Below are 55121 nucleotides of genomic sequence, written 5' to 3'. Positions count from 1 at the left end.
GGCGAACGGCCAGACATCGCCGTGCGCGATCTGCGACTACCCGGCGTGGCTCGACTTCGACTCCGTCGCCGCCGGCCGTGCGCTGGACGCGTCCTTCGTGATCGACCAGTTGACGCACGGCAACACCGCGTGGCGCCTGGCACACCTCATCGACAAGCACGAGATCGGCATGGCCGGACACTCCATCGGCGGAGCGGCCGCCGCCGCCACGATGATCGCCGACCCGCGAGTACGGGCCGGAGTGAACATGGACGGCACCTTCCACCCGGACCCGACGCCCGGCCAGATCAACCGGCCGTTCCTCATGCTGGGCAAGACCGCCAACACCGATTGGGAGCACCCCTGGGCCGCCCTCGGCGGCTACAAGAAGTGGCTGACGGTCACCGGCGCCGACCACTTCAGCTTCGCCGACCTGGACCTTCTCCAGGGGCAGGCCGGGTTCCCGACGCCGCCCCTCTCCCCGGACCGCGGGATAGCGATCACCCGCGAGTACGTGACGGCGTTCTTCGACCAGACGCTGAAGGGGACCCACAGTCCGCTGCTGGACGGCCCCTCGCCGGACAATCCGGAAGTACTCTTCCAGCACTAGTCGACGCGCTCGGCGGCATACTGGCGGGATGAGCTTCGGGGCGGGGTCCGGCGAGAACGACCGGGGCGGGGTGACACTCGGGGAGAGGTTGCTGCGTGCGGCGGACGGCCTCGGAGTTGTCCTGCCCCAGCCGGACGGGCAGTGGAGCGGCACAGCCGCGTACGCCGACGCGGGGCTCGACCGGCGGGTGACGGTGCATCCGGCCGACGAGCAGCGTCGGACTTTCCGGGTGTACCTCCAGCACAATGGCCGGCGCCTGGCCGGCGGGTCGACCGCCGATCCGGCCGAGGTGGTCAGGGCGGTGGTGGCCTGGACCGGCGGAGCGGGGCTCGAGGAAACCAAGGAGCAGGCCCCGTGCATCGAGTTCCGCCCCTGGGCTCTCGCGCACGAGCGGGAGCCGCTCGGTGCCGTCGAACTGGAGTGGTGCTGCAGGCTCGACGGCATCCACATGCCGCCGATGAACCGTTTCCCGCGCGTGCACGCGCTGTTGGCGGCGGCGTACGCCGAGCCGGTGCTCCGCCAACTGATGCCGGTGACCTCCCACTTCAACCTCTGGTTCTCCACCAGCACCACGGCGGATCGGCGTACGACAGGGGTCGGTCCCATGATCTGGCCGCACTACGAGAGGTCCTACGCGGTACGCGACGGGCACGAAGTGCTCGCACGCTTCGAGACGCCGGAGGAGGCCGTCGCCTTCATGGTGGCCGCCCTGCCGGAGGGGATCGGGCCGGCGCGCTGAGCGTCGTCCGAGCGGTACCGGCAGCGATCGCGTCCGTCGTCAGTCCGGCGGCACCCGGCGCCGGACACCACCCAAGGGCGGCCGGCCGCCGGTCGGACAGCTGCCGGTTCTCCTTGCCACCTTGACGGTCAACGGGCGGCGAGAATCTCCCCGCGCTCGACGGCCCCGCGCAGGACGGCCGCGAAGTCGGGGGGAAGGAGGTTGACCGCGTCGAGGGCGTCGGTGGTCAGGGGGATCTCTTCGAGGAGGTACTCGCCCCGGCCTTCCTGGCTGAACTCGGGGCCGGTGCGGTCCGCGAAGCTCCACTTGTCGACGGTGGCGAGGTAGAAGTCCTGGCGCTCGTCGTCGGTCTCGATGGTGTGGAGGAGGCTGACGATCTCAGCCTCGCCCGCGATCTCCTCGCGGACCTCGCGCAGCAGGGCCTCCTCGGGGCTGGCATCGGTCGGCTCGATCTTGCCGCCGACGATCACCCAGTACGGGTCGATGCCGGGGCGGATGCGCTTGATCAGCAGCATGGTGTCGTTCGGGGTGAGGAGGACGGCGCGGACGCGGTGCTGCATGGTGATCTCTTCCTTCTCCGGTGGTTTGGTCCTCGGGTCGGGCTCGGTGGCGGGAGGGCGGGCCGTTCTCCGCCTCCACCTGGATGGCCCCGGGTAGGACAGTGTTCACGCAGATCCCTGCTGGTCCAAGTTCCCTGGCCAGCGACCTGGTGAGGCTCAGCAGTCCGGCTTCGGCGGCGCTGTAGGCGGTGAGTCCGGGACGGCTGGCGCGGGCGTTGACGCTGCCGATGTTGACGATCCGGCCCCACCGGCGCTCCGCCATGCCGGGGCTGACGGCCCCGCAAGTGCGGTAGTGGATGGTCAGGTTGGACTCGATGGTACGCGCCCACTCGTCCTCGCCGAGCTCGTCCCGCGGGATACGCGGGTAGGCGCCCGCGTTGTTGACGAGGACATCGACCGGCCCGAGTTCGGACTCGACCTGACTGACCAGCGCGGCCACGGCGTTCGGGTCGGTGAGGTCGGCGCTGACCTCGATGCCGCTGCGGCCCTCGCGCCGTACGTCGGTGAGCACGGTGCGGGCCTGGCGGATCTGCGCGAGGTGGTTGACGGCGACGGCAGCTCCGGCGGCGGCCAGGGCGCGGCCGATCGCGGCGCCGATCCCGGTGGCTCCGCCGGTGACCAGCGCGGCCCGGCCCTTGAGTGGCATAGCGGCGATGGGCAGTTCAGTTCGCCCACCCGGTCACCCACGAGGAGATCGCCCGCACGGCATGGCGCGGCTGGAGCAGTTGCTGGATGAGTGAGGCCCCGTCGTCCCGGGAAAAGGGACGGCGGGGCCTTCTCTGCCGCTTCGCGCGGTTCAGGCGGCGCCGAGCCGTCCGTTGGCGACGGCCGACACGAAGGTCGCCCAGGCTTCGGGAGTGAACTTCAGGACGGCTCCGTTCGGGTCCTTGGAGTCCCGGACGTGGCCGAAGTTGGCGTCGTCGACCTCGACGCACGAACCGGCGTTGCCACCGGAGTGGCTGCTCTTCCGCCAGCGTCGTGGCGAGGCGGGCTCATTGGGGATCGTATGCATGTTCGTGTTCCTCCACGGCCGACTTGATTCGGGCGAGGGACGCCTCCGGTGACAGCGCGGCGGCCCGTACCAAATCGTAGGACTGGCGGCATTTCGCGACCAACGTCGGCTCGTCGATGAGATGGCCGATGTGCGGGCCTTCCACGTACGCCAAAGGGGGCGCATTGTCGAAGGTCATCAGGCTGATCATGCCTTCGAGCATCGCGTGCGCACCGGCGTCGAACTGTACGACCTGGACGATGATCTGCCGTTCGGTGATCAGCCGAATGATGTGCCGGAGTTGCTCGGTCATGACTCGTCTGCTATTGACCACCCTCTGGAGTACGGCCTCGTCGAGAACCATCCACAACACGGGGCCGGTTGGATCCTCGACGATTCTCTGACGTTCCAGCCGGGCGGCCACGCGATCGGCCAACTCGGACTCGTTCAGGAGTGGTTGGGCTCCCAGGAAGATCGCTTCCGCGTAGTCGCGAGTCTGGACAAGTCCGGGAATCACGAGCGCAGCGTACTCGGAGATGGTGCGAGCCCGGGCCTCCTGCTCCACCACCTCGACGAAGTAGTCGGCCATCCGCGGGTGCCGGAGCAGTGGATGAAGGCGCTCAAGGTGGCCGTCGGTGCCGAGCTCCTTGTCGATCGAGCGCGACAGGTCCAGCTGTGGCCGTCGCGTTGCGTTCTCAAGCTGGCCGATGTAGGCCCCGGAGACGAACACGCGTTCCCCGAGGGCCTGTTGGGAGATACCGACGCTCTCCCGCAGCCGGCGCAGCTCGCTCCCGTAGAACGCCGCGGGCGAGCTGGAGGGGTCAAGTTTCTTGGGGCTGACCATCGGTCACCTCTGAGCAGTTTGGATGTTGTGTCGCCGCTGTTTCCCCGGGCGGCACCAAGCAGCCACGATTGAAGCACGGAAAGTAACCATCGCGAAGCGACGAGACAGGCGGTGCCGCCGTGACCGATTCTCTGCTGACCCGCCTTCACCGGGCTCGACGCGACGAGGCTCGCGATGCGTGCGAGAGACTGCGGGCCGTGCTCGCGACCGAAGGCATCATCCTTCCGTCACTCCGAGTTGACGGATCGTCGGACCCCGCCGCGGAGATTTTGGTGCGGCTCGGCACGGCGCCTCCGGCGGTCGTCAGCGGGATTGCGTTCGCACTCGACGTGGGGTTCTCGGTCATCCGGGCCGGCCGCGGAGCTGGCAGCGTGGTGCAGGTGCTGCGCACACCCGACGTCGGCGCTCTGGTGGTGGATGCGCGGGCCGATCGGGTCGGTGAGTACCGCGCGACGGACGAGTTGGGCCGCTTCGTGCTTGCCCCGCCCGCCGGTGGTGACCTGTGGACTGCGGATCCCGGCGACGTCCACGCGGCGACCCGGAACGATGTGGCCCGCGCGGAGGCGGCCAGGCAGACGGCCCGCAGCAACCGGAGGTGGGCTGGATGACCGGGCAGCGGCGGCCAGTTGAGACTCCCGCCCTGAACGTGACTCCCGTGTGCAGGGCGGGCGCACCATCCGGCCGGTCGTTCGATCGGCTGGTGAACACCATTCCCCCGAGGAGGGGCCATGCCGGAGATCGACCTGTACGTGCTGCCGATCGAGGGCGCGACCTTCGTGCGCCAGTGCGACGGCAACCTGACCAGCGAGGACGAGAGCTGCGTGGGTCTCGCGGCCATCCCCGGCGTCGCAGACGGTTTCGTCCTGCGCGACACCAAGGCGGAAGGCGCGGGCCGGGAACTGCGGTTCACCCGCCACGAGTTGGACGCCTTCGCCGTTAAGTGGGTGGAGGGCCGGGCCCTGGCGGTCTGACGTCCTTGGGCTGACGTACCGAGCTGAATTCACGCGGGGGACGTCCGGTCTGAGTCGCAGTCAGGCCGGGCGGCCCTCGCTCCATGGAGGATACCTGTGACGAGTTCCCGGCACTGGCACGGTTACGGCCCCTGGATCGGCAGGCCGGAGCAGTACTTCGGCGAGTACCTGCGGCGGCCCTCGCCGTTCGACTCGGCCTGGCACGCGATGGTTGCCGGCATGAAGGGCCCCGACCAGGAGGCCCATCTGCCCTTCGAGCAGCGGACGATTCCGCCCATGCAGACGGGGCACTACCTGCTGCGCCGTCCGTCCTATTTGGGGAAGCAGACCTGGCCGGAGCCCAAGGAGGCCGCCGAGTGGCTGGCGAACATCTACGAGCTGCACCCGCCGGCCCTCCGCCCGGACGGCGGTGCGGTGGACTGCGGGCTCGGCGCAAAGGTGGCGCACGCAACGATGTCTTTGGGCGGCGGTGTTGACGTCGTGTGGGTCCACTACCTGCCCGGCGAACGCATGCTCTGCATGGCGGTGGTCGCCTGCCCCAACCGGTTCCACCCCGGTGTTCCCTGCCCGCACCCCCTCCTGTGATCGGAGGCGACTGAAATGGCACTCGCAACACTGGTCGGCCAAGAGGCCGCCGCCGCCCTCCTTCGGGCATGCCCGACCGAACCCGCGGTATACCGCCGTGAGGGCTCCGAGTTGGACGAACGGATCCCGCTGTCGCTGATCGAGGCATACATCGACCACGGGTTGACGGACCCGGCGTTCACCGCAGCGGTGAAGGACGGCAGGGCCGTTCACCCGGGGCGATTCTCGCGGGGCGGCAGGATGCGTTCCGGTCGGCTGAGGACACTGTTCGAGAGCGGGCACACTGTCAACCTGCGGCACTTGCAGGAGCGCGTGCCGTACCTGGCCGAGCTGTGCCGCGCGATCCATGCCGAGACCGGGTACACCCTGTCCGTCTCGGGAATCGTCACTCCACCGGGGCAGCAGGGGCTGACCCACCACTGGGACCAGTTCCAGGCCGCGGTCACGCAGGTCAACGGCCGGAAGCGGTGGCCGATTTGGCGGCCCGAGGTGGTGTCCCCGGTGGACGACTACCTGGACTCGCCGGGCATGTGGACGGCCGAGATGCAGGAGCGCTGGGACAGCACCGAGCCGTACGCGGAGTACGTGCTGGCGCCCGGCGACACGCTGGTCCTGCCACGGGGGTGGGTGCACAGCCCGCACTGCCTGTCGGGCGATTCGGACCCGTCGTTCCACCTCACGTTCGCCCTGTGGGAGCGGATCCCGCTCGACCTGGCGGAAGCGCTGGTGCGCACCGCGCTGCACAGCGACGAGTTCCGGGCCGGGATCCCGCCGGAGAAGCTGACGGCGGAGAATCTGCCGGGCACGCTGGACGACGTGCGTTCGGCGCTGGTGAGGTTCCTCGCCATGGCGGACACCAGCGCCACTGCCGGGGCCGTCCGAGCAGGGCTGGTGCCGTTGCTGTCCGAGGCGTAAGACGATCCGTCTCGCCCGCGGCGTGGCAGGGCAGGATCGGGGACTGCCCTGTTGTCGGTTCGGTTGGAGTTCCTGTGGCTGTCGTCGAGATTCCCGGTTCGAAGTCGGTCACCGCGCGTGCGCTGTTCCTGGCGGCGGCTGCGGAGGGGACTACCACGTTGGTGCGGCCGTTGGTGTCGGACGACACGGAGGGGTTCGCGGAGGGGCTGCTCGCGCTGGGGTATGCGGTGGGGCGCGGAGAAGACGAGTGGCGGATCGGGGGGCGGCCGGGCGGGCCCGGGGTGGAGGGGGCGCGGGTGTTCTGTCGGGACGGGGCGACGACGGCGCGGTTTCTGCCGGCGTTGGTGGCGGCGGGGCGGGGGACGTTCCACTTTGACGCGTCGGCGCAGATGCGGCGGCGGCCGCTCGGGCCGTTGACAACTGCGTTGCGGGAGTTGGGCGTTGAGGTGGAGTGCCACGGGGAGGACGGCCACCATCCGTTGAGTGTGCGGACGGACGGGGTGCGGGGCGGCGAGGTGACGCTGGACGCGGGGCTGTCCTCGCAGTACCTGACCGCTCTGCTGCTGCTCGGCCCGCTCACCGAGGACGGGCTGCGGATCCGGGTCACGGATCTGGTGTCCGCGCCGTACGTGGAGATCACCCTCGCGATGATGCGCAGTTTCGGCGTCGAGGTCGAGCGGGAGGGCGAGATCTTCAGCGTGCCGCCCGGCGGCTACACGGCGACCCGGTACGCGATCGAGCCGGATGCGTCCACGGCGTCGTACTTCTTCGCGGCGGCAGCGGTGACGGGACGCGAGGTGACGGTCCCGGGGCTGGGGCGGAACGCGTTGCAGGGCGATTTGAGGTTCGTCGAGGTGCTGGAGCAGCTGGGCGCCGAGGTGGAGGTGGGAGCGGACGCCACCACCGTCAAGGGCGGCGCGCTGACCGGCGGGACGGTCAACATGCGGGACATCTCCGACATCATGCCGACGCTCGCCGCGATCGCGCCGTTCGCGTCGGGGCCGGTGCGGATCGAGGACGTGTACAACACCCGGGTCAAGGAGTGCGACCGGCTGGACGCGTGCGCGGAGAACCTGCGGCGGCTGGGCATCGACGTGCGGACGGGGCGGGACTGGATCGAGATCCGGCCCGGTGCGCCGCGGGCGGCGGAGATCGCCAGCCACGGCGACCACCGGATCGTGATGTCGTTCGCCGTCACGGGGCTGCGCACCCCGGGCATCACGTTCGACGATCCGGGGTGCGTGCGCAAGACCTTCCCGGGCTTCCACGAGGCGTTCAAGGGCTGGGCCCGATAAGGGAGTTCAGTCCTTCACGGCGCCGCCGAGTCCGGACACCATGTGCCGCTGGACCAGGACGAAGAAGATCAGCACCGGGACGGTCATCAGGGTGGAGGCGGCCATGATGCCGCCCCAGTCGTTCTCGTCCGGCTTGAAGAACACCATTAGGGCTGCCGGCAGCGTCTGGTGGTCGGTGTCCAGGATTAGCGTCTTGGCGAACACGAAGTCGTTCCAGGCGGTGATGAAGGAGAACACGCTGGTCGCTGCCAGCCCGGGCGCGACCAGCGGGAACAGAATCCGCCACAGGATGGTGAAGCGGCTGGCACCGTCGATCCGGGCGGCCTCCTCGAGCGATTCGGGGACGGCGGCGACGAAGCCGCGCAGCATCCAGACCGCGAACGGCAGCGAGAACGCCAGGTTGACCAGCATCAGCGCGCCGAGCGAGGAGAGGCCGAAGCCGGGGGCGACCGTGCCGATGTCGCGGACCAGGAAGAACAGCGGGATGGTGAGCGCCTCGACGGGCACCATCTGGGCGACCAGGAACATGATCAGAATGGTGGTCCGGAACCGGAACTTGAACCGGGACAGCGCGACGGCCGCCAGGAAGGCGATCGCGGCGGAGACGACCACCACGACCACGGCGACGGCCAGGCTGTTCAGGAAGTACCGCCCGAAGCCCGAAACCCCCAGCGCGTTGCGGAAGTTGTCCAACGTGGGCGCGAAGGTCCATGGCCGCGGGTGCGCGCCGGTGATCTCGCCCTTCGGCTTGAGCGCCGACAGCACCATCCAGTACAGCGGGAAGACGGTCAGCAGGGCGAGCACGATCGCCACCACGTTCGCGCCCTGCCTCAGGACGCGATTGTCGCGCTTCAAAGTTCCTCCCCGGAGCGGCGCAGGCCGCGGATGTACACGGCGGTGACGGCCAGCAGGATCAGCGTCATCAGGACGCCGATGGCCGCGCCGAGGCTGTAGTTCTCCGCGACGAAGGCCTTCTGGTAGGCGTACACGTTGAGGACGAGGTTCTGGCCGGCGATGCCGCCGCCACCGGTCATCACGTAGATCTGGGTGAAGACCTTGAAGTCCCAGATGATCGACTGGATGACCACGATCACCAGCAGCGGCCGCAGCATCGGCAGCATGATCCGGTGGAAGATGGTGGCGGTTCCGGCGCCGTCGAGGCGGGCGGCCTCCAGGACGGAGTCGGGGATGGCCTGGATGCCCGCGTACAGGGTGATCATCACGAACGGGAAGCTGTGCCAGACCACGACCACGGCGACCATCGCGAACGCCGACCACTTGTCGTACATCCAGTTGTGGCCCTGGGTGCCGAGGATCTCGTTGACCAGGCCGGAGTTGGTGTCCAGCAGGAACATCCACACCGTGGAGCCGGTCATCGCGGGCGCGGCCCAGGCGCCGAGCGCGCCGAACATCAGCAGCAGCCGCGGCCACTTGCCGACCCGGGTCAGCAGCACCGCGCAGACCGCGCCGGCCACCAGGGTGGCGACGACGCAGAACGCGGCGAACGCCAGGGTCTGGCCGAGCACCTCCCAGAACTGCGAATCGCCGAGGATGTCGGTGTAGTTGGACAGTCCGACGAACTCGGTCGGCACCCCGCCGGAGGCCTGTGGCTGGCCGAACTTGAGTACCGACAGCAGGCCCAGCTGGTACAGCGGATAGCCGAACAGCGGGATCAGCACCAGCGCGGCCGGCAGCAGCAGCCACAGCGGGACGGGGATCCGGGCGAGCGGCCCGGATCGGCGGCGGCCCTTCGCGGGGGCGCCGCCCGCCGGGCGGACCGGGGATTCCCCGTGGTCCGCCCGGGCGGTGACGGTCGTGGCAGGCATCGACAACTTCCGCTTCTCGTCTACAGGTTGAAGGCTCCGACGGCTACTTGCCGCTGAACGAGGTGTTCATCGCGGCCGCCGCCTCCTTGGTCGCGGCAGCCACGTCGGACTTGCCGGTGATGACCTTCTGCAGCATCGTCGGCACCACGGCCTGGGCGTCGATCTTCGCCCAGGCGGCGTCCTTCGGGACGAACTTGGTGCCCGCCTCGATGGTGTCCGTGAACGGCTTCAGCCACGGCTGCTTCTGCACCACCTCGGCGCGCGCCGAGGACAGCGTCGGCAGGTTGCCCATCGCGTCGAACAGCGCCAACTGGTTCTTCTTGGAAGCCAGTTCCTTGATGAAGTCGGCGGCCAGGCTGCGGTGCTGGGTGGACTTCATGACACCCAGGTCGTTGCCGCCGGAGAACGCCGGCGCGATCTGGCCGGCCGCCGCGCCCGGCAGCGGGACGATCGCGTACTTGCCCTTCGCCGCGCCCGCCTCCACCGCGCTGCGCGAGGAGTTCGGCAGGATCGCCATGCCGGCCTTGCCGGCCGCGAACGACTCCACCGTCTTGCCGCCGGTCAGGTCGGCGCACTGCTGCGCCGGACAGATGGCGTCGGTGAACAGGTCGGTGTACGCCTTCACACCCGCCTGCGACTTCTCCGAGTCGATCGCCGAGGCGTACGCCGAACCGCTCTGCGCCGCCAGGTCGCCGCCGTTCGCCCAGACGAACGGCAGCGCGCCGAAGGTGTACTTGCCGCCCACCGCGATGCCCAGCATGTCGCCGTGCGCCGAACGGACCTTCTCCGCCGCCGACTTCAGCTCCGCGTACGTGGTCGGCGCGGCCAGGCCCAGCTCGGTGAACACGTCGGTGCGGTAGTACAGCGCGCGGACACCCAGCCACCACGGCAGGCCGTACGTCTTGCCGTCCACCACCGCGGTGTCCTTCAGGTCCTGCGGCAGGTCCTTGCCCTCCTCCCAGCTCGCCAGGTCGGAGGTGAGGTCGGCGAGGCCGCCCGAGGCGGTGTAGCCGAACAGGTCGGTGTTGCCGAACTCCACCACGTCCGGCGCGGAGGACGGGTCGTTGAACGCGCCCTTCATCTTCTCCGCGCGCGGCCCGGCGTCCGTCGGAATGTACGACACCTGCACGTCGACGCCCGCGTGCTTGGCCTTGAAGTCGGCGACGGCCTGCGCCACCACCTGCTCCTTCGGCGCCCGGTTCGCCTCGTCGTACAACCACACCTTCACGGTGCCGGTCTGCTTGTCCGCGGACGAAGCGGTCTTGGCGGTACCCGGCGCGCAGGCCGTCGCCACGGTGCCCGCCAGCACGGCAAGGGCGGCACCACGGGCCAGCTTCTTCATGCTCAACGTCATCTCCTCGCCGAAAAGCGGGACGCACCTGCAAGATCCGGAGGAAACCGGGACATGCAGTGGGGGATCGGTGTGAGCGGGACATTAGAAAGCCGCCGGGCACGCCGACAAGAGCAGAGCGCGAAAGTTGTGCACTGCAAAATGATGTGCTGCGGAACTGGAACTGCGGCCCACCGCGTCGTAGCGTCACACCCCATGACCAGCACCGCCGCCGAAAGCCGGCCCGCCGACCGGCCGGAACGCAACCAGTCCGCGTCGCTGCGCCGCGCCCTGGCCGTGCTCGAACACGTCCGCGACCACGCCGCGACCGGACCCGACCTCAGCCTGACCGCGCTCGCCGAGGGCCTCGGCATGTCGAAATCCACCGTGCTGCGGCTCGCCGCACCCCTGGTCGACGCCCAGCTGCTCGCCCGCGACCGCGACACCGGCCACTTCCGGCTCGGCCCCGGCGCACTCCAGCTCGGCCAGGCCTACCTCGCGACCCTCGACCTGCGCACCGCCGCCTCCGAAGAGGCCCACCAGCTGATGCGCGAGGTCGGCGGCACCGTTCACCTGTGCGTCCCCGACGCGCCGTACGTGGTCTACGTCGACAAGGTCGAGAACGAGACCGCCGTCCGGATGGCCTCCCGGATCGGCAGCCGGGCCCCCATGTACTGCACCGCCGTCGGCAAGGCCATGCTCGCCTGGATGCCCGAGGACGCCTTCACCACCGTGGTCACCCACGGCCTCCCCGCGATCACCCCCCGCACCCTGACCTCGGCCGCCGCCCTGCGCACCGAACTCACCCGCATCCGCAGCCGCGGCTACGCCGTCGACGACCGCGAGAACGAACCCGAGGTCCGCTGCATCGCCGCCCCCGTCTTCGACCACAACAACACCGTCATCGGCGCCATCTCCACCTCCGCCCTCACCTCCCGCATCACCGCCGCCCGAGCCCGCGACCTCGGCCCGGTCGTCGCCGCGACGGCCGCAAGGGTGTCGCGGACGATGGGCTCCACCCGCTGACGGCTATACGGCGACCAGCCGGACCTGGCCGCCGCAGAGCTTGGTGAGATCGTCGACGTCAGAGGTCAGCACCACCACGGGCCGCTGCTGGCGCAGGGCGAGTTCGGCCACGACAGCGTCGATTGCGTACTTGTGGCCATGCAGGCCGGCCGCGAGCAGGAGGGCTGACGCCGCCTTGGCCTCCTCGTCGCCGACTGGGGCGATGCGCATGCCGGACAGCAGCCAGCTCAGTCGGACCCGATCGGTCCGGTCGTGCACCGCTTCGATGATCGTCAGGGCGCTGATCACCACTTCCATGCCGCGGGCACGCGCTTCCGCGACCAGGGCGACCACCGGTGCGTGGTCCGAGAGCAGCTTGGAGAGCCCCTCGGAGTCGAGGACCAGCGTTCCTTCGTGGTTCAGCTTGCGGCGGGCCATTCGCCCTCTCCGGCGAACACTTCGTCGAACACCTGGCGGGCACGGTCCTGTTCAGCGGCGGGGATCGGCCCGTTGCGGCGCTCGTAGTCGGCCAGATATTCGTCCAGTATCCGGCCACGGAGCTCGCGTTCGACGGCTGTGGTGATGAACGCGGAGAACTCGCGCTTGCCGACCCGCTCCCGGATCGCGGCCGCGGTGCCCTCGGGCAGGGACAGGCTGACCCTGGTCGCCGGTCCGTCGCCGATGCTGTAGGTGCGCTCGGTCATGAGGCCAGATTATCAAAGGAGTGGGAATCGGCCCCGGGGCGACCGGCCGTCAGGCCTCCGCCGGCGCCGCAGGCTGGCGGCGGAGCTTGGTGCCGAGGCGGTCGAGGGCGACGACCAGGGCGGCGAGGACGATGAACTCCAGGACGAGCTGGACCATTTGGAGGCCGACCCAGCCGTAGCCCTTCTCGGTGGGGTCGAGGAAGAAGTAGGGGTAGCGGAGGGGGAAGTTCGGGAAGGCGATGGCGCGGGCCTCGGTGAGGAAGGCGTAGCCGAGGGGGTAGGAGAGCCAGAGCGGCAGGTCGCGCCAGCGGGACGCGTTGCGGGGGGAGAGCAGCAGCCAGTCGGCGAGCACCATCAGCGGGGTGGTGTAGTGCAGGAAGAAGCTGGACCAGTGCTGGAGGCGGTCGGGGCCGGAGACCAGGCCGGGCAGCGGGTTCTCGCCGTGGTTGAGCAGCACGTGCGCGACGATGCCGGTGATGGTGATGTACAGGACGGCGGCGCCGCGCAGCCGCGGCGCGGGGGCGTCGACCGTCCCCCGCTTGACCATCCAGTAGGTCGCGCCGAGGAAGTAGCCCAGCACCAGCACGTTGCTCTGGAGCGTGAAGTACACCAGTGAGCTGTTGCTGAGGTAGATCCCCAGGAACGCGGACAGGGCGATGGCGCAGCGCCACCACAGGGCGGGGCGGGTCCAGACGGTCATGCGGTCACCGGTGATTCGTCTCGCTGGTGCCCCCCGTGGGCACGACTGATCGCCGCACTCTACCTGCCGGTTCGATGGTCCGAAAAGATCACCGGCCGGTGGACGGGCCCGCCCCGTAAGGGAGTTCGGCGCCGCTCAGACGCTCAGACGCTCAGCTGCGCGAGGCGGTCAGAGCGGGAGGTGCGCCGGGCTGTGGGTGTGGCTCTCGATTCCGGTCTCCGCCTGGCCGGCCAGTTGGTGGGCCAGGTCGTGGAAAGCGCGGGCGGCGGCCAGCTCCTCGCCGATGACGGTGTCGGGGTCGTCGGTGGGATTGCGTCGAGCCATGCCCTTGCCCTGAGCGCCGGGCGCGCTGAAGCCGCTGAGCGATGCTGTGCAGGTGGTGCGGGACTCGTCCTCTTCGAAGGTCAGGTCGACGATCCAGTGGTTCTGCATGACGTGTCACCTTCCCGTGCGCACCGGCGACGGGCGGCCGGTGCGCCTTCCTCCCAGCGTCCGCCCGCCCCCGGCAAGCGGCAAGAGGCGGCGGCCGGGGTGCGGTCGGAGAAGGTCCAGCGGTCGGAGAAGGTCTAGCGGTCGGAGAAGGTCCAGCGGTCGGAGAAGGTCTAGCGGTCGGAGAAGGTTCAGCGGTCGGAGAAGGTCCAGCGGTCGGAGAAGGTTCAGGAGAAGCGCAGCTCGCGGTCGGTGACCTGCCCGGTGCCGAGCATCCGGCTGTCGTCGCGGTAGCTGGTGGAGGTCTGCCACGGCGCCCGGTCGCCCTGCCGGGGAAGCCCGTCGACGGCGCGCAGGATGTACCCGGCCGTGAAGTCCAGGAACGGCCGGGTGGGCATCGCGGGGTCGGCGACCTCGGGGCGGCAGATCCGGTGCCCGCGCCGCTCCATGTGGGCCAGCAGGCGGCAGAAGTGCTCGCACAGCAGGCCGATCTTCAGCGTCCAGGAGGAGTTGGTGTAGCCGATCGCGTAGGCGAAGTTGGGGACGCCGGAGAGCATCATGCCCTTGTACGCGACGGTCTCGGCGAGCCGCACGGGCTCGCCGTCCACGCTCATCGGGATCCCGCCGAACGCCTGCACGTTCAGCCCGGTCGCGGTGACCACGATGTCCGCCTCCAGTTCCCGGCCGGACTCCAGCAGCACCCCGCGCTCGGTGAACGTGCGGATCCGGTCGGTCACCACGGCCGCCCGGCCGCCGCGGATCGCCTTGAACAGGTCGCCGTTGGGGACGGCGCACAGTCGCTGGTCCCACGGGTCGTAGGGCGGGCTGAAGTGCTCGTCCACCGGGTAACCCTTCGGCAGCTGGCGGGCGTTCACCCAGCGGATGATCCGCCGGGCCGCCTTCGGGTGTCGCTGGCAGAACGACCAGATCGCGTACTGCTGGGCGATGTTCTTGCGCCGGGCCAGCGCGTAGCCGCGCTCGTCGCCGAGCAGCCGCCGCAGCAGGTTGGCGATGTGGTCGCGGCGCGGCACCGGCATGATGTACGTCGGCGTGCGCTGGAGCATCGTCACCTGCCGGGCCCGCTTCGCCATCGCGGGCACCAGGGTGACGGCGGTCGCGCCGCTGCCGATCACCAGCACGCGCTTGCCGGTGTGGTCGAGGTCCTCGGGCCAGTGCTGCGGGTGGACGACGGTGCCGGTGAAACGTTCCAGCCCCTCGAACTCGGGCGTGAAGCCCTGGTCGTAGCGGTAGTAGCCCATCGCGCAGAACAGCCAGTCGCAGGTCAGGGTGAACTGCTCGCCGGTGTCGGCGCGTTCCACCCGGACGCTCCAGCGGGCGTCCGCCGTCGACCAGGACGCGTCCAGCACCCGGTGGTGGTAGCGGATCCGGTCCCGCAAACCGTTCTCCCGGACGGTTTCGCGCAGGTAGGACAGGATCTGCGGGGCGTCCGCTATCGACTCCTTCTCCCGCCACGGCTTGAACGCGTAGCCGAAGGTGTGCAGGTCCGAGTCGGACCGGATGCCCGGGTAGCGAAACAGGTCCCAGGTGCCGCCGAGATCGGCCCGGGCCTCCAGGATCGCGAACTCCTTGCCGGGCAGTTCGGCGGTCAGGTAACGGCCCGCGCCGATACCCGAGATCCCGGCGCCGACGATCAGCACGTCCAGGTGCTCGACGGGCGCGGCCGTCCGGTCGTCGGGCGCAGTGACGGTATCGGTGGACACGGGCGACTCCTGTGGCGGTGGCGGACGAGACCACGTCATCGTCCACAAATCCTGCGGCAGTTGCCCAGGTTCAACCTGCACCGGGCTGCCTCTTTCCCGGTGCACTCTGCACCAGTACGGTGACGGGCATGCCGCTGCCCCCGCCCCGGATCCTCAAATTGATCCGCCAGGGCGCCGAACTTGCCCTCAACCCGCAGCCCGACTGGCTCGCCGAACTCGACGCCGCCACCCTCGCCGGCGAGACCCGGCGACCCATCGCCGACGACCCCGTCCTCTCCGCCGGCCTGCGCCGCGTCAACCGCGCCAACCTGCTGCGCTGGGCCGCCGCCAACGTCACCGCCCCCGGCGCGCCCGTCCCCGCCCCCGAAGGCGAGGAACAGCGACTGATCGCCCGCGACATCGTCCGCCGCGGCCTCGACGAACCCGCCCTCGACTCCTACCGGGCCGGCGAGAGCGTCGCCCTCCGCCTGTGGACCCGGATCGCCTGCACCCTCACCACCGACCCCGACGACCTGCGCGACCTCCTCGACGTCTCGCTCCGCTCCATCTCCGCGTTCGTGGACGCCTGCGTCGGCGAGATGACCGCCCTGCTGCGCGCCGAACGCGCCGCACTCACCGGCTCCAACCACGCCGAACGGCTGCACGCCGTTGCCCTCCTCCTCGACGGCGCGCCCATCGCCCGCGCCCGCGCCGAAGCCCGGCTCGGATACCCCCTTGCCGGGACCCACACTGCCGCCGTCCTGTGGGTCGACGACCTCGACCAGGACTTCGCCCAACTCGACCGCGCCGCCGACCTGTTGGCGTCCTCCGCAGGCCGCCCCCCGGTCCTCGACGTCACCGCGAGCGCCGCCACCCGCTGGGTCTGGACCGCCGCAAGCCCCGACCTCTCCCGGCTACGCGCCGGCCTGGACCGGCTCCCCGCCGTCCGCATCGCCCTCGGCCCCGCCGCCACCGGCGTCAACGGCTTCCGCCGCAGCCACCTCGACGCCCTCACCACCCAGCGCATGCTCGCCCGCCTCGCCTCCGTCCAACGCCTCGCCTCCCACGACGAGATCGAACTCGTCGCCCTCCTCACCCAGGACCTCGAAGGCGCCGACCGCTTCGTCCGCCACGTCCTCGGCGCACTCGACGGCCCCCCGGCCGAAGCCGTCCGCGCCTACCTTGCCGAACAGTGCAACGCCACCCGCGCCGCCGCCCGCCTCTTCACCCACCGCAACACCCTCCTCCGCCGCCTCGCCCGCGCCGACACCCTCCTCCCACGCCCCCTCGCCGACCACCCCCTCGAAGTGGCCGCCGCCCTGGAAATCCGCCACTGGCGCGGCCAGACACCCGCCTGACAGCTCGGCGCTACAGCTGGAGCGAGAGGTCGCGCCGGAACCAGGTGCCCGGCTTGCCGTCGAGCTCGGCCGGGCCGTCCGGGACGAACCCGGCCTTGAGCAGCACCTTCTGCGACGCCGGATTGGCCTGGGCGGCGGCCGCCCGCAGCGTCCGCAACCCGTGCCGCGTCACCGCCAGCCCGCACAACTCCCGGACGGTCGCCGTCGCCACGCCGCGCCCGGCGACATGCTGCGCGACGCGGTAGCCGAGATCGGCACTGCCGTCCGCGAAGTCGTACAGGTTGAACCGGCCCAGCACCGAGCCGTCCCCGGCGAGCAGCACGTAGAACGTGCAGACGCCGGCCTCCTGCTCGGCGAGCAGGGCGCGGTGCCGGTCGGCGAAACGCTCAAAGTACTCGTCGCCCCGGTCGGGAATCGACGCCGCGAAGTACGCACGGTTCGCGAGTTCGAAGGCCAGCACCGCCGGGGCATGGTCGGCGTCCAACTGCTGCAACTCGGGCACGGCGGAACCCTATTCGGAACGGCGCGCCGAGTTCACCCGAATTTCCGTCAACACCGCCCATCCCCACGGGGCGTGCGGTAGCCGCGGATGGTGATCTTGGTGCGGATGGTGAAACCCAGGTGTTCGTAGAGGGCGAAGGCCGGGGTGTCGGCGGCGGAGTGGAGGAAGGGGCGGTCGCCGCGGGTGGTGATCTGGTGGATGAGGGTGGTGATGAGGGTGGTGGCGTGGCCGCGGCCGCGGGCTTCGGGGGCGGTGCAGACAGCGCTGATCTCGGTCCAGCCGGGCGGCTTGAGCCTTTCTCCGGCCATGGCGACGAGGGCGCCGTTCTCGCGGATGCCGAGGTAGGTGCCGAGTTCGTGAGTGCGGGGGTGGAAGGGGCCGGGGCGGGTGCGTTCGGCGAGGGCGAGCATCTCGGGGACGTCTGCGGGGCCGAGTTCGACGATGCGGGCGGTGGTGCGGGGGAGCGGGGCGTGGCCGGGGTGGGTCATCTGGTAGCCCTCGAAGGTGAATTCGGGTACCAGGTGGTCGGGCGGCAGGACGGGGCAGTTGACGAGGAGGGCGAAGGCGTCGGTGCCGAGGAGTTCGGTCAGGTCGTCCCATGCGTCGGGTTCGGCCGTGATGGCGGAGAAGCTCGCGACCTCGGGGAGGAAGCTGGAGGCCCGGCCGTGGTGGCGGGCGAGATGGGCGTGTCGGCCGGTGAGTGAGGCGGCGACGGGGTTGTCGAGGACGGTGGTGTCGCGGTCGGGCATGGCGGGTTCCCTCCGGTGGGTCGGACGCGATTTCCATCATCGCGGCGCCCGTGCCGCAGACCGTGCGGTTGACTCTTGTTACCGGCGAGTCGCATCCCTATCATCGCCACTGTGACAGCTTTACTGTCAAACCTGGGAGGCGGTCGCCGATGACCCCCGCAACACCCCCCGCCAAGGCCGCCGGGCCGCTCGCGGGCGTCCGGGTCCTTGAGCTGGCGGGCATCGGGCCCGGCCCGTTCGCCGCGATGCTGCTCGCCGACCTGGGGGCGGACGTGGTGCGGGTGGACCGCCCGGGCGGGCAGGTTCTCGGGCCGGCCCCGGAGCAGGACCTGACCAACCGCAACAAGCGCTCCGTCGTGGTGGACCTGAAGGCGGAGGACGGCCGCAGCATCGTGCTCGACCTCGCCGCCCGCGCCGACCTGCTGATCGAGGGCTACCGCCCGGGCGTCGCCGAACGCCTCGGCGTGGGCCCGGAGCAGTGCCTGGCCCGCAACCCGGCGCTGGTGTACGGCCGGATGACCGGCTGGGGCCAGGACGGCCCGCTCGCCGACCGCGCGGGGCACGACATCACGTATCTCGCCACCTCCGGCGTCCTCGGCCTGATCGGTGAGGCGGACAGCCCCCCGGCGATCCCGGCCAACCTGCTGGGCGACTACGCGGGCGGTTCGCTGTACCTGGTGGTCGGCCTGCTGGCCGCCCTGCACCACGCCCGGGCCACCGGTACCGGCCAGGTCGTGGACGCCGCGATCGTCGATGGCGCCGCGCACCTGTCCACCATGCTGTGGGGCCTGCTCGGCGCCGGCCTGTGGCAGGACCGGCGGGGCGTCAACCTGCTGGACGGCGGCGCCCCTTGGTACGGCACCTTCGCCACCTCCGACGGGCAGTGGATGGCCGTCGGCCCGCTGGAGCCGCAGTTCTACGCCGAGTTCACCCGCCTCCTCGACCTGAAAGAGGACGCCCCGGCGCAGTACGACCTGCCCCGCTGGCCCGAACTGCGCGAACGGATCGCCCGGCGTTTCGCCACCCGCACCCAGGCCGAGTGGACGGAGCTCTTCGAGGGCCACGACGCCTGCGTGGCACCGGTGCTGACGCTCAGTCAGGCCAAGGAGCACCCGCACCTGGCCGCCCGCGGCAGCTACACCGAGCAGCACGGCACCGTACAGCCCGGCGTCGCCCCGCGCTTCTCCGCGACCCCGGCCGCGCTGCGCACCCCGCCCGCGCGTCCGGGCGAGCACACCGCCGAGGTGGCCCGCGACTGGGCTGTTCCAACACTCGACCCGCAAGCCTCCTGAAGGAGACACCCGTTGCAGCGCGAGCTCTACACCGAGGAACACGAGGACTTCCGCGAGAGCGTCCGGGCCTTCCTCGCCAAGGAGGTCATCCCGCACCACGCCCGCTGGGAGCGGCAGGGCATCGTCGACCGTGACGCCTGGCTGGCCGCAGGTAAGGCGGGGCTGCTGGGTCTCGCGGTGGACGAGCAGTTCGGCGGCGGTGGCAGCCAGGACTTCCGGTTCGCGGCGGTGCTGGCCGAGGAGTTCACCCGGGTCGGCGCCAGTGGCCTGGCGATCGGCCTGCACAACGACATCATCGGGCCGTATCTGACGGGTCTGGCGAACGAGGAGCAGAAGCAGCGCTGGCTGCCCGGGTTCTGTTCGGGCGAGCTGATCAGCGCGATCGCGATGACCGAGCCGGACACCGGCTCCGACCTGCAGGCGATCCGCACCACGGCCGTGGACGCGGGCGACCACTACGTGCTGAACGGCGCGAAGACGTTCATCTCCAGCGGGATCCTGGCGGACCTGGTCGTGGTGGTGGCGAAGACCACCGCCGAGGGCGGCGCGCACGGGCTGAGCCTGCTGGTGGTGGAGCGCGGCATGCCGGGCTTCGAGCGCGGCCGCAACCTCGACAAGATCGGCCAGAAGGCGCAGGACACCGCCGAGTTGTTCTTCCAGGACGTGCGGGTGCCGAAGGCGAACCTGCTGGGCGAGGAGAACCAGGGCTTCCTGTACCTGATGCGCAACCTCGCGCAGGAGCGGCTGGCGATCGCGGTCGCGGCGATCGCCGGCGCGGAGTTCGTGCTGGACGAGACGATGGCGTACGTGAAGCAGCGCACCGCGTTCGGCCGTCCGCTGGCCAAGCTCCAGCACGTGCGTTTCGAGATCGCCGAGATGGCCACCGAGTGCGCCGTCACCCGGACCTTCGTGGACCGCTGCGTGCTGGAGCACAACAAGTACAACCTGACGCCGGCGGACGCTTCGATGGCCAAGTGGTGGTCCACCGAACTGCAGAAGCGCGTCGCCGACCGCTGCCTGCAACTGCACGGCGGCTCCGGCTACATGAGCGACAGCGCGGTCGCCCGGGCGTTCACCGACGGGCGCGTCCAGACCATCTACGGCGGCACCACCGAGATCATGAAAGAGATCGTCGGCCGCTCCCTGCTCGGCTGAACCCCGCTCGGCTGACCCCGGCCGACCCACCCGTCTGAAAGGCAACCGACACCGTGACCACCGAAGCGTACGTCTACGACGCGATCCGCACGCCGCGCGGGCGCGGCAAGCAGACCGGCTCCCTGCACGGCACCAAGCCGATCGACCTGGTGGTCGGCCTGATCCACGAACTCCGCCGTCGTTTCCCGACGCTGGACCCGGCCGCGATCGACGACATCGTGCTCGGCGTGGTCAGCCCGATCGGTGACCAGGGCTCGGACATCGCCCGGGTCGCGGCGATCGCCGCCGGCCTGCCCGACACCGTCGCCGGCGTGCAGGAGAACCGCTTCTGCGCGTCCGGCCTGGAGGCCGTCAACCTGGCTGCGGCGAAGGTCCGTTCGGGCTGGGAGGACCTGATCCTGGCCGGCGGCGTGGAGTCGATGTCCCGGGTGAAGATGGGCTCCGACGGCGGCGCCTGGTTCGCCGACCCGATGACGGCCTACGAGACCGGCTTCGTCCCGCAGGGCATCGGCGCCGACCTGATCGCCACCATCGAGGGCCTGTCCCGCACCGACGTGGACGCGTTCGCCGCCGAGTCGCAGGCCCGCGCCGCCAAGGCGCAGGCGGACGGCCTGTTCGATCGCTCGGTCGTCCCGGTGCGGGACCGCAACGGCCTGGTGGTGCTCGGCCGCGACGAGTTCATCCGCCCCGGGACCACCGTGGAGACGCTGGCCGGCCTCAAGCCGTCCTTCGCCGACATCGGTGACCTCGGCGGGTTCGACGCGGTCGCGCTGCAGAAGTACCACTGGGTGGAGTCCATCGACCACGTGCACCACGCGGGCAACTCCTCCGGCATCGTGGACGGCGCGGCGCTGGTCGCGATCGGCTCGAAGGAGATCGGCGAGCGGTACGGCCTGACGCCGCGGGCCCGGATCGTCTCCGCCGCGGTCTCCGGCTCCGAGCCCACCATCATGCTCACCGGCCCCGCCCCCGCCACCCGCAAGGCCCTCGCCAAGGCCGGGCTGACCGCCGCCGACATCGACCTGGTGGAGATCAACGAGGCGTTCGCCGCCGTCGCCCTCCGCTTCATGCGCGAACTCGGCTTCCGCCACGACCAGGTGAACGTCAACGGCGGCGCGATCGCGCTCGGCCACCCGCTCGGCGCCACCGGCGCGATGCTGATCGGCACCCTGATCGACGAACTGGAGCGCCGCGACCTGCGCTACGGCCTGGCCACCCTGTGCGTGGGTGGCGGCATGGGCATCGCCACCGTCATCGAGCGCATCTGACCATCCGTCAACTCACGTACTCACCCAAGGACTTCAACGAAATGACCGACGTGAGCAGCCCCATCCGCTGGGAGCAGGACCAGGACGGCGTGGTCACCCTCGTCCTCGACGACCCCGCCCAGTCCGCCAACACCATGAACGCCGCCTTCACCGACGCGCTCGAAGCCACCGTCGAACGGCTGGCCGGCACCGAGGAGTTGACCGGCGTCATCGTCACCTCCGCGAAGAAGACCTTCTTCGCCGGCGGCGACCTCAAGCTCCTCTCCGCCGTCGGGCCGGACGACGCCGAGCAGGTGTTCGCCAACTCGATGCGGATCAAGCGCGCGCTACGCAAGCTGGAGACCCTCGGCAAGCCGGTGGTCGCCGCGATCAACGGCGCCGCGCTCGGCGGCGGCCTGGAGATCGCCCTGGCCTGCCACCACCGGATCGCCCTGGACGCGCCCGGCAGCAGGATCGGCCTGCCCGAGGTCACCCTCGGCCTGCTGCCCGGCGGCGGCGGTGTGGTCCGCACCGTGCGGATGCTCGGCATCACCGACGCCCTGCTGAACGTCCTGCTGCAGGGCCGGCAGTACCGTCCCGCACAGGCCGTCCAGCACGGCCTGGTGCACGAACTCGCTGCCACCACCGAGGAGATGATCGCCTCGGCGCGCGCCTTCATCGCCGCCAACCCGGTGAGCGCGCAGCCCTGGGACGCCAAGGGCTACAAGATCCCCGGCGGCACCCCCAGCACCCCCGCGCTGGCCGCCAACCTGCCCGCCTTCCCCGCCAACCTGCGCAAGCAGCTGAACGGCGCGCCCTACCCGGCGCCGCGCAACATCATGGCGGCCGCGGTGGAGAGCTCGCAGGTGGACGTGGACACCGCGTTCGTCATCGAGGCCCGGTACTTCGCCGAGCTGGCCTGCGGGGCCACCTCCAAGAACATGATCCAGGCCTTCTTCTTCGACATGCAGGCCGTCAACTCCGGCGCCTCCCGCCCGAGTTCGGTACCCGCCTGGAAGGCCTCGAAGGTCGCGGTGCTGGGCGCCGGCATGATGGGCGCGGGCATCGCGTACTCGTGCGCGCAGGCGGGGCTGACGGTGCTGCTCAAGGACGTCACCCTGGAGGCCGCCGAACGCGGAAAGGCCTACTCCGCCGGCCTGCTGGACAAGCAGGTGCAGCGGGGCCGGCTGTCCGCCGAGGAGCGCGACGAGTTCCTCTCCCGGATCACCCCCACCGCGGACCCGGCCGACCTGGCCGGCTGCGACACCGTCATCGAGGCGGTCTTCGAGAACCCCGAGCTCAAGCACAAGGTGTTCCAGGAGATCCAGCACGTGGTCGCCCCCGACGCGCTGCTCTGCTCCAACACGTCCACCCTCCCGATCGGCCTGCTCGCCGAGGGCGTCGAGCGCACCGCCGACTTCATCGGCCTGCACTTCTTCTCGCCGGTCGACAAGATGCCGCTGGTGGAGATCATCCGCGGCCCGGAGACCGGCGACGAGGCGCTCGGCCGCGCCTTCGACCTGGTCCGGCAGATCCGCAAGACCCCGATCGTGGTCAACGACTCCCGCGGCTTCTTCACCTCCCGGGTGATCGGCCAGTTCATCAACGAGGGCGTCGCGATGATCGGCGAGGGCCTCGACCCGTCCTCCGTCGAGCAGGCCGCCGCCCAGGCCGGGTACCCCGCGAAGGTGCTGTCGCTGCTGGACGAGCTCACCCTCACCCTGCCGCGCAAGATCCGCAACGAGTCCCGCCGTGCCGTCGAGGAGGCCGGCGGCACCTGGACCGAGCACCCCGGCGAGATCGTCATGGACCGGATGATCGACGAGTTCGGCCGCCCCGGCCGCAGCGGCGGAGCCGGCTTCTACGAGTACGCCGACGGCCGCCGCACCCGGCTGTGGCCCGGCCTGCGTGAGCACTTCTCGCGGCCCGGCGCGGAGATCCCGTTCGAGGACATGAAGGAGCGGATGCTCTTCTCCGAGGCCCTCGACTCGGTCCGCTGCCTGGACGAGAACGTGCTGACCTCGGTCGCCGACGCCAACATCGGCTCCATCCTCGGCATCGGCTTCCCCGCCTGGACCGGCGGCGTCCTGCAGTACATCAACGGCTACCCGGGCGGCCCCGCGGGCTTCACCGCCCGCGCCCGCGAACTCGCCGCCGCGTACGGCGAGCGCTTCACCCCGCCGGCCTCGCTGGTCGCCCTCGCCGAGAGCGGCGGCCGCTACCGCGACTGATCGCTGTCCTCTTGCTGGCCCGCCCGCTCGGTCTCGGCCGGGCGGGCCAGCTCCTCCGCCAGCGAACGCTGGAACGCCGTCACCAGCGCCTGCACCACCATCGGCTGGATCCGGTCGGCCAACTCCCGCATCCGCTCCAGCTCTTCGGGCTCCGGATCGCTCTCCCGGTACGGCCGCCACACGGTGTCCCGGAACAGCCGGTGCAGATCGTGCGCCGTCGCCTGGCTGTGCAGCCGCACCACCGCCCGGGCCGCCACCAGCGTCTCCAGTGGGATCGGCACGTCCAGCACCCGCACGCCCAGCGGCAGCAGCCCCGGCTCCACCTTGAACACGTCCGGGTCCTCGGTGCGGTGCAGCGCGCCCATCGCGGCGAGACTGTCGAGATCCGCGTCCGACAGCGCCCGCCCCGTCCGCCGCTCCAACTGCGCCCGGCCGGCCTCCTCCAAGGACTCCGGCGTCCAGGACGCCACCAGCGCCCGGTGGATCGCCAGGTCCAACTCGCCGATGTCCGACGGCAGTTGCGCGAGATACCGGTCGATCGCGGCCAGCGTCAGTCCCTGCCGCTGCAACTCCTCGATCAACTCAAGCCGCCCCAGGTGCTCGGCCCCGTACAGCCCCACCCGCCGCGGCCCCAGCTCCGGCGGCGGCAGCAGCCCCTTCGCGCCGTAGAACCGCAGCGTCCGGACCGTCACCCCCGCCCGGGCGGCCAGCTCGTCCACCGTGAACCGCGGCTCCCCGCCACCCATCGCACCCCAGCCCTCGCACCAGTACCACTGTGACACCAGCAGTGTGACACCGGTCTCGCCCGGCGGTCCATGGCCCCGCCGGGCCATGCCTTCGCCTGGTTCGTGTCAATTGCGCTGCTTCGCATACGAGTTGAGGCAGTTGATCGTTGTATGATCCCTCGCGATGCGATGTGAGCGGATTGTCGATTGCCGCGCTTTTGCCGGAACTTGAGATTCCGGAGCGTGGTATGCGGGGCTATCGCCCGACATCTGGCGTGACCTGCCTCACATGTATGCGCGAGATGTGATTAGTCCGGTGACGCACTGGTTACAGTCCTGACGGTTGATCACGGAGGGGAGTGACCTCTTCACTCTGTGATCAACTTTCCTGTCATTTCTTTATCCCTGGAGGGGACATGCGTTCTTCCGTGCGTAAGGGAATAGCGGTTCTGGGACTCACCGCCGCTGTGGTCGGGGGTGCGGCGACTTCCGCCATGGCCCGGAGCGGCAACGGCTCCATCTGGGTGGGCATGAGCACCCAGAACCTGGACGGCAACGTCTACTGGTGGGCGTCGGGCAGCAACCACGGCGGCATGGAGGTCTCGGGCAACCTGAACGACACCTCGGCCGACGACAACAGCGTGAAGGCGGAGGCGAAGGTCTCCGGCTACGGCTACACGCAGATCGGTACCAACTCCGGCGGCAGCGGCACCTCCGTCTGGGTGGACCGGGTGGTCTACGACCCGCAGGCGACCTACGTCACCTACGGCTACGTGCAGACCTGCCGCTTCAACGGCTGGGGCACCGACAACTGCACCTTTGAGTACATGTCCCGGTAATCACCGGCCCTCACCGGCAGCCGCCGGTGGTCAGTAGAACGCGCCTGCCCGGGCTTGGAACAGAAGCCCGGGCAGGCGCCATGCCACCCTACCGCTCAACCTGATCGGAACCACATGCTCGTCGGCAAAGACGTAGGCCACTCGTTCCAGACCGCGCGGGTGCTCGACGGTGTGACCCTCTCGGTCGACGCCGGTGAGGCAGTCGCCCTGGTCGGGCCGAGTGGCTCGGGTAAGACCACGCTGCTGTACTGCCTTGCCGGGTTGATCCGGCCGGACCGCGGCGAGATCACCTTCCGGGGGCGGCCGCTGAGTGGTCTGACGGATGACGAGCGGTCGGAGCTGCGGCGGACGGACTTCGGGTTCATCTTCCAATCGTCCGACCTGGTCGCCGAGTTGACGATTGCCGAGAACGTCGCGCTGCCGCTGGAACTGCTGGGAGTGCCGAAGCCGGAACGCCGGGAGCGGGTGGCCGCGCTGCTGGACCGCCTCGGCCTGACCGAGCATGCCGACCGGCGGCCGGCCAAGGTCTCCGGCGGGCAGGCGCAGCGCGCGGCGGTGGCCCGGGCGGTGGTCCATCGTCCCGCGGTGGTGTTCGCCGACGAGCCGACCGGGGCGCTCGACAGTGCCAACGGCGCGGTGGTGATCGACCTGCTGTGGGAGCTGGCCAGGGAACAGGGGAGCGCGGTCGTCCTGGTCACGCACGATCCTGCGGTGGCCCGGAAGGCGGACCGGACGATCACCCTCCTCGACGGGGCGGTACGGAGTTCGGGGACGGTCGAGTCCGGGAGCGTCGAGAAGTGACCGATCTTCGACTGGCGCTGCGCATCATCAGGGGCGGCGGGCCGGCCGGCGCGGCCCGAATGGCGCTGATGGTGCTCGGACTTGCCCTCGGCGCGGTGGTGGTCCTGCTGATCGCCACGGTGCCGGCCGTGCTCACGGAGCGCGGGGCGGTCACGTCGAACCGGCAGCCGCTCAGCGCACTCGACAACCAGCGGGGAACCTTCGAGTTCCAGGTCGCCTCCGGAAGCTGGCACGGGGCCCGGCTGACTCGCATCCTGGTGGCCGCCGACTCCGCCTCGCCGTCCCTGCCGCCCGGAGTGTCCCGCCTTCCCGGCCCGGGAGAGGTCGTGCTCTCCCCTGCGGCGGCCCGACTCGCCGAGCGGGACGCCGACTTCAAGAGCCTCCTGGCGGGCGCGCCGATCGGGACGATCGGGCCGTCCGGTCTTATGGGGCCGTCCGAGCTGTATGCCTACGTCGGTGTTCCGAAGGACCGCATCGGCCGTCCGGTCGAGGGGCGCGGCTGGGGCGGTGCGGGTGCGGATGCCGACGTGCAGGCCCGGTTCGACGGAGTTCCGCTCGAACTGGCCCTGATCGTCGCGGCGCCCATGGCGATCTATCTGGTGGTCTGCTCCCGGCTCTCGGCCGCCAGCCGTATCCGCAGGTACGCCGCGTTCCGCCTGCTCGGCTTCACCCGCCGGCGGGTGCTGCGGCTGGCCGCGCTGGAGTCGGCCGCCGCGGGCGCCCTCGGCGGTCTGCTCGGCGTCGTGGGCTACGTCGTGGCCAACCGCTTCCTCGGGCCGTCCGATCTGCTGGGCTTCACCTGGTACCCATCGACCTCGCAACTGACGGTGGCCGGTGCCGTGGGCGCGGTCCTGGTGAGCGGGCTCGGCGCGGGCCTGATCGGGGCACGCGGCACCGGACGGGCGCTGTCGAAACCGCTGGAGGCGCGGTTCGATCCGGCAGAGAAGGACCCCAAGTGGTGGTACGGCGTGCCGTTCCTCCTCGGGCTGGGGCTGATCGGCTTTCCGCTTCTCACCTCGCAGAACAGCGCCGGCCACCGGACCGTGATGAGCGGCGGATCGGGTGCGCTGCTGATCGCCGGCGTGCTGCTCGCCGCCGTGGGGATGCTCCTGCTGCTGCGGCCGGTCCTGAGTACCGCCGCCGACCGGATCGCCGAGATGTCCCTGCCGCTGCCGGTGCGCCTGGCGGCCCGCCGGGTCCGGTACGAGTCGGCCGGTGTGTCCTGGCACCTGGCCGGCCTGTCGGTCCTGGTGCTCACCGCGACCATCGGCGCGGGCGTGCTGAGGCAGTCGGAACTGGCCGCGATGCCGGCGCCCAACCAGCTGATCGTGCACCTCTCCGGGAACGATATTCCGGCGGACGCCCGTGAGCGGGCGCTCTCGCTGCCGGCGGCGTTCCACTGGCTGCAGCAGAAGAGCGTCACCGCGCCCCCCACTGGCGGCGGAGGTCCGCCGTCGGACGCGGACCGCGTGCGGCTGATGGGAGTTCAGCGGATCCAGACGGACTGCCGGACGCTCAGCAGCATGGTCGCCGCCCCGCTTCCGGACTGCCAGGACGGCTCGCTGTATCGGCTCCGGACCACCTTGGGCGGGCAGGTGTCGCCGCTGGTGCCCGCCGGAACTCCGCTGCCGTTCCAGGTGTCCCGCGAGGGCGCCGTGACGTTGGAGGCACCGGAACGCACCCTGGACGTGCCCAACCCGGGCCTGCTCCCGCTGGGGATGACACTGCTCGACACCCGGCCCGTCACGGCCGACTCGCTGACGTCGAACACCATCTACTTCTACCGGCTGCCGGCCAGCGTCAAGGGCCTCGACCGGTTCGCCACGGACCTGGTCCGGGTGGCTCCCGCGGCGACCATGAGTGTCGTGGACCTCGACCTCGACGGGCTCGAAGCCTTCCACGTCAACCAGGGAGTGGTGTACTCCGGAATCTGGGTCGGGTTCCTGCTCGGTGTGGTGGCCTTCCTCATCAGTGCCGTCGGACGGGCCATCGACCGTCGTCGGCAGGTCGCCTCCCTGGTGGTGGTGGGAGTGCCGAAGCGGATGCTCCGAGTCGTGCAGGTGTGTCAACTCCTGGCACCGCTCTGCCTCGCACTGGTACTGGCGCTCGGCACGGGACATCTCGCGGCCAACGCGGTACTCCTGCTGTCGGGCCAACAGATCGGCTGGTACTGGGGCGCCGCCGGCTTCGCACTCCCGCTGGTGGCTGCCGCCCTGGCCCTGGCGGCCGTAGTCAGCACGTACGTCTCGGGGCTGAATCCCCGTCCGGAAGACCTTCGCCGCGAGTAGCAGCAGAACGTGAGGACACGCATGGACAGCATCGCCGAGAGCAGCCCGCCGGTGTCGGGCACCGAGGCCGCACCGCAGGACACCGGTGCCGCGCCGGCCGGGCCGAACAGGCCGACGGTGCGGCCCGGAGAGCGACGGCGACGGATCGTATTTGCCGTCGTGGGAACGGTTCTGATTCTGGCCGGAGCACTTTCGCTGCTCTCCCGCTACGAGTTGCACACCGTGGGCACCGTGGCGATGACGCCCACCGCCAAGGCATGGGACGACACCGTCATCGACTTGGACGCCGCCGGCGGAAAGGGCATCCGGCGCGGTGACATGGTGCTGGTTCGCAGCGGGGACTGGGCCGGAGATCTTGCGGGTCTGTCCTACACGGTTCGGATCGCGGCGACGGGTGGCGACACCGTGGGCGTCGACGAGCAGGGGCGGATCACCGTGAACGACCGAGTTGTCGAGGAGCCGTACGCGCACGGCGACAATGCCGCCTTCGGCCGTTTCACGGTGAAGGTTCCGGACGGCCGGGTCTTCGTGCTGGGGGACGCCCGCAGCATCTCGGTCGATTCGCGGTCGCACCTCAACGAGGCCGACCGGGGGACCCTCCCGCTGGGGAGCATTCAGGGGCAGGTGGTTGCCGTGGGGTGGCCGCTCCAGGACTGGAGCCTGTTGTCCGGTCCGGCCGGGATGACCCGGTTCCCGCTCTACCTGGTGGAGTCTGCGGCGATCGTCGCCGGAGTGGTCCTCGAACTGATCGCCTCCTGGCGGACCCTGGGCCGCTGGGCCGAGGCGGTTCGTTCCCGTCTCCCCCGGAGGCGGCACGCGAAGGCCTGGTGAACGACCGGCCGGCGCCACCAGGGATCGGGCGACACGGAGGGGCTCCACTTCCCACGGGGAAGCGGAGCCCCTCGGCGCACCCGGAAGACCGGCTATCGCGCGCTGGCCAGGGCGGGGTGGTGGCGGCGGGTGACCTCCGGGTGGGCGCGGCTGAATCCCTTCAATTCGTTCACACCGAAGTCCGCGTGCAGAGGATTCGACGGGTCCTGGGTGATGCCCGGCGCGTGGTGGGAATGCGGGAAGTCGAGCGGGGCGATGTGGGCGTCGAGCCGGGGGTTGTAGAAGAACGGGACGGAGAAGCGCTCGCGGGCGCCCGCCGGGGAGACCACGCGGTGGCTGGTGGCCTTCAGGTAGCCGTCGGTGGCGACCTCGAGGAGCTCGCCGAGGTTGACGACGAAAGCGCCGTCCAGCGGGGGCACGTCCAGGAAGGTGCCGTCCGGGCGTTCGACCTGGAGGCCGCCGACGGTGTCCTGCAGGAGGAGGGTGATGAAGCCGTAGTCCTTGTGCGTGCCGACGCCCTGCGCGGCGCCGTCGGGCGCGGTGCCCGGGTAGCGGACCAGCTTCAGGTGCAGGTGGGGGTGCGGGGCGAAGGCGTCGTCGTAGAAGTCCGGGCGGGCGCCGATCGAGGCGAGCAGTTCGTGCAGCAGCCGGCGGGCGACACCGTCGAGCCGGTCGATCCAGTGCAGGGCCGCGGTGCGCAGCTCCGGGAGCGCGGCGGGCCACTGGTTCGGCCCCTCCAGCCACCAGTAGGCGGGCTCGCCGGGCGCGGGCACGTGCGCCGGCAGTTCGGGGCCGATGTCGAGCTGGTCGCGCCAGTCGCGGCTGCCGCCGGTGCGCTCGTCCCCGGTGCGCGTGTAGCCGCGGAAATGCGGGGAGTTGAGGTTGCTGACCGACAGCCGGTCGGTCTCGGGAAGGGCGAAGAAGGCGCGCATCGCGGAGGTGAGGTCGGCGGTCTCGGCGGCGGTCACGCCGTGGCCGACGAGCTGGAAGAAACCGACTCCGGTGGCGGCCTCCCGCAACTCCCGGCGGAGCCGGGCCCGGTCGGTGGCGTCGCCGTCGGCGAGCGAGAGGTCGATGACGGGGAGGGCGATGGGGTGCTGCAGCGTCATGGGTGCGCGTCCACGGTGAAAGGCCCGGCCGCGGCGGCGGGTCGCGCCGGGGCATGCCGGGGTGGCGGCGCCCGGCGCGGCCGGTGGACCGCTACGGGCAGGGGATGTGGATGGGGCAGATCAGCCGGAGCGTCGACAGGACATGCTCGTGACGCGGAGCAGGTCCACGTGGCGACGGCTGACGAGAAGAAGCACCCCTTCAGGCTACAACCCCCGTCCGGACGGATTCCGGGAAACGGCGGAGTTCGGTCAACCGATCGTTCGGTAGTGAGTCCCCGATCAGTAGCCGGTCGAGCCGTCGATGCGCTCGCGCAGCAGGTCGGCGTGCCCGTTGTGGCGGGCGTACTCGGCGAGCATCTGCAGCAGGATGCGGCGCAGCGAGACCGGCTGCCCGGTGGTCTTCTGGGTGCCGGTGGCGTCCAGCGACGGGGCCTCGGCGGTGATCCGGCGGGAGATCTCGACCTGGGCGCGCCAGAGCGCCAGCGCCTCGGCGACGTCGCCGTCCAGGTGCTCGAAGTCCTGGTCCGGGTCCTCGTCGGAGTAGTAGAACATCGGCCTGGACTCGTCGCCGGCGAACTGGATCTCCAGCCACCACTGCTCGACCCCGGTCAGGTGCCGCACCAGCCCGTGCAGGCTCAGCCCCGACGGCGGCACCGCGAGCTCGGACAGCCGCTCCGCCGGGACGTCCGCGCACTTCAGGGCGAAGGTTTCCCGCTGGAAGTCCAGGAACGCGGTGAGGAGTTCACGCTCGTCGCCGACCAGTGGCGGAGTCGCCCGGCTCTCGGCGCCGGCCCAGGCGGGGGAGAGGTGCTGCGGTGGCGGTGTGGGTGCGGTCGTCATGGCCGCCAGCGTGCCACCCGGGCCTGACAGTGACGTACCGTCAGTGGTGGGGTGCTTCGCCCCGGTAGGTGCCGAACGACCAGCGGTTTCCCTCCGGGTCCAGCACCGTGAAATCCCGTGAACCGTAGTCGGTGTCGTGCAGTTCGGCGGTCACCCGGGCGCCCGCGCCGACCGCCCGCCGGAACAGGCCGTCCGGATCGTCGGTGACCACGTACGCGCCGAACGTTCCGGGCCGCAACGGCCACGGATCGTCCTCGCCCTCGGCGGGCTCCTTCGCCGAGCCCAGCATGATGCCGCCGCCGAGCGGCCATGCCAGTTCCGCATGCTCCACCCGGTCGCCGTCCGCGTACACCGTGGTCGCCCGGAAACCGAACGCCTCCACCAGGAACGCGATCAGCCCCCGGGCATCACGCGCCCGCAACGTCGGCCACACCTGCGGCGGCGGGGGAACGGCGGCTTCGGGCATCTCCGGCCTCCTCGGCTCTGCGACCTGCGACGACGGGCCCACCCTAGGCCCGCCCCGCAGACCGAAGGGCGTTGGCACGCCGGGGAAACGGCGGCCCGTCCGGGCAGGAACGGCCGGATCGGCGGTACCGGCGTCAGTGGGAGACGGCGAGTTGGGTGGCGTGGTGCTCGGGGGTGTCGATCTCGTCCAGCAGGGCCACCGCCAGGTCCGGGTGGGAGATCCGGCCGGTGCCGGTGACGGTGTTGACCGCGGTGACGTACTGGCCGGTGGTGGGGGCGTCGGCGTCGAGGTCCATGGGCGGGACGACCATCAGCCAGTCGAGGGGGCCGGCCTCGGCGGTGAGGAGGTCGAACTCGGCGACGTGACCCTGCGAGAACGTCCGGTACTGCTCGGGGAATTCGGGGTCGTCCATGATGCGCACCCCGGGCGAGGTCTCCAGCGTGGTGGCGATGCCGAGCACCAGCAGCCGGCCGACCCCGGCACGGTTCAGACCCGCCGTCAGGGAGCGCGCGGCGGCGGTGAAGTAGCTCTCGGACGGGACGTCCAGCCGCACCGAGGCGTTGATCGCCGCGTCGTGGCCGGCCGCCACCCGGGCCACCGCATCCGCGTCCGTCGCGTCGCCGCGCACCAGCGTCACACCTGAACTCCCCTCCAGCCCAGGGTACTTGGCCGGGTCGCGGACCACCGCCGTCACGCTGTGACCGCGTCGGACGGCCTCCGCGACCGCCGCCCGGCCGACCCGCCCACCCGCGCCGAAGATCACGATCCTGCTCATGGCTGCTCCTCGTTGTCCTGGTTGCCGTGCCGCGTTCCGTGTCGTCGCCGACGGTAGGACGGGCACCCCCGGTTACTGCAACGGAACCGGCCCCGAGGTGCGGCTATCGTCGAGGCATGACCATCTCCGAGGAAGCCGGTGTGTTCGACCCCCGGAAGTGCGCGCACCGCTCACCGATCCAGGTCGGCGACAAGTGGTCCGGCGCGGTGCTGCGTTGCCTCCAGGACGGGCCGCACCGCTTCACCGAACTCAAGGCCCGGCTGCGCGGCGTCAACCCGAAGGTGCTCACCGAAACGCTGCGCGCGATGGAACGCGACCACTGGCTGACCCGCACCGACCACGGCGGCAACCCGCCGCACGTCGAGTACGCGCTGACCGAGGTGGGCGGCTCGCTGATCGGCGTGCTGGACACCGCCTGCACCTGGGCCCGCGAGCACCAAGAGGACTGATCAGATCCCGCGCCGGTACACCTGCCGCGAGCCGCCTTCCGGCCCGTTCCCGGCGGCCTCGGCGGGGGAGAACCCCAGCCGCTCGTAGAACACCCGCGCGCCGCCGGCCACCGCTCCTGGGTGGTCCGCGCCGAAGGTCACCACCTCGACGCTCGCCACCCCGTCCGGGCAGCGGGCCAGCGCCGCCGCCACCAGCGCCCGGCCGACACCCGCACCCCGGGCGCTCTCGTCCACCACCAGCCAGTGCAGGTGGCACACCGACGCCTCGTACCCGACCAGCAGGCCACCCACCACGCGGTTCCCGTCGGTCGCCACCAGCGCCGTCCCCCGGTCGAGTTGACGCTCCACCGCCTCGTGGAACCCCGGATCGTCCACCATCGCCCCGAACCAGTGCTCGACCTGCCCGGCCAGCCGCACCAGCCCCGCCGCGTCGCCGCCCCGGCCGGTGCGGATCCGTACGTCCATCGGTTCTCCTCGTCAGGTGGCGTCGGGGCAGGCGAGGGCCCGGTCGATCAGGGCGCGGAGTTCTTCGTCCCGGAGGATGGCGGTGCAGCCCTGTTCGTGGGAGAGACGGTGATCCGTCCGGTGGATGGTCAGCAGGGCGGTGCGGATGGCGGAGGTGATCGTGTTCATCCGGATCAGGGTGCGCAGGGCCTGGGCGAGCAGGCCGTACTGGTCGTCGCCGTCGGCGGTCGCGAGGATGTGGCCGGCCAGCAGGTCGAGGCAGGGTTCGGGTCGGGCGGTGATCGACCAGAGGGCGGCTGCGGCGGCGGCGCGGGTCCGGGGTTCGGCGGTGGCCATGAGGTGGTGCAGGTGGTCGGTGTACGCGGCGGCGGCGGGGCCGAACTCGGCGAGTCGGTCGATCGGGCCGTACAGCGGGGGGACGGCGGTCAGTACGGCCTCGCCGATCAGGCGTAGCGCGGTCGGCCGGTCGTCGGCGATCAGGTCCGGGTGCCAGTGCAGTTGGAGGTCGGTCAGGGCGCGGGTGCGGGCGAGCGGTGCGGCGGCCGGGCCGATCGCCGCGAGCAGGGACTGCGCCCAGTACGCCGTGTACGGGTGGTCGAGCAGCGGTGGCAGCTCCGGCAGGACGGGGGCGGCGTCGGGGCCCCAGGCAGTCAGGGCCGTGAGGAAGCCTCGGGCGGCGAAGGCCGACTCGGCCGTCCGGCGCAGCACCTCGCGCACCTCGGGCAGCAGGGTGTCCGCGTGGGCCCGCAGCGGTGCCAGCACGTCGGCGACGTCGGGGCGGTGCGGCGCGGCAGTGACGTAGCAGCGACCCCCCTCCTCTTCCTGCGCGAGCAACTGTGCGGCCAGGCCGGGCAGTCCGCGCGGATCGCCAGTGCGGAGCAGCGCCCAGCGCGCGAGATCACCGACCGTCCCGTCCAGGCGCGGGTCGGTGTTGTCGTCGTCCAGCAGCGCGGTCAGCCGGTCCGCCCAGGGGGTGGCGGCGGGGCCGAGGCCGGCCAGCAGATTGGCGGCGCGCAGGCGGACGGCGGGGGAGGGGTGGTCGAGCAACGGGCCGACGGCCGTGGGCAGTTCGGGAGCTGTACAGCGGCGCCGGGTGAGCAGTGACCAGGCCAGGTCCAACGCCTCCTGGCAGAGGCCGAGGTCGCCGTTCTGCTCGGCGGCGGCCAACAGGCGCACCGGGTAGGCGCTTTCCAGGTCGGGGCGGTGCGCGAACAGCCGGAACACCCACCAGAGCAGGTGTTCGCGTTCGCATGGCTCCTCGACGTCCGGGAGGTACCAGAGGTCCGCGAAGCGCGGGCGCAGCGCCGGATCGGACAGGACGGCGATCAGGCGCTCGAAGTGCCGGACCGGCAGGTCGGGGTCGGCGACGGCACCGGCCAGCACGGCGGCGACGTACAGCGCCGGGTCCTCGCCGGCCAGGGCCTCCGCCAGGACGGCGGGCGCATCCTCGGCGTCCGGGCGCTCTGCGAGGGCGCGCAGCAGGGCGACCCGCACCATGCGCTCCGGTTCTGCCCGCCAGCGCTCCAGCAGCACTCCGCAGTCGGGCGCCAGCGGGGCCGCCACCCGCCGGACCACCGGGTCGGGGTCGGCGAGCAGCGACCGGGCGGACGCGCGGTGCTGCGCAAGCAGGCCTGGCAACTCCAGTATGTGGCACAGCAGTTCGACCAGGGCAGGCCGGGCGCCCAGATCCGGGTCGAGCGCCAGCGCGAGCAGGAACGGCGCGGCGACCGGTGCGGCGGACGGGAGTTGACGCGGCGGCTGCGGGCGCAGGCAGTACAGCGGCCGGCAGTCCTCCTCCGTGGCCGCCGCACCCGCCTGCGCCAGCCGGCGCAGCGTCCGGGGCACGGTCTCCACCGGATCGGACCGGCTCGCGGTCTCCAGCCCGGCCCACTCCACGGCGTCCAGCGCGTCCAGCGACAGCCCCAATTCCCGTCCTCTCCGTCGAACCCGGCCGTCATTCTGCTGGTCCGCCGGACGCCGTGTCGCGCGAATTCCCGGCCGTCAGGCGCCCACCTGTCCCCGGCCGTCAGGCGCCCACGTACTCCGCGAGGTGGCGGCCGGTGAGGGTGGTGCGGTCGGCGATCAGGGCGGCGGGGGTGCCCTGGAAGACGATGCGGCCGCCGTCGTGGCCGGCGCCGGGGCCGAGGTCGATGATCCAGTCGGCGTGGGCCATGACGGCCTGGTGGTGTTCGACGACGATGACGGACTTGCCGGAGTCGACCAACCGGTCGAGCAGGCCGAGGAGTTGTTCGACGTCGGCGAGGTGCAGGCCGGCGGTGGGCTCGTCCAGGACGTAGATGCCGCCCTTCTCGGCCATCTGCGCGGCCAGCTTCAGGCGCTGGCGTTCGCCGCCGGAGAGGGTGGTGAGCGGCTGGCCGAGTGTCAGGTAGCCGAGGCCGACATCGGAGAGGCGCTTCAGAACGGTGTGCGCGGCGGGGGTGCGGGCCTCGCCGGCGGAGAAGAAGGATTCGGCTTCGTCGACCGACAGGGCCAGGACCTCGGCGATGTTCCGGCCGCCGAGGTGGTAGTCCAGTACCGCGGCCTGGAAGCGCTTGCCCTCGCACTCCTCGCAGACGGTGGCCACTCCGGCCATCATCGCCAGGTCGGTGTACACCACCCCGGCGCCGTTGCAAGTCGGGCACGCGCCTTCGGAGTTGGCGCTGAACAGGGCCGGCTTCACGCCATTCGCCTTGGCGAAGGCCTTGCGGATCGGCTCCAGCAGGCCGGAGTAGGTGGCGGGGTTCGAGCGCCGCGAGCCGCGGATCGGGCTCTGGTCGATCGCCACCACGCCCTCGGGTGCGCCGCCCTTCAGCGCCGCGCCGCTGACCAGCGAGCCGTGCACCAGCGAGCTCTTTCCGGAGCCCGCCACGCCGGTGACCACCGTCAGCACGCCCAGCGGCACGTCGACGTCCACCTCGCGCAGGTTGTGCGCGTTCGCGCCGCGGATCTCCAACACGCCGGTGGAGGTGCGGACTTCGGGCTTGAGGGCGGCCCGGTCGTCGAAGTGCCGGCCGGTGATGGTGTCGCTGGTGCGCAGCCCGTGCACGCTGCCCTCGAAGCAGACCGTGCCGCCCGCCGAACCCGCGCCCGGGCCGAGGTCCACCACATGGTCGGCGATCGCGATGGTCTCCGGCTTGTGCTCCACCACCAGCACCGTGTTGCCCTTGTCGCGCAGCCGCAGCAACAGGTCGTTCATCCGCTGGATGTCGTGCGGGTGCAGGCCGGTGGTCGGCTCGTCGAAGACGTACGTGACGTCGGTCAGCGAGGACCCGAGGTGCCGGATCATCTTCACCCGCTGCGCCTCGCCGCCGGAGAGCGTGCCGGCCGGGCGGTCCAGCGAGAGGTAGCCGAGGCCGATCTCGGTGAACGAGTCCAGCACCTGCCGCAGCGAGGCCAGTAGCGGGCCCACCGACGGCTCGTCCAACTCCCGTACCCAGTCGGCGAGATCGCTGATCTGCATGGCGCACGCGTCGGCGATCGAGCGGCCCTCGATCTTCGAGGACCGGGCGGCCGCGCTCAGCCGGGTGCCCTCGCAGTCGGGGCAGCGGGTGAAGGCGACGGCGCGGTCCACGAAGCTGCGGATGTGCGGCTGGAGAGCGGCCCGGTCCTTGCTGAGCATCGACTTCTGGATCCGCAGCACCAGACCCTCGTAGGTCATGTTGATGCCCGCGATCTTCATCCTGGTCGGCTCCAGGTACAGGAAGCCGTGCAGCTCCTTCTCGGTGTACTCGCGGATCGGCTTGTCCGGGTCGATCAGCCCGGACTCGGTGTACAGCCGGTAGTTCCAGCCGCCCGGCTTGTACCCGGGGATGGTCAGCGCGCCCTCGTTCAGCGACAGCGCCTCGTCGTACAGCTGCCCCAGGTCGATGTCCGAGACGCTGCCCCGCCCCTCGCAGCGCGGGCACATCCCGCCCGCCCGCGAGTACGTCCGCTTCTCCGCCTTCGAGCCCTCGCCGCGCTCCACCGTGATCGCGCCGGAGCCGTGCACCGTCGGCACGTTGAAGGAGAACGCCGGCGGCGGGCCGATGAACGGGTCGCCGAGCCGGCTGAACAGGATGCGCAGCATCGCGTTGGCATCCGTCGCGGTGCCGACGGTCGAGCGCGGGTCGGCGCCCATCCGCTGCTGGTCCACGATGATCGCGGTGGTCAGGCCGTCCAGCACGTCCACCTCGGGGCGGGACAGCGTCGGCATGAACCCCTGCACGAACGCGCTGTACGTCTCGTTGATCAGCCGCTGCGACTCCGCCGCGACGGTGCCGAACACCAGCGAACTCTTGCCCGAACCGGACACCCCGGTGAACACCGTCAGCCTGCGTTTGGGCAGTTCGACGCTGACGTCCTTCAGGTTGTTCACCCGCGCCCCGTGCACCCGGATCAGATCGTGGCTGTCGGCCAGGTGCTGACGGTCCGCCCGCTCGGTGCCGCTCATCGTCCTCGTCCCTCCGTCCGGCGGCGCCCGTGGCGACACCGCCGCCCCGATCCAACCACCCGGCCGGGCGGGGAGCGGGGAGGTGTCCGAACCGTTGTCGGCGCGCGTGGGTAGAGCGGCTGGCCGAACCACGGGGGAGGGTCGGCGATGCGGATACGGACAATCGGGCGGACGGGGGCCCCGACGACACCCTCGCCGCCCGGGTCACCGCCGGCCGCCCCAAGGGCTGAGCGCCGTCCCGGTGCCGGTCGCGACCTCGGCCGGCACCCCGCGCGCGGCCAGCCGCTCGCGCAGCCAGGCGGCCTCGGGGAGCGTCCCGGCCAGCCCGTCCCCCGCCAACTGCTCTGCCAGCTCCCGGGCTTGAGGCAGCTCCAGCCCCCACGCCTCGCGCACCGTCCGCAGCACCGCGACCCGCCCCGCCGCCGGATCGGTCAACCGCAGCCGCACCGTGCCGTGTTGGGCGATCAGCGGGTCGCGCACCCAGGGCGGCGCCTCGCCGGTGCCGAACCCGAGGCACGACCCCGCCCCGCAGGCGCGGCAGTACAACTCCGCGTCCCAGCACAGTTCTCCGCCCCGCAGCGCCTGCCCGACGTCCTGCCGCGCCTCGGCCCCGCACTCGCACCCCACCGCGAGTGCCACACCCCACCCGGCCACTTCGTCCCTCCTCGGTCAACAGTCCTATTCTTCCCTCAGCACTGGGAAGCAGACGAAGGGTCGGTTCATGGATCTCACCGGACGCACCATGGTCATCACCGGCGCGGGCCGCGGCACCGGCCGGGCACTCGCCATTCGGGCCGGGCGGCTGGGCGCGCGGGTCCTGGTCTCGGCGCGCGGGCTGGAAACGGCCCAGCGGACGGCCGACGAGATCACCGCCGACAGCGGCGCGCAGGCGGAGGGCCTGGCCTGCAACCTGTCCGACCCCGCCTCGGTGCGGGCCTTCGCCGCCGAGGTCGCGTCCCGTACCGACCGGGTCGACGTACTGGTCAACAACGGGGCCCGCTACCTGCACGGCGCCGACCTGCTGGGCGCCGACGACGACGCGATCGTCGACACCATCGCCTCCGGAGCCACCGGCACCGTCCTGGTCACCCGTCACCTGCTGCCGCTGCTGCGCGCCTCGGCCGCCGCAGACGTGGTGAACCTGGTCTCCTCGGTCGGCGAACTGCGCAACCACCGCTCCGACTCCCACCCGGCCTACTACGCGGCGAAGGCCGCCCAGTCCGGCTTCTCCGACGTACTCTCCGCCCGCCTGCGCCCCGAGAACATCCGGGTGATCGCGCTCTACCCCCCGGACTTCGACGACGCCGACCCCCTCGCCCCCACCTGGGACACCACCCCCCGCACCGCCACCGACCCCCTCACCACCCAGTCCGTCACGGACTGCGTCCTGTTCGCCATCTCCCAGCCCCGCGACTGCTTCATCCGCACCTTCCGGTTCGAACAGCTGTAGCGCCGGGGGTCACCGACGGCCGATCAGCTGCCGGTGCAGGTCCTGCGTCCCTTCGGGGAGGTCGTCCGGTGCGAACCACCGGGCCTCCAGGATCTCGAACGGGTCCACCTCGATCCGGCCGCTGACGTACCGGGCCTCGTAGGCGACTTCGATGCGCAGCTTGAACCCGCTCTTCAGGTAGGCAAGTTCGCCGGTCTTCACGGTCAGCCCGGTCTCCTCCCGGACCTCGCGCACGACGGTGTCCTCGAAGCTCTCGTTCTTGTTCGCGTAGCCGCTCGGCAGCCCCCACTGCCGGCCCTCCGGCCACATCCGGTGCTTCAGCAGGAGTACTCGGCCTTCGTCGTCGCGGACGATGCCGGTGACCCCGACCATGAACTTCGAGTGCCACAACCACAGAACGCGCCACTGCATCGGGCCCCGGATGATCCGCCACAGCTTGGCGGCGATCTTCTTCACGGTTCACCCCTCCATCGGTCGGGCCGACCGCGCGGTCCGCGCGATCGGCCCACCATGCCGCACCCCACCCCCAGGGCGCCAAATTTCAACTGGCCCGGGGGCTCACTCCTCGACGTAGTGGACGGTCTGCATCATGCCGAGGTCCTCGTGGTGGAGCTGGTGGCAGTGGGCGACGGCGTGGCCGGTGAAGTCGGCGTATCTGACCAGGAAGGTGACGGACGCTCCGGGGGTGCCGCCGGCCAGGCCGACGGTGTCGTGCCAGACCGGGGGGTCGAGGCGTTCGCCGTTGCGGTGGGTGACGAGGAACTGGTTGGTGTGCAGGTGGAAGGGGTGGCCGTGGGACGGCAGGGTCTCGTCGGTGCGGACGGTCCAGCGTTCGATGTCGCCCAGGCGCAGGGTGTGGTTGACGTAGTCGGGGTCGAAGCGGCCGTAGGCGGGGTCGCGGGTGAGGTCGCCGTCGGGGTCGTCGGGGGGCGTGGCGTTGCTGCCGAGCATGCGGTAGGCATTGGGGAACGCGCCGGGGAAGACCTGCGGGTCGACGTGGAGGACCACCTCGCGGTCGGCGTCGGGGTTGACGATGTCCCTCTCGTCGAGGAACGGCCGGCCGGGCGGCAGTGAGTCCGGCAGGTCCATCGGCGGTTCGACGGGCTCGTCCGCGACCTCGATCGTCATCAGCGGGTCGGGCACTCCCTCGGCCCGCAGCTCGTACCGGCCGGGCCGGCCGCCCCGGACCAGGACGTCGGCGCGGTTGCCCATCGCCAGGTTCACCTGCGGCAGGGCGACGGGCCTGGCGAAGCTGATGCCGTCCTGCGCGATCTGGTGCATCGTCAGGTCCTCGCACTCCCCGGCGATCCGCAGGCGCAGGGCGGTGAAGGCGGTCGCGGCGACCAGCCGCCAGCGCTGGACCTCGCCCGGGCGCAGGGTGAGGGTGGGGTTGACCGTGCCGTTGACGGCGAAGGTGGACGGGACGTCGTTCACCCAGCCGCCCGAGGTGAAGGCGGGGACTTCGCCGTCCTCGAACTTGAGCTCGTTGATGCAGACGACGATGTCGTCGGCCGCCTCGATCTCCGGCACCTCGTCGATGTCGCCCTCGACGATGATCACCCCGGCCATTCCTCCGACGATCTGTTCGGCGGTGGATCCGTGCAGGTGGGGGTGGTACCAGTAGGTGCCGGCGGGGTGGTCGGCCGGGATGTGGATGGTGGTCGTGTACCGCGGCTCGGGAAGGCCGTAGGCCACTCCGGCGGCGGTGCGCGGCGCGAACTCGCGCTGGATGTTGTCGGCGTGCCCGGACGGGGAGACGTGCATCCCGTGGGTGTGCAGGTTGAAGCTGTTGGTGCGGTGCGGCGTGTTGTGGTCGCCGTGGAAGGGCCGGTTGGGCGGCAGGCCGTTGATGTGCGTCAGCCGCAGGGTGTCGCCGCCGCGCACGCGCAGGGTCGGCCCGGGGATCGTCCCGTTGTAGGTGCGGGTGGTGACCTGGCCGTAGCCCGGTACTTCGATGTCCGTGAAGCGGACGTCCAGGGTCTGTTGGACGAGCCGCGGCGCCGAGCCGGTCCCCGGGGCTGTCGCTTCCGGCTGCGGGAAGCGCGCCGGTGCCGCCGCCGTCGCGCGCTGTGCGGTCAGGATCCCGTTGGATGCCGCGGCGAGGCCGGCAACGGCTTTGAGGACCAGGCGTCGGCTGATCCAGCGATTCTCTGCCATAAACGGGCAATTTAGGTCAAACGGTCAAAATCGCTCCGACGGCGCACCGGATCGGTCAAAGGTCCCACTTTCCCGAATATCGTACGAATGTTCGAACGGGGCGTACGCTGGCAGCATGACGTACCAGCTACAGGGTTCGCTGTTCGACACCGGCGGCCCGGAGGCGGAGCCCGCGCTCGGCCCGCTCGCCGGAATCGAACGGACGGTACTGGGCCACGGGGCGTGGATCGACGTGCTGCCCGGCTGGCTGAACGGCGCCGACGCGCTGTTCGAACGGCTGGTGGACGGGGTGCCCTGGCGGGCGGAACGGCGCGAAATGTACGAACGAGTGGTGGACGTCCCCCGGCTGCTGGCCTTCTACCCCGAGGGCGCCACGCTGCCCGACCCCGTCCTGACCGAGGCCCGGGACGCGCTCGGCGCCCACTACCGGGCGGAACTCGGCGAACCGTTCGCCACCGCCGGACTCTGCCTCTACCGCGACGGCCGGGACAGCGTCGCCTGGCACGGCGACCGGATCGGCCGCGGCGACCGCGAGGACACCATGGTCGCCATCCTCTCGATCGGCCAGGCCCGCCCCCTGCTGCTGCGCCCGCTGGCCGGCGGCGGCCCGACGGTGCGCCGCTCGCTCGGCCACGGCGACCTGCTGGTGATGGGCGGCTCCTGCCAGCGCACCTGGGAACACGCCATCCCGAAGAGCGCCGGCGCGGTCGGCCCCCGGATCAGCATCCAGTTCCGCCCGCGCGGCGTCCGCTGAATCTCGGCGGGACTCGGCCGAACTCGGCCGAACTCTGGCGCGAACGGTCACCGAGGGTCGTCGCGCGGGTGTTTCTGCAGGTCAGTCAGATTCCCGGACTTGAATATTTACGAACGAGTGTTCGATGCTGGAGTCGTGCACATGTTCGAACCAGAATCGATCGACCCGTCCGGGACGGGCGCTTTCGCCCACTTTGCCCCCGCCGGGACGGCCGACCCTGCCCGGACACTCGAACGCGATCGAACGGTCGTCGTCCCGTTGCGGCCCGGCATCGCCCCCGCCCCGCCGCTGCCGACCGTCGCCGAACCCGAACTGCTGCCCGTCCTCCCCGCACTCGCCCCGCTGCTCCCCGGCGGCGGACTGCGCCCCGGCACCGCCGTCTCCGTCACCGGCGACACCGGACTGCTGCTCGCCCTCGGCGCCGGCGCCTTCGCCGAACAGACCGGCGACACCGCCTGGGCCGCCGCCGTCGGACTCCCCGAACTCGGCCTGTCCGCCGCCGCCGGCTACGGCTACGACCTGCGCCGCCTGCTGCTCGCCGACCACCCCGGCCCGCACTGGCCCGACGTGGTCGCCGCCCTCGCCGGCGCCGTCGGCCTGATCCTGCTGCGCCCCACCGGCCCGGTCGCCCCCACCCTCGCCGCCCGCCTCACCGCCGTCCTGCGCCGCACCCGCTGCGCCCTGCTGGTCGCCGGCCCCTGGCCCGGCGCCACCCAGCGCCTCAGCATCCGCACCGGCCGCTGGTTCGGCCTCGGCGACGGCCACGGCCAACTCACCGGCCGCCAGGTCGAAGCCGTCGCCGAGGGCCGCGGCACCGCCGCTCGCCCCCGCACCGCCCACCTCTGGCTCCCCGACGCCACGGGCGCCGCCCGCGCCTTCGCCCCCGCCGAACCGGCCCTCACCCGGCCCGCCCTGGAGGCGGTCTGAGATGCGCAACCCTTCGGCTCCACGCCAACGGCCTTCGCCCCGCCCGGCAACTGTGGGGTCCCCGTCGCCTGCGCCGTCGCCGTTCGGTCGCGGCGATGGCGGCCTGCGGCGCCGGCGTTTTCGTCGGATGCCGGGGGCGGACGGATTCGCCGTGGGCGGTCGGGGCGGTCGTCACGTCGAAATGCTGTCCGAGCAGGTCACCGACACCACCCCGCCGTTCCGGCTCTCCGCTGCGCACACGCGCTTCCGGCCCCGGCCCGCGGTTCCCGTCGCGGCCTCCCGCCCCGGCCGAGTTGCCCGGTTGCCCGGTTGCCCGGTTGTTCGAGTGGGTCGGCGACGGCGTTCTCGCCGTTCCGGCCTGCCGTCGCCACCGCGGCGGCCTCTCGGCTCGGGAGGTGTCCCTGAGCGTCTACCGATCCCGTCCCCCCTTCCTCCCACCGAACCTCTCCGAGTGACCAGCCATGAAGCACCCCAATCCGATTCGTAAGCCGGCGTCGTCCGTGAGCCGTGGTGGCGGCGGGCCGTTGTGGGGTACCGCCCGGGCGGGGGACGGGGGCGCGGGGTGGGGGCCGGCGGGGCAGCGGGTGCTGGTGGTGTGGTGTCCGGACTGGCCGCTGGTGGCGACCGCGCCGGTGGGTGGGGATGCGGGGGCGGTGGCGGTGGTGGAGGGCGGCCGGGTGCTGGCGTCCTCGGACGCGGCCCGGGCGGCGGGGGTCCGTCGTGGGCAGCCGTTGCGGTTGGCGCAGCGGTTCTGCCCGGAGTTGCGGCTGCGGGAGCGGGACGAGGAGGCGGAGGCGCGCCGGTTCGAGCCGGTGGTCGCGGCGGTGGAGGCGTTCACGCCGCGGGTGGAGGTGCTCCGGCCGGGGCTGTGCGCGATTCCGGTGAAGGGCCCGGCCCGGTACTTCGGCGGTGAGGAGGCGCTCACGGTCGGGATCCGGGACGCGGTCGCCACCGTCCTGGCCGAGACCCGGCCGGTCGCCGCGCCGGAGGAGCCCACCGACGAGCTGACCGAGGAGACCGAACCGGCGTGGGTGGACGAGGTGTTCGCCGAGCAGGAGGCCGCCGGACGACCCCCGCTCACCGTGATCGACGGCGGCTCCGCCGAGCCCGCCCCGCCGCACGCCCCCACCCCGCTCGCCCTGGTGGCCCCCGCCCATCCGGAACCGAAGCCGGAACCGAAGCCGGAGCCCGCGCCGACCCCCGAGCCCGAGCCGGAACCGTCGCCCGAACCCCCGCGAGGGCTGCTCGGTGTCGCCGACGGCCTGTTCGCCGCCGTGCTGGCGGCCCGCGCCGAGCTGCTGGTGCCGGCGGGGCGGACGCCGGAGTTCCTCGCGCCGTACCCGGTGTCGACGCTGGGCGAGCCGGAGCTGGCGGAACTGCTGCACCGGCTGGGCGTGGAGACGGTGGGGGCGTTCGCGGAGCTGGCGGCGGACCTGGTGGCGAACCGGTTCGGCCCGACCGGGAGCGCCGCGCACCGGCAGGCCCGCGGGCTGGACCCGCGCCCGCTGGCGCCCAAGGACCAGGGCCTGGACCTCGCGGTCGAGCAACTCTTCGATCCGCCGGAGGAGTTGGCGGAGCCCCTGGTGTTCGTCGGCCGCACCCTCGCGGAGCGCCTGCACGCCCGGCTGGCCGAGGTCGGACTGGCCTGCCAGCGGGTGGCGGTCGAGGTGTCCTGCGAGGGCGGCCGCACCGTCGCCCGGCTGTGGCAGCACGAAGGGCGGCTGACGGCGGCGGCCCTCGCCGAGCGGATCCGCTGGCAGTTGAACGCCTGGCAGTCCACCGGCACGTTCACCGACGCGGACGGCGCGTTCACCGCGCTGCGCCTCGTCCCGGACGGCCTGTTCCCGGACCAGGGACGGCAGTTGGCGCTGTGGGGCGAGGCGGTCGCGGAGGACCGGGTGGAGCGGGCGGTGGCCCGGGTGCAGTCGCTGCTGGGCTACGCGGGGCTACGGCGCGGCGCCCCCGAGGGAGGCCGGGCCCCCGGCGAGCAGCAGGCGCGACTGCCGTGGGACGAGGCCGAACTCCGCCGGAGCGACAGAGCGGACGGCCCCTGGCCGGGCCGGCTCACCGACCCGTCGCCGTCCGTGGTGCCGCCCGACCCGGTTCCGGTGCTGGTGCTGGACCGCGACGGGCAGCCCGTCGCGGTGGACGGCCGCGCCGAGGTGTCCGCCCCGCCGGACCGGGTCGAACTGCACGGCCGCACCCTCGAAGTGCTCGGCTGGACCGGCCCGTGGCCGGCCGTCGAACGCTGGTGGGACCCGCGCACCGCCCGCCGCCGGGCCAGGTTCCAGGTCGCGGTGGAGGGCGGCCGCGCCCTGCTGCTCACCGTGGAGGGCGGCCGCTGGTACGTCGAAGGAGCATACGACTGAACGAAATTGACGGACCATCAGATCGAGCGCCGAAGGGGGAGCGCCCGCACCGACCACCCCGAGACCGGAGCACCACCCGCGATGGGATTCACCAGCCACCCCTCGCTCCCCTGGACGGAGCTGCAACGCCGGATGTCCGGCGCGGCCACCGCTGTCCCGCATGCCCGCGAGGAGCCCGAACGCCCCCGGCCCGCGCCGCCGAAGGACGCCGTCCCGTGGGCCGAACTGCACGTCCACTCGGCGTTCAGCTTCCTCGACGGCGCCAGCGACCCGGAGCAACTGCTCGACGAGGCAGTCGCGTTGGGCGTCGAGACGGTGGCGATCACCGACCACGACGGGTTCTACGGCGCGGTCCGGCTGGCCGAGGCCGCCAAGGGCACCGGCGTCCGCACCGTGTTCGGCGCCGAACTCACCCTCGGCCCGGACGACCACCTGCTGGTGCTGGCCCGCGACCCGGAGGGCTACCGGCGGCTGTCCGCCGCGATCAGCGCCGCCCAACTGCGCGGCGGCGCCAAGAGCAACCCGCGCTACGCGTTCGAGGAACTCGCCGACGCCCACCACGGCCACTGGGCGGTGCTCTCCGGCTGTCGTCGCGGCCGGGTCCGGCACGCCCTGGAGACCGCCGGCGAAGAGGAAGCCGAACGCCAACTCCGTTCCCTGGAAGAGGCGTTCGGGCCGGGCAACGTGTACGTCGAACTGACCGACCACCGAATGCCCGGCGATGACCTGCGCAACGACCGCCTCGCCGCTCTCGCCGCCCGCACCGCGCTGCCGCTGATCGCCACCAACAACGTCCACCACGCCGCACCCGCGCAGGGGCGGCTCGCCCAGGCCCTGGCCGCCCTGCATGAACGCCGCACCCTGGAACAGGCCGCCCCGTACACCATGGCCGCCGGCACGGCGCACCTGCGCTCCGGCCGCGAGATGGCGAACCGGCTGCGGAGGTTCCCCGGCGTCCAGCAGGCCACCGTCGACCTCGCCCGGGCCTGCGCCTTCGACTTCTCCACCCTCGACCCGCAACTGCCCGGCTACCCCGTCCCCGACGGCCACACCGAGAGCAGCCATCTGCGCGCCCTGGTCGCCGAGGCCGGACCGCGGCGCTTCGGACCCGGCAACGACCCGGCCCGCCGCCAACTCGCCCGCGAACTCGACGTGATCGAGACCCGCGACCTCGCCGGGTACTTCCTGATCGTCCATGACATCGTCGACTTCTGCCGCCGCGAGAACATCTGGTGCCAGGGCCGCGGCTCCGCCGCCAACTCCGCCGTCTGCTACGCCCTCGGCATCACCGCCGTCGACCCCATCGCCTACGGCTTGCTGTTCGAACGATTCCTCAGCGTGGCCCGCGACGGGCCGCCCGACATCGACCTCGACATCGAGAACCGCCGCCGCGAGGAGGTCATCCAGTACGTGTACGGGCGCTACGGCCGCGCCCACGCCGCCCAGGTCGCCAACGTCATCACCTACCGGCCCCGGCTCGCGCTGCGCGACGCCGCCCGGGCGCTCGGCTACCCGTCCGAGCAGGTGGACGCCTTCACCCGGCAGGTCGAGTTCCACGGCACCGTCCAGGACGACGCCGTCATCCCCGCCGACGTCCTCGACCTCGGCAGTCAACTCCACGGCCTGCCAAGACACTTGGGCATCCACTCCGGCGGCATGGTGCTCACCCGGGAACCCGTCGGCGAGATCTGCCCCACCGAATGGGCCCGGATGCCCGGCCGCTCCGTCCTGCAATGGGACAAGGACTCCACCGCCGGCGCCGGACTCGTCAAGATCGACCTGCTCGGCCTCGGCATGCTCGCCGCCCTGCACGACGCCTGCGACCTGATCGAACAGCACTACGGCGAACGGCTCGACCTCGCCACCATCCCCCAACACGACCCCAAGGTCTACGAGATGCTCTGCCGGGCCGACACCGTCGGCGTGTTCCAGGTCGAGTCGCGTGCCCAGATGGCCACCCTGCCCCGGCTCAAGCCCAAGCACTTCTACGACCTGGTGGTCGAGGTCGCGCTCATCCGCCCCGGCCCGATCCAGGGCGGCTCCGTCCACCCCTACCTGCGCCGCCGCGACGGCGTCGAACCCGTCGACATCCCGCACCCCAGCATGGAACGCGCCCTCGCCAAGACCCTCGGTGTCCCGCTGTTCCAGGAACAGATGATGCAACTCGCCATCGACTGCGCCGGATTCACCCCCGACGAGGCCGACCGGCTCCGGCAGGCGATGGGCGCCAAACGCTCCCTGGAACGCGTCGCCGTGCTGCGCACCCGCCTGCTGGAAGGCATGGCCGAACGCGGGATCCCGGCCGAGACCGCCGAGGACGTCTACACCAAGATCGAGGCCTTCTCCAGCTACGGCTTCCCCGAGTCGCACGCGATCAGCTTCGCCTACCTGGTGTGGGCCAGCGCCTGGCTCAAGTACCACCACCCGGCGGCGTTCACCTGCGCACTGCTCGCCAACCAGCCGATGGGCTTCTACTCCCCGCTCAGCCTGATCACCGACGTCCGCCGGCACGGCGTCCGGGTACGCGCCGTGGACGTCGCGGTCAGCGACCCCGGCCCCACCCTCGAACCGCCCTTCCACCCCTCCTACCGGCACCCCCTCACCGCCGAGACCCCGCAGGCCGCGATCCGGCTCGGCCTCACCTCGGTACGCGGCCTCGGCCAGGCCCAGGCCGAGACCATCGCCGCCGGGCGCCCCTACACCGACCTGGAGGACTTCGCCCGCCGCACCGCCCTGCCCCGCACCGTCATGGAGGCCCTCGCCACCGCCGGCGCGTTCTCCTGCTTCGGCCTCGGCCGCCGCCAGGCCCTCTGGTCGGCCGGCCTGTACGCCGCCACCGACCCCGACTCACTGCCCGGCACCCTCCCCGGCGCCGACGCCCCGCCGCTGCCCGCGATGACCCCCGTCGAGGAGACCATCGCCGACCTCTGGGCCACCGGCAGCTCCGCCACCAGCCACCCCGTCCAACACCTGCGCGAAGCCCTGCACCGCTCCGGTGCCGTCACCGCCGCCCAGCTCCAGCACGTCCCACCCGGCACCCCCGTCGTCATCGGCGCCCTGGTCACCCACCGCCAACGCCCGCCCACCGCCGGCGGCGTCCTCTTCCTCAGCCTGGAGGACGAGACCGGCCTGATCAACGTCATCTGCAACCGCCCCGTCTGGGAGGCCCACCGCCGCACCGTCCTGGAACGCGCCGGCCTGCTCATCCACGGCACCATCGAACGCACCCACGGCGCGACCAACCTGATCGCCACCCGCATCTCGCCGCTGCGGCTCGGTATTTGACGAGTCGGCGGCGGTTGCCGGACGGGCCACGGAAAGCGCTTGCCAGGGCCGGTACGGTGTCTCCGATCAAGAAGGGGGACCCCATGTCCAGACGCCTCGCCACCGCTCTCGTCCTCGCCGCAGCCACCCTTGCCGCGACCGGCTGCAGCACCGATTCGAAGCAGGCCGCCGCGCCCGCCGCCGGTACCACCACGCCGGCCGCCGCCTCCGCATCCGCTTCCGAAGGTCCCGGCCCCGCCTGCAGCGCCGCACCCAGCCCCACCGAGAGCTGGATGGGCGGCTGGGAGGGCCCGCTGCCGGACGAGATCCGCTGCCTGCCGCACGTCGCCGACGGGACCTACTCCTCGATACCGGCCGAGGTGTCCAGTACCGGCCGGGCCTCGCACGCCGTGACGGTCCACGTCGCCGACGACACCACCCGGGACCAGGCCAAGGCCGTGTGCCAGCGCATCACCGAGCTCGGTTACGGCCCCGGCGGCTCGCACGACATCTCCCTGCTCGCGGTCAGCGGGGCGGGCAGCTACACCTCGATGCCCGGCAGGCCCGCCTGCCTCGAAGGGAACTGACCGGCCTCACCGCAGCGGCTTCCGCCCCTCGCCGGGCGGCCCCGCGAACGCCTGCGCGCGGGGCAGCCACGCGCGGGCGGTGTCGCCCTCGGCGGTCAGGGCGAGGTCGTCGGGGTGGCGGCGCTGGGTGACCAGCAGGCAGAAGTCCAGCGCCGGGCCGGACACCCGGTCGGTTGCGTCCTCCTCGCCCCAGTCCCACAACTCGCCGCCGGGGGAGCGGAGTTCGAACCGGATCGGGGCGGTCGGCGCGGGCAGACCGTGGGCGGCGAACGCGAAGCCGACGGTGCGGACGCCCAGATGCGCGATGTGCCGCAGACGGTCGGTCGGGGTGCGGTCCACGCCGAGCGCGTCCGCGACGTCCTGCCCGTGCGCCCAGGTCTCCATCAGCCGGGCCGTCAGCATCGACCGGGCCTTCATCGGCGGCCCGAACCACGGCAGCCGCACGTCCGCCGGTACCTCCGCGAGCACCCGGGCCACCTCGGCCCGGCCCGCGCGCCAGCGGGTCAGCAACGCGTCCGGCTCCTCGCCGACCCCCTCCGCCGCACCCCGGTCCACCGCCGCCATCCCGTCCGCGAACTCCCGCCCCAGCGCAGCCGCGAACCCCTCCGGGTCCTGTGCGGCGAGCAGCGTCCACCGGTCCGTCCACGCCAGGTGCGAGATCTGGTGCGCCACCGTCCACCCCGCCGCCGGTGTTCCCACTTCCCATCCGGCCGCCCTCAACTCCGCCACCAGGGAGTCTAGTTCCGCTCCCTCGGCCATCAGATCCGCCACCAGCCCGTCCACCCGCCACCCCTCTCGCCGTCCGATGCCCACACTCCTACCCCGCCGCCCCCCACCGCACCGGCCCCGCGCAGCGGGTGGGCTTCGGCGTCGGCAGTCGGGCACGGGCGGGGCCTGCCGGCGGCTCCTCGTTGCGGGGTCCGCGTGCAACTCGGAGCACCGGCCCCCATGCGCGTCGCCCGCGGCCCTGCGGGCGCGACGGGCTCCCGCTCCCGGCCCCGCGCAGTGGTTTGCGTCCCCGCTCCCGGCCCGGGGCAGTGGTCCGCACCCCCGCTCCCGGCCCCGCGCAGCGGCCCGCACCCCCGTTTCCGGCCCCGCGCAGTGGTTTGCGTCCCGCTCCCGCCCCCGCACAGTGGTTTGCACTCCCGCTCCCGGCCCGCACCCCCGCTCCCGGCCCCGCGCAGCGGTTTGCGCAGCGGGTTTCGTTGCCGGGCCGGTGGCCGGCGCCGTGGTCTGATGGGGGGTCGGGCTGGTGGAGCGGGAGGCTGGTCGGGTATGCGGGTGGTGGTGGTCGGGGCCAACGGGGAGATCGGTCGGTGCGTGGTGACCGAGGCGCTGGCGCGGGGGCACCGGGTGACGGCGGTGGTGCGGCGGCCGGAGGAGTACCAGGGGCTGGCGATCAGTGTGGAGCGCGGGGACGTGCTGGACCCGGCGGACGTGGCGCGGGTCGCGGCGGGAGCTGACGTACTGGTGAGCGCGGTCGGCGGCGGGGACGGCCCGGGCCGCGGCCGACTGATCGAGCCGGCCGCGCACGCGCTCGTCGCCGGTCTGCGTCAACTCGCCGACCAGGCCCCGAGGTTGCTGGTGGTCGGCAGCGCCGGCAGCCTGACCACCCCGTCCGGCACCCGCCTGTGGGACGACCCGTCCGTGACGCCGCGCCAGCTGGAGATGATGCGGGCGCACGGCCGCGCGCTGGAGTACCTGCGCACCGTCAGCGACCTGGACTGGACGGTGCTCAGCCCGCCCCAGAGCCTGCTGCCGGGCGAGCGCACCGGCGTCTACCGCACCGCCACCGACGACCTGGTCGCCACCCCGGACGGCCTGTCCACCATCTCCCTCGCGGACCTCGCGACCGCCCTGGTGGACGAACTGGAATCGCCCCGGCACCACGGCGAACGCTTCACCTGCGGCTACTGAGGGCCGGGCAGCAGCGGGGCGGAGCCGACACAGGGGCTGGGCCGCGGCCCGAATTCGTCCGCCGCCGTCCGCTCCGCCGCCACCTGGACCACCAGTCCGACCGCGGCCAGCGGCATCACCAGCCACAGCATCGGATGCCCGCGACTCGGGCGCGGACCCCGTCGGCGCGTGACCACGACCAGCTGGACCAAGCCCCAGCTGGTCCCCACCGCGCTCAGCACCAGCCCCACCACGGCGAGCACCATCACGTACTGCGGCACCCCCGGCCCGTCCAGACAACGCCGGGCCAGGTCCGTCACCTCGGCGTCGGCAGGGAACACCACCGCAGTGCACGCCCAACCGACGACCACGGCCACCAGAACGTAACGGGCCCGGAACCACCACGCCCGGTCATCGATCACGCTGAACCCCCTCCGGCGGGTCATCCTGCCAGAGGGCCGGAGGGGGCGGCGGGCGGTCAGCCGAGTTGGATCGAGCGCTTGGCGAGGCCCATCCAGAAGCCGTCGATGACGCTGCGCTGGTCGCCGAGGTCGGCCTCGCCTGCGCCGAGGGTGACGAATAGGGGGGCGAAGTGTTCGGTGCGGGGGTGGGCGAGGCGTCCGGCGGGGGCCTTGTGTTCGAAGTCGAGGAGGGCGTCGAGGTCGCGGGCCTCGAGGGCGCGGCGGCCCCAGTCGTCGAACTCGGCCATCACGGAGCTGATCCGGCCGTCGGGGGAGAGGGCGCGCAGGTTGTGGGTGAAGAAGCCGGAGCCGACGATCAGGACGCCCTCGTCGCGCAGCGGGGCGAGCTTGCGGCCGATCGCCAGCAGTTCCTGCGGGTCGAGGGTGGGCAGCGAGATCTGCAGGACGGGGATGTCGGCGCCGGGGTACATCTCGACCAGCGGGACGTACGCGCCGTGGTCGAGGCCGCGGTCCGGCACGTCCTGCACGGGGGTGCCGGCGGTGCGCAGCAACTTGCGGACGGAGTCGGCGAGTTGGGGTGCGCCGGGGGCGGCGTACCGCACCTGGTAGTAGTGCTCGGGGAAGCCCCAGAAGTCGTACACCAGGGGGATGGTCCGCACCGCGCCGATCGCCAGCGGTGCCTCCTCCCAGTGCGCGGAGACCATCAGGATCGCCTTGGGGCGGGGCAGGTCGGCGGACCAGGCGGCGAGCTGGCCGGGCCAGATCGGGTCGTCGGCGAGCGGGGGCGCGCCGTGCGAGAGGTAGAGAGCGGGCATGCGCTCGGGGGTGGCGGTGCTCATGGGTCCGTCCTCCTGGCTTGGACGCCTCGTGTGGTTCAAATTTGAACCGAACGCTTTCGACGGTACACCTGAGTTCAAATTTGAACAACCGGAGTAGGATGCGGGACATGGACGAACCCCGCTGGCTCGACGAGACCGAGATGGCCGCCTGGCGCGGATTCGTCGAGGCCACCAACCTGGTCGCCCGCCGACTGGAGCGCCAGCTCAAGGAGGACGCGGGGCTGTCGCACACCCAGTACGAGATCCTGGTGCAGCTGTCCGCCGTGCCCGGCGGCTCGCTGCGGATGACCGACCTGGCCGACCGGCTGGTCACCTCCAAGAGCGGCCTGACCTACCAGGTGACCCAGCTGGAGAAGGCCGGACTGGTCGGCCGCCGCTCCTGCGCCAGCGACGTGCGCGGCGTGTTCGCCGAACTCACCGAGCAGGGCCGGCAGGCGCTGCGGGCCGCCGCCCCGGGGCATCTCGCCGCCGTCCGCGAAACGCTGATCGACGTGCTCACCCCGGAGCAGCTGGCCGCGCTGGCCGACAGTCTCGGCACCGTCGCCGACCGCCTGCGCGCCGCCGACGCCTGATCGATCGGTCAGATGGTCGCGGCGCGCACGCAGAGCACGTCCGGCAGGTGCGAGGTGAGCAGCGACCAGCTCTCGCCGCCGTCCGCCGAGCCGTACACCTCGCCGTTGCGGTTGCCGAAGTAGACGCCCGCCGGGTCGGCGTCGTCGGTGCACAGGGCGTCGCGCAGGACGACGCCGTAGTGGTTCTCGTGCGGCAGGCCGGTCTCCAGCGGCTGCCAGGTCTCGCCCGCGTCGGTGGTGCGGAAGACCCGGCAGCGGCGTTCCACCGGCAGGCGGGCGTAGTCGGCGTCCAGCGGGAACAGGTACGCGGTGCCCGAGGTGTGCGGGTGGGCGGCGACGCCGAAGCCGAAGTCTGCGGGCAGGTCTCCGGAGATCGACTCCCAGGTCCGGCCGGTGTCGTCGCTGCGGTACACCCCGCCGTGGTTCTGCAGGTACAGCCGGTCGGGATCGGCCGCGTCCCGGGCCATCTTGTGGACGCACTGGCCGTACTCGGGGAAGCGGTCGGGCAGGAAGTCGGCCCGGATCCCGGTGTTGGACGGCTCCCAGCTGCGCCCGCCGTCGGTGGTGCGGTAGACGCCGCCGGAGGAGACCGCCACCGTCAGGACGTCCGCGTCGCGCGGGTCGGTGACCACGGTGTGCATGCCCTGGCCGCCGAAACCGGCGCCCCAGTGCTCGCGCTGCGGGTGGTCCCACAGGGCGTCCACCAGGGAGAACGACTCGCCGCCGTCGGTGGAGCGGAACAGCGCGGCCGGCTCGGTGCCCGCGTACACCACGCCCGGCGCCTCCTCGCCGGCCGGCTGCAACTGCCAGACCCGCTCCAGCGAGGCGCCCGTCCGCTCCGGGAAACGCACCGCCGGCTTCGACGGCTCCTGCCAGCTCGCGCCGAGGTCGTCCGACCACCAGACCGACGGGCCCCAGTGGCTGCTGTCCGCTCCGACCAGCAGTCGGGTGCGCCCGCCCCGGCGGTCGATGCCCACCGAGTAGATCGCGTTCATCTGGAAGTGCGGGCCACTGAACTCCCACTTCTCGCGGCCCGAACTGCGGCCCAGGAAAAGGCCCTTCTGCGTGCCGACGGCCAGCAGGACTTCCCGTACGTCGCTCATCGTGAACCATCCGGAACTCGGTTGTGCGCGGTCCCGCAGCAGTCTCCTCCGGGGGTCCGACAGTCGCACGGCAGCGCGCCGCGACCGCCGGGCGGGCGCGGCGGAATGCACGGGCGGCCGGAATGGTTTATGATTCAACAACACCCCGATGAAGGAGGACCCGATGGCATCCACGATCGACCTGCGCCGCGCCGACCAGCGCTTCCACACCCGCGCCGGCTGGCTGGACTCCAAGCACTCCTTCTCGTTCTCGCGCCACTGGGACCCGGCCAACACCCACTTCGGCCTGCTGCTGGTCTCCAACGACGACATCGTCGCCCCCGGCACCGGGTTCGAGACCCACCCGCACCGGGACATGGAGATCATCACCTGGGTGCTCGACGGCGGCCTGGTCCACCAGGACTCCGAAGGCCACAACGGCGTCATCTACCCGGGCCTCGCCCAGCGGATGAGCGCCGGCACCGGCATCCTGCACAGCGAGAAGAACGACTCCTGGACCATCACCGGCGAGCCGCAGCACCAGGACCCGGTCCGCTTCATCCAGATGTGGACCATCCCGGACGCCGCGGGCATCGACCCCGGCTACGAGCAGCTCGACATCAACGACCAACTCGTCCAGGGCGGTTGGACCACCCTCGCGTCCGGCATGAGCAAGCACTCCAACCAGCGGGCGATCGGCATCCGCCAGAAGCACGCCGCGCTGCACGTCGCACGCATCCGCCCGAACGAGACGCTGGAACTCGCCACCGCCCCGTTCGTCCACCTCTACGTGGCGCGCGGCGAGGCCGCCGTCGAAGGCGCCGGACTGCTGCACGAGGGCGACGCCCTGCGCATCACCGGCGCCGAGGGCCAGCGGGTCACCGCCGGGCCGGACGGGGCCGAGCTGCTCCAGTGGGAGATGAACGCCACTCTCAACTGAGGCCACCCGCAAGGCCCGTCGAGCGCTTTCGAGGGTGGTTTCTAGCGATCGTTGCAACACGTGGTCGGTTGTCTAGGCCACGAGGAGTTTAGTCAGACGCTCGGCTGGGGTTTCCCAGCCGAGCGTTT

57 protein-coding genes (1 of these 57 running past the window's edge) are annotated in these 55121 nt (G+C 71.8%); 27 read left to right on the top strand and 30 right to left on the bottom strand.

What is annotated here, in order from left to right:
• Positions 1 to 589 carry the 3' portion of an alpha/beta hydrolase family protein gene (locus ACFYST_RS18730; RefSeq protein ID WP_387863669.1) on the top strand. Its footprint begins 593 nt before the window's first position, so 589 of the gene's 1182 nt are visible here — the last part of the coding sequence; its start codon lies beyond the left edge, outside the window; its stop codon occupies positions 587 to 589.
• Between the two features lie 28 nt (positions 590 to 617).
• Complete coding sequence (locus tag ACFYST_RS18725; protein WP_387863666.1) at positions 618 to 1328, top strand: DUF6193 family natural product biosynthesis protein; 711 nt, start codon at positions 618 to 620, stop codon at positions 1326 to 1328.
• A 128-nt stretch (positions 1329 to 1456) separates the two neighbouring features.
• Here ACFYST_RS18725 and ACFYST_RS18720 read toward each other — a convergent pair whose 3' ends face one another.
• The 4 genes from ACFYST_RS18720 to ACFYST_RS18705 form a co-directional block, all read right to left on the bottom strand.
• A complete protein-coding gene (locus ACFYST_RS18720) occupies positions 1457 to 1825 on the bottom strand; it encodes an NUDIX domain-containing protein (RefSeq protein WP_387863960.1) in 369 nt (122 codons plus the stop codon).
• Positions 1707 to 2534: an SDR family NAD(P)-dependent oxidoreductase gene (locus ACFYST_RS18715; protein ID WP_387863664.1), complete on the bottom strand. Its 828-nt coding sequence runs from the start codon at positions 2532 to 2534 to the stop codon at positions 1707 to 1709. Before ACFYST_RS18715 ends, ACFYST_RS18720 begins: the two co-directional genes overlap by 119 nt.
• A 150-nt stretch (positions 2535 to 2684) precedes the next feature.
• Positions 2685 to 2900: a DUF397 domain-containing protein gene (locus ACFYST_RS18710; protein ID WP_387863661.1), complete on the bottom strand. Its 216-nt coding sequence runs from the start codon at positions 2898 to 2900 to the stop codon at positions 2685 to 2687.
• Positions 2881 to 3723, bottom strand: a complete 843-nt coding sequence (locus ACFYST_RS18705) for a helix-turn-helix domain-containing protein (protein ID WP_387863659.1) — start codon at positions 3721 to 3723, stop codon at positions 2881 to 2883. Before ACFYST_RS18705 ends, ACFYST_RS18710 begins: the two co-directional genes overlap by 20 nt.
• 197 nt (positions 3724 to 3920) lie before the next feature.
• Here ACFYST_RS18705 and ACFYST_RS18700 point away from each other — a divergent pair, with 197 nt between their 5' ends.
• The 5 genes from ACFYST_RS18700 (at position 3921) to aroA (ending at position 7489) form a co-directional block, all read left to right on the top strand.
• Positions 3921 to 4331, top strand: a complete 411-nt coding sequence (locus ACFYST_RS18700; RefSeq protein WP_387863657.1) for a hypothetical protein — start codon at positions 3921 to 3923, stop codon at positions 4329 to 4331.
• A 120-nt stretch (positions 4332 to 4451) separates the two neighbouring features.
• Positions 4452 to 4694 carry a DUF397 domain-containing protein gene (locus tag ACFYST_RS18695; protein ID WP_387863654.1) on the top strand — a complete coding sequence of 81 codons (243 nt, stop codon included), beginning with the start codon at positions 4452 to 4454 and terminating at the stop codon, positions 4692 to 4694.
• Between the two features lie 96 nt (positions 4695 to 4790).
• Positions 4791 to 5279, top strand: a complete 489-nt coding sequence (locus ACFYST_RS18690; RefSeq protein WP_387863653.1) for a hypothetical protein — start codon at positions 4791 to 4793, stop codon at positions 5277 to 5279.
• A gap of 15 nt (positions 5280 to 5294) precedes the next feature.
• Positions 5295 to 6194: a JmjC domain-containing protein gene (locus ACFYST_RS18685; protein ID WP_387863650.1), complete on the top strand. Its 900-nt coding sequence runs from the start codon at positions 5295 to 5297 to the stop codon at positions 6192 to 6194.
• 74 nt (positions 6195 to 6268) lie between these two features.
• Positions 6269 to 7489, top strand: a complete 1221-nt coding sequence (gene aroA, locus ACFYST_RS18680) for a 3-phosphoshikimate 1-carboxyvinyltransferase (protein ID WP_387863647.1) — start codon at positions 6269 to 6271, stop codon at positions 7487 to 7489.
• Between the two features lie 6 nt (positions 7490 to 7495).
• Here aroA and ACFYST_RS18675 read toward each other — a convergent pair whose 3' ends face one another.
• The 3 genes from ACFYST_RS18675 to ACFYST_RS18665 are packed head-to-tail and all read right to left on the bottom strand — an operon-like array spanning position 7496 to position 10657.
• Complete coding sequence (locus ACFYST_RS18675; RefSeq protein ID WP_387645433.1) at positions 7496 to 8344, bottom strand: carbohydrate ABC transporter permease; 849 nt, start codon at positions 8342 to 8344, stop codon at positions 7496 to 7498.
• Positions 8341 to 9315 carry a carbohydrate ABC transporter permease gene (locus ACFYST_RS18670; RefSeq protein WP_387863645.1) on the bottom strand — a complete coding sequence of 325 codons (975 nt, stop codon included), beginning with the start codon at positions 9313 to 9315 and terminating at the stop codon, positions 8341 to 8343. The genes ACFYST_RS18675 and ACFYST_RS18670 overlap by 4 nt, the downstream gene beginning before the upstream one ends.
• 43 nt (positions 9316 to 9358) lie before the next feature.
• On the bottom strand, positions 9359 to 10657 hold the full coding sequence (locus tag ACFYST_RS18665) for an extracellular solute-binding protein (protein WP_387863957.1): 1299 nt from the start codon (positions 10655 to 10657) through the stop codon (positions 9359 to 9361).
• A gap of 204 nt (positions 10658 to 10861) precedes the next feature.
• On the opposite strand from ACFYST_RS18665, the gene ACFYST_RS18660 reads away from it, so the two are divergent.
• Entirely contained in the window at positions 10862 to 11671 is an 810-nt protein-coding gene (locus tag ACFYST_RS18660; protein WP_387863642.1) for an IclR family transcriptional regulator, read from the top strand.
• A gap of 3 nt (positions 11672 to 11674) precedes the next feature.
• On the opposite strand, the gene ACFYST_RS18655 is transcribed toward ACFYST_RS18660, so the two are convergent.
• The 5 genes from ACFYST_RS18655 to ACFYST_RS18635 all read right to left on the bottom strand — a co-directional run bounded on the left by ACFYST_RS18655 (position 11675) and on the right by ACFYST_RS18635 (position 15204).
• On the bottom strand, positions 11675 to 12088 hold the full coding sequence (locus ACFYST_RS18655) for a DNA-binding protein (protein ID WP_387645426.1): 414 nt from the start codon (positions 12086 to 12088) through the stop codon (positions 11675 to 11677).
• Positions 12070 to 12354 carry a hypothetical protein gene (locus ACFYST_RS18650; RefSeq protein WP_387645424.1) on the bottom strand — a complete coding sequence of 95 codons (285 nt, stop codon included), beginning with the start codon at positions 12352 to 12354 and terminating at the stop codon, positions 12070 to 12072. The genes ACFYST_RS18655 and ACFYST_RS18650 overlap by 19 nt, the downstream gene beginning before the upstream one ends.
• A 49-nt stretch (positions 12355 to 12403) precedes the next feature.
• Positions 12404 to 13054: a Pr6Pr family membrane protein gene (locus ACFYST_RS18645; RefSeq protein WP_387863639.1), complete on the bottom strand. Its 651-nt coding sequence runs from the start codon at positions 13052 to 13054 to the stop codon at positions 12404 to 12406.
• A gap of 168 nt (positions 13055 to 13222) precedes the next feature.
• A complete protein-coding gene (locus tag ACFYST_RS18640) occupies positions 13223 to 13486 on the bottom strand; it encodes a DUF1876 domain-containing protein (protein WP_387645419.1) in 264 nt (87 codons plus the stop codon).
• A gap of 224 nt (positions 13487 to 13710) precedes the next feature.
• On the bottom strand, positions 13711 to 15204 hold the full coding sequence (locus ACFYST_RS18635; protein ID WP_387863636.1) for a flavin-containing monooxygenase: 1494 nt from the start codon (positions 15202 to 15204) through the stop codon (positions 13711 to 13713).
• Positions 15205 to 15332: 128 nt separating this feature from the next.
• On the opposite strand from ACFYST_RS18635, the gene ACFYST_RS18630 reads away from it, so the two are divergent.
• A complete protein-coding gene (locus tag ACFYST_RS18630; RefSeq protein ID WP_387863633.1) occupies positions 15333 to 16541 on the top strand; it encodes a PucR family transcriptional regulator in 1209 nt (402 codons plus the stop codon).
• Between the two features lie 10 nt (positions 16542 to 16551).
• Here ACFYST_RS18630 and ACFYST_RS18625 read toward each other — a convergent pair whose 3' ends face one another.
• Together ACFYST_RS18625 and ACFYST_RS18620 are read right to left on the bottom strand one after the other, a co-directional pair.
• The gene (locus ACFYST_RS18625; RefSeq protein WP_387863631.1) at positions 16552 to 17043 is read right to left on the bottom strand and encodes a GNAT family N-acetyltransferase; all 492 of its coding nucleotides are present in this window, start codon (positions 17041 to 17043) and stop codon (positions 16552 to 16554) included.
• 47 nt (positions 17044 to 17090) lie between these two features.
• A complete protein-coding gene (locus ACFYST_RS18620; protein WP_387863628.1) occupies positions 17091 to 17792 on the bottom strand; it encodes a GNAT family N-acetyltransferase in 702 nt (233 codons plus the stop codon).
• 149 nt (positions 17793 to 17941) lie between these two features.
• Here ACFYST_RS18620 and ACFYST_RS18615 point away from each other — a divergent pair, with 149 nt between their 5' ends.
• From ACFYST_RS18615 to ACFYST_RS18600, 4 genes are read left to right on the top strand one after another with little or no spacing between them, the layout of a single operon-like run.
• Positions 17942 to 19084, top strand: coding sequence for a CaiB/BaiF CoA transferase family protein (locus ACFYST_RS18615; protein ID WP_387645406.1), 1143 nt, complete (start codon positions 17942 to 17944; stop codon positions 19082 to 19084).
• A gap of 12 nt (positions 19085 to 19096) precedes the next feature.
• Positions 19097 to 20239: an acyl-CoA dehydrogenase family protein gene (locus ACFYST_RS18610; RefSeq protein WP_387645403.1), complete on the top strand. Its 1143-nt coding sequence runs from the start codon at positions 19097 to 19099 to the stop codon at positions 20237 to 20239.
• A gap of 53 nt (positions 20240 to 20292) precedes the next feature.
• On the top strand, positions 20293 to 21507 hold the full coding sequence (locus ACFYST_RS18605) for an acetyl-CoA C-acetyltransferase (protein WP_380481793.1): 1215 nt from the start codon (positions 20293 to 20295) through the stop codon (positions 21505 to 21507).
• 41 nt (positions 21508 to 21548) lie between these two features.
• Positions 21549 to 23717, top strand: coding sequence for a 3-hydroxyacyl-CoA dehydrogenase NAD-binding domain-containing protein (locus ACFYST_RS18600; RefSeq protein WP_387863626.1), 2169 nt, complete (start codon positions 21549 to 21551; stop codon positions 23715 to 23717).
• On the opposite strand, the gene ACFYST_RS18595 is transcribed toward ACFYST_RS18600, so the two are convergent.
• Positions 23705 to 24463: a MerR family transcriptional regulator gene (locus ACFYST_RS18595; protein WP_387645966.1), complete on the bottom strand. Its 759-nt coding sequence runs from the start codon at positions 24461 to 24463 to the stop codon at positions 23705 to 23707. The two genes, ACFYST_RS18600 and ACFYST_RS18595, sit on opposite strands and share 13 nt — an antisense overlap.
• Positions 24464 to 24972: 509 nt before the next feature.
• On the opposite strand from ACFYST_RS18595, the gene ACFYST_RS18590 reads away from it, so the two are divergent.
• The 4 genes from ACFYST_RS18590 to lepB all read left to right on the top strand — a co-directional run bounded on the left by ACFYST_RS18590 (position 24973) and on the right by lepB (position 29201).
• On the top strand, positions 24973 to 25281 hold the full coding sequence (locus ACFYST_RS18590; RefSeq protein ID WP_387863624.1) for a hypothetical protein: 309 nt from the start codon (positions 24973 to 24975) through the stop codon (positions 25279 to 25281).
• Between the two features lie 114 nt (positions 25282 to 25395).
• On the top strand, positions 25396 to 26082 hold the full coding sequence (locus tag ACFYST_RS18585; protein ID WP_387645395.1) for an ABC transporter ATP-binding protein: 687 nt from the start codon (positions 25396 to 25398) through the stop codon (positions 26080 to 26082).
• The gene (locus tag ACFYST_RS18580; RefSeq protein WP_387863622.1) at positions 26079 to 28370 is read left to right on the top strand and encodes an FtsX-like permease family protein; all 2292 of its coding nucleotides are present in this window, start codon (positions 26079 to 26081) and stop codon (positions 28368 to 28370) included. The genes ACFYST_RS18585 and ACFYST_RS18580 overlap by 4 nt, the downstream gene beginning before the upstream one ends.
• Before the next feature lie 21 nt (positions 28371 to 28391).
• Positions 28392 to 29201 carry a signal peptidase I gene (lepB, locus tag ACFYST_RS18575; protein ID WP_387645391.1) on the top strand — a complete coding sequence of 270 codons (810 nt, stop codon included), beginning with the start codon at positions 28392 to 28394 and terminating at the stop codon, positions 29199 to 29201.
• A gap of 92 nt (positions 29202 to 29293) precedes the next feature.
• Here the strand turns inward: lepB and ACFYST_RS18570 are convergent, their stop codons facing one another.
• The 5 genes from ACFYST_RS18570 to ACFYST_RS18550 form a co-directional block, all read right to left on the bottom strand.
• Positions 29294 to 30310, bottom strand: coding sequence for an isopenicillin N synthase family dioxygenase (locus ACFYST_RS18570; RefSeq protein ID WP_387863620.1), 1017 nt, complete (start codon positions 30308 to 30310; stop codon positions 29294 to 29296).
• A 120-nt stretch (positions 30311 to 30430) separates the two neighbouring features.
• Positions 30431 to 30505, bottom strand: coding sequence for a putative leader peptide (locus ACFYST_RS18565; protein WP_354644872.1), 75 nt, complete (start codon positions 30503 to 30505; stop codon positions 30431 to 30433).
• Between the two features lie 84 nt (positions 30506 to 30589).
• Positions 30590 to 31150, bottom strand: a complete 561-nt coding sequence (locus tag ACFYST_RS18560) for a DinB family protein (RefSeq protein ID WP_387863618.1) — start codon at positions 31148 to 31150, stop codon at positions 30590 to 30592.
• A 40-nt stretch (positions 31151 to 31190) separates the two neighbouring features.
• Positions 31191 to 31616 (bottom strand): VOC family protein, encoded by a 426-nt coding sequence (locus ACFYST_RS18555; protein ID WP_387645384.1) that lies wholly within the window; start codon positions 31614 to 31616, stop codon positions 31191 to 31193.
• Between the two features lie 133 nt (positions 31617 to 31749).
• Positions 31750 to 32391: an NAD(P)-dependent oxidoreductase gene (locus tag ACFYST_RS18550; protein ID WP_387863615.1), complete on the bottom strand. Its 642-nt coding sequence runs from the start codon at positions 32389 to 32391 to the stop codon at positions 31750 to 31752.
• Positions 32392 to 32507: 116 nt separating this feature from the next.
• Here ACFYST_RS18550 and ACFYST_RS18545 point away from each other — a divergent pair, with 116 nt between their 5' ends.
• The gene (locus tag ACFYST_RS18545; RefSeq protein ID WP_387645378.1) at positions 32508 to 32840 is read left to right on the top strand and encodes a winged helix-turn-helix transcriptional regulator; all 333 of its coding nucleotides are present in this window, start codon (positions 32508 to 32510) and stop codon (positions 32838 to 32840) included.
• Here ACFYST_RS18545 and ACFYST_RS18540 read toward each other — a convergent pair whose 3' ends face one another.
• From ACFYST_RS18540 to ACFYST_RS18525, 4 genes are all read right to left on the bottom strand, one after another.
• Positions 32841 to 33305: a GNAT family N-acetyltransferase gene (locus tag ACFYST_RS18540; RefSeq protein ID WP_387863613.1), complete on the bottom strand. Its 465-nt coding sequence runs from the start codon at positions 33303 to 33305 to the stop codon at positions 32841 to 32843. It lies immediately after the preceding gene.
• Between the two features lie 12 nt (positions 33306 to 33317).
• A complete protein-coding gene (locus ACFYST_RS18535; RefSeq protein ID WP_387863610.1) occupies positions 33318 to 35231 on the bottom strand; it encodes a hypothetical protein in 1914 nt (637 codons plus the stop codon).
• A gap of 100 nt (positions 35232 to 35331) precedes the next feature.
• Positions 35332 to 37734, bottom strand: coding sequence for an ATP-binding cassette domain-containing protein (locus ACFYST_RS18530; protein WP_387863608.1), 2403 nt, complete (start codon positions 37732 to 37734; stop codon positions 35332 to 35334).
• A gap of 204 nt (positions 37735 to 37938) precedes the next feature.
• Positions 37939 to 38388 carry a hypothetical protein gene (locus ACFYST_RS18525; RefSeq protein WP_387863607.1) on the bottom strand — a complete coding sequence of 150 codons (450 nt, stop codon included), beginning with the start codon at positions 38386 to 38388 and terminating at the stop codon, positions 37939 to 37941.
• Between the two features lie 67 nt (positions 38389 to 38455).
• Between ACFYST_RS18525 and ACFYST_RS18520 the strand changes: the two genes are divergently transcribed.
• The gene (locus ACFYST_RS18520; RefSeq protein ID WP_387863605.1) at positions 38456 to 39184 is read left to right on the top strand and encodes an SDR family oxidoreductase; all 729 of its coding nucleotides are present in this window, start codon (positions 38456 to 38458) and stop codon (positions 39182 to 39184) included.
• A 9-nt stretch (positions 39185 to 39193) separates the two neighbouring features.
• Here ACFYST_RS18520 and ACFYST_RS18515 read toward each other — a convergent pair whose 3' ends face one another.
• Both ACFYST_RS18515 and ACFYST_RS18510 read right to left on the bottom strand, forming a co-directional pair.
• Positions 39194 to 39640 carry an NUDIX domain-containing protein gene (locus ACFYST_RS18515; RefSeq protein WP_387863603.1) on the bottom strand — a complete coding sequence of 149 codons (447 nt, stop codon included), beginning with the start codon at positions 39638 to 39640 and terminating at the stop codon, positions 39194 to 39196.
• A 102-nt stretch (positions 39641 to 39742) separates the two neighbouring features.
• The gene (locus ACFYST_RS18510; protein ID WP_387863600.1) at positions 39743 to 41341 is read right to left on the bottom strand and encodes a multicopper oxidase family protein; all 1599 of its coding nucleotides are present in this window, start codon (positions 41339 to 41341) and stop codon (positions 39743 to 39745) included.
• A gap of 115 nt (positions 41342 to 41456) precedes the next feature.
• On the opposite strand from ACFYST_RS18510, the gene ACFYST_RS18505 reads away from it, so the two are divergent.
• The 5 genes from ACFYST_RS18505 (at position 41457) to ACFYST_RS18485 (ending at position 49242) form a co-directional block, all read left to right on the top strand.
• Positions 41457 to 42095 carry an alpha-ketoglutarate-dependent dioxygenase AlkB gene (locus tag ACFYST_RS18505; RefSeq protein WP_387863598.1) on the top strand — a complete coding sequence of 213 codons (639 nt, stop codon included), beginning with the start codon at positions 41457 to 41459 and terminating at the stop codon, positions 42093 to 42095.
• 141 nt (positions 42096 to 42236) lie between these two features.
• Positions 42237 to 43022, top strand: coding sequence for a hypothetical protein (locus tag ACFYST_RS18500; RefSeq protein WP_387863596.1), 786 nt, complete (start codon positions 42237 to 42239; stop codon positions 43020 to 43022).
• 584 nt (positions 43023 to 43606) lie between these two features.
• Positions 43607 to 45391: a hypothetical protein gene (locus ACFYST_RS18495; protein WP_387863593.1), complete on the top strand. Its 1785-nt coding sequence runs from the start codon at positions 43607 to 43609 to the stop codon at positions 45389 to 45391.
• 81 nt (positions 45392 to 45472) lie between these two features.
• On the top strand, positions 45473 to 48676 hold the full coding sequence (locus ACFYST_RS18490) for an error-prone DNA polymerase (RefSeq protein WP_387863590.1): 3204 nt from the start codon (positions 45473 to 45475) through the stop codon (positions 48674 to 48676).
• An 83-nt stretch (positions 48677 to 48759) separates the two neighbouring features.
• Positions 48760 to 49242, top strand: coding sequence for a hypothetical protein (locus ACFYST_RS18485; protein WP_387863587.1), 483 nt, complete (start codon positions 48760 to 48762; stop codon positions 49240 to 49242).
• Positions 49243 to 49248: 6 nt separating this feature from the next.
• Here ACFYST_RS18485 and ACFYST_RS18480 read toward each other — a convergent pair whose 3' ends face one another.
• Positions 49249 to 50025 (bottom strand): TIGR03084 family metal-binding protein, encoded by a 777-nt coding sequence (locus ACFYST_RS18480; protein ID WP_387863584.1) that lies wholly within the window; start codon positions 50023 to 50025, stop codon positions 49249 to 49251.
• A gap of 492 nt (positions 50026 to 50517) precedes the next feature.
• On the opposite strand from ACFYST_RS18480, the gene ACFYST_RS18475 reads away from it, so the two are divergent.
• A complete protein-coding gene (locus tag ACFYST_RS18475) occupies positions 50518 to 51159 on the top strand; it encodes an NAD(P)-dependent oxidoreductase (protein WP_387863582.1) in 642 nt (213 codons plus the stop codon).
• Here ACFYST_RS18475 and ACFYST_RS18470 read toward each other — a convergent pair.
• Together ACFYST_RS18470 and ACFYST_RS18465 are read right to left on the bottom strand one after the other, a co-directional pair.
• Positions 51153 to 51560, bottom strand: a complete 408-nt coding sequence (locus tag ACFYST_RS18470) for a hypothetical protein (RefSeq protein WP_387645340.1) — start codon at positions 51558 to 51560, stop codon at positions 51153 to 51155. The genes ACFYST_RS18475 and ACFYST_RS18470 overlap by 7 nt on opposite strands.
• 56 nt (positions 51561 to 51616) lie before the next feature.
• A complete protein-coding gene (locus tag ACFYST_RS18465) occupies positions 51617 to 52399 on the bottom strand; it encodes a dioxygenase (RefSeq protein ID WP_387863579.1) in 783 nt (260 codons plus the stop codon).
• A gap of 107 nt (positions 52400 to 52506) precedes the next feature.
• Between ACFYST_RS18465 and ACFYST_RS18460 the strand changes: the two genes are divergently transcribed.
• On the top strand, positions 52507 to 52971 hold the full coding sequence (locus ACFYST_RS18460; protein WP_387863576.1) for a MarR family winged helix-turn-helix transcriptional regulator: 465 nt from the start codon (positions 52507 to 52509) through the stop codon (positions 52969 to 52971).
• A gap of 8 nt (positions 52972 to 52979) precedes the next feature.
• On the opposite strand, the gene ACFYST_RS18455 is transcribed toward ACFYST_RS18460, so the two are convergent.
• The gene (locus tag ACFYST_RS18455) at positions 52980 to 54074 is read right to left on the bottom strand and encodes a WD40/YVTN/BNR-like repeat-containing protein (protein WP_387863575.1); all 1095 of its coding nucleotides are present in this window, start codon (positions 54072 to 54074) and stop codon (positions 52980 to 52982) included.
• Positions 54075 to 54237: 163 nt separating this feature from the next.
• On the opposite strand from ACFYST_RS18455, the gene ACFYST_RS18450 reads away from it, so the two are divergent.
• Entirely contained in the window at positions 54238 to 54993 is a 756-nt protein-coding gene (locus ACFYST_RS18450; protein ID WP_387863573.1) for a pirin family protein, read from the top strand.
• Positions 54994 to 55121: the final 128 nt, after the last annotated feature.

This window comes from Kitasatospora sp. NPDC004614, from assembly GCF_042873675.1.
Taxonomy (GTDB): Bacteria; Actinomycetota; Actinomycetes; order Streptomycetales; family Streptomycetaceae; genus Kitasatospora.
This window is presented reverse-complemented; position numbering and strand designations above follow the sequence as displayed.

Coding starts and splice junctions, on each gene's coding strand:
- ACFYST_RS18670 (WP_387863645.1), bottom strand. CDS start 9,315: ATGCCTGCCACGACCGTCACCGCCCGGGCGGACCACGGGGAATCCCCG.
- ACFYST_RS18710 (WP_387863661.1), bottom strand. CDS start 2,900: ATGCATACGATCCCCAATGAGCCCGCCTCGCCACGACGCTGGCGGAAG.
- ACFYST_RS18650 (WP_387645424.1), bottom strand. CDS start 12,354: ATGACCGAGCGCACCTACAGCATCGGCGACGGACCGGCGACCAGGGTC.
- ACFYST_RS18665 (WP_387863957.1), bottom strand. CDS start 10,657: ATGAAGAAGCTGGCCCGTGGTGCCGCCCTTGCCGTGCTGGCGGGCACC.
- ACFYST_RS18550 (WP_387863615.1), bottom strand. CDS start 32,391: ATGAGCAGGATCGTGATCTTCGGCGCGGGTGGGCGGGTCGGCCGGGCG.
- ACFYST_RS18510 (WP_387863600.1), bottom strand. CDS start 41,341: ATGGCAGAGAATCGCTGGATCAGCCGACGCCTGGTCCTCAAAGCCGTT.
- ACFYST_RS18500 (WP_387863596.1), top strand. CDS start 42,237: ATGTTCGAACCAGAATCGATCGACCCGTCCGGGACGGGCGCTTTCGCC.
- ACFYST_RS18725 (WP_387863666.1), top strand. CDS start 618: ATGAGCTTCGGGGCGGGGTCCGGCGAGAACGACCGGGGCGGGGTGACA.
- ACFYST_RS18660 (WP_387863642.1), top strand. CDS start 10,862: ATGACCAGCACCGCCGCCGAAAGCCGGCCCGCCGACCGGCCGGAACGC.
- ACFYST_RS18705 (WP_387863659.1), bottom strand. CDS start 3,723: ATGGTCAGCCCCAAGAAACTTGACCCCTCCAGCTCGCCCGCGGCGTTC.
- lepB (WP_387645391.1), top strand. CDS start 28,392: ATGGACAGCATCGCCGAGAGCAGCCCGCCGGTGTCGGGCACCGAGGCC.
- ACFYST_RS18530 (WP_387863608.1), bottom strand. CDS start 37,734: ATGAGCGGCACCGAGCGGGCGGACCGTCAGCACCTGGCCGACAGCCAC.
- ACFYST_RS18450 (WP_387863573.1), top strand. CDS start 54,238: ATGGCATCCACGATCGACCTGCGCCGCGCCGACCAGCGCTTCCACACC.
- ACFYST_RS18585 (WP_387645395.1), top strand. CDS start 25,396: ATGCTCGTCGGCAAAGACGTAGGCCACTCGTTCCAGACCGCGCGGGTG.
- ACFYST_RS18630 (WP_387863633.1), top strand. CDS start 15,333: ATGCCGCTGCCCCCGCCCCGGATCCTCAAATTGATCCGCCAGGGCGCC.
- ACFYST_RS18645 (WP_387863639.1), bottom strand. CDS start 13,054: ATGACCGTCTGGACCCGCCCCGCCCTGTGGTGGCGCTGCGCCATCGCC.
- ACFYST_RS18520 (WP_387863605.1), top strand. CDS start 38,456: ATGGATCTCACCGGACGCACCATGGTCATCACCGGCGCGGGCCGCGGC.
- ACFYST_RS18465 (WP_387863579.1), bottom strand. CDS start 52,399: ATGAGCACCGCCACCCCCGAGCGCATGCCCGCTCTCTACCTCTCGCAC.
- ACFYST_RS18485 (WP_387863587.1), top strand. CDS start 48,760: ATGTCCAGACGCCTCGCCACCGCTCTCGTCCTCGCCGCAGCCACCCTT.
- ACFYST_RS18590 (WP_387863624.1), top strand. CDS start 24,973: ATGAGCACCCAGAACCTGGACGGCAACGTCTACTGGTGGGCGTCGGGC.
- ACFYST_RS18620 (WP_387863628.1), bottom strand. CDS start 17,792: ATGCCCGACCGCGACACCACCGTCCTCGACAACCCCGTCGCCGCCTCA.
- ACFYST_RS18655 (WP_387645426.1), bottom strand. CDS start 12,088: ATGGCCCGCCGCAAGCTGAACCACGAAGGAACGCTGGTCCTCGACTCC.
- ACFYST_RS18715 (WP_387863664.1), bottom strand. CDS start 2,534: ATGCCACTCAAGGGCCGGGCCGCGCTGGTCACCGGCGGAGCCACCGGG.
- ACFYST_RS18615 (WP_387645406.1), top strand. CDS start 17,942: ATGACCCCCGCAACACCCCCCGCCAAGGCCGCCGGGCCGCTCGCGGGC.
- ACFYST_RS18595 (WP_387645966.1), bottom strand. CDS start 24,463: ATGGGTGGCGGGGAGCCGCGGTTCACGGTGGACGAGCTGGCCGCCCGG.
- ACFYST_RS18600 (WP_387863626.1), top strand. CDS start 21,549: ATGACCGACGTGAGCAGCCCCATCCGCTGGGAGCAGGACCAGGACGGC.
- ACFYST_RS18540 (WP_387863613.1), bottom strand. CDS start 33,305: ATGGACGTACGGATCCGCACCGGCCGGGGCGGCGACGCGGCGGGGCTG.
- ACFYST_RS18640 (WP_387645419.1), bottom strand. CDS start 13,486: ATGCAGAACCACTGGATCGTCGACCTGACCTTCGAAGAGGACGAGTCC.
- ACFYST_RS18555 (WP_387645384.1), bottom strand. CDS start 31,616: ATGCCCGAAGCCGCCGTTCCCCCGCCGCCGCAGGTGTGGCCGACGTTG.
- ACFYST_RS18455 (WP_387863575.1), bottom strand. CDS start 54,074: ATGAGCGACGTACGGGAAGTCCTGCTGGCCGTCGGCACGCAGAAGGGC.
- ACFYST_RS18490 (WP_387863590.1), top strand. CDS start 45,473: ATGGGATTCACCAGCCACCCCTCGCTCCCCTGGACGGAGCTGCAACGC.
- ACFYST_RS18545 (WP_387645378.1), top strand. CDS start 32,508: ATGACCATCTCCGAGGAAGCCGGTGTGTTCGACCCCCGGAAGTGCGCG.
- ACFYST_RS18460 (WP_387863576.1), top strand. CDS start 52,507: ATGGACGAACCCCGCTGGCTCGACGAGACCGAGATGGCCGCCTGGCGC.
- ACFYST_RS18695 (WP_387863654.1), top strand. CDS start 4,452: ATGCCGGAGATCGACCTGTACGTGCTGCCGATCGAGGGCGCGACCTTC.
- ACFYST_RS18560 (WP_387863618.1), bottom strand. CDS start 31,150: ATGACGACCGCACCCACACCGCCACCGCAGCACCTCTCCCCCGCCTGG.
- ACFYST_RS18475 (WP_387863582.1), top strand. CDS start 50,518: ATGCGGGTGGTGGTGGTCGGGGCCAACGGGGAGATCGGTCGGTGCGTG.
- ACFYST_RS18505 (WP_387863598.1), top strand. CDS start 41,457: ATGACGTACCAGCTACAGGGTTCGCTGTTCGACACCGGCGGCCCGGAG.
- ACFYST_RS18685 (WP_387863650.1), top strand. CDS start 5,295: ATGGCACTCGCAACACTGGTCGGCCAAGAGGCCGCCGCCGCCCTCCTT.
- ACFYST_RS18570 (WP_387863620.1), bottom strand. CDS start 30,310: ATGACGCTGCAGCACCCCATCGCCCTCCCCGTCATCGACCTCTCGCTC.